This is a genomic window from Sellimonas catena (assembly GCF_027924685.1).
In the GTDB taxonomy this organism is placed as follows: Bacteria; Bacillota; Clostridia; order Lachnospirales; family Lachnospiraceae; genus Sellimonas; species Sellimonas catena.
The window spans coordinates 1-43,221 of sequence record NZ_BSBO01000035.1 but is presented as its reverse complement, the minus strand read 5'-3'; the positions used below and the strand labels follow the sequence as shown (position 1 = coordinate 43,221).

48 protein-coding genes and 1 pseudogene are annotated in these 43,221 nt (G+C 38.6%); 38 read left to right on the top strand and 11 right to left on the bottom strand.

The genetic code is table 11. The features are described from left to right. Positions 1–252: 252 nt before the first annotated feature. The 3 genes from Selli1_RS14815 to Selli1_RS14805 form a co-directional block, all read right to left on the bottom strand. Positions 253–438, bottom strand: coding sequence for a hypothetical protein (locus tag Selli1_RS14815; protein ID WP_009243795.1), 186 nt, complete (start codon positions 436–438; stop codon positions 253–255). 250 nt (positions 439–688) lie between these two features. Further along, positions 689–1,678, bottom strand: coding sequence for a 23S rRNA (adenine(2503)-C(2))-methyltransferase RlmN (rlmN, locus tag Selli1_RS14810; protein ID WP_002569187.1), 990 nt, complete (start codon positions 1,676–1,678; stop codon positions 689–691). Between the two features lie 23 nt (positions 1,679–1,701). Continuing rightward, positions 1,702–1,881 carry a cysteine-rich KTR domain-containing protein gene (locus Selli1_RS14805; protein ID WP_002588768.1) on the bottom strand — a complete coding sequence of 60 codons (180 nt, stop codon included), beginning with the start codon at positions 1,879–1,881 and terminating at the stop codon, positions 1,702–1,704. Positions 1,882–2,265: 384 nt separating this feature from the next. Here Selli1_RS14805 and Selli1_RS14800 point away from each other — a divergent pair, with 384 nt between their 5' ends. The 5 genes and pseudogenes from Selli1_RS14800 (at position 2,266) to Selli1_RS14780 (ending at position 6,285) form a co-directional block, all read left to right on the top strand. Continuing rightward, the gene (locus Selli1_RS14800) at positions 2,266–2,619 is read left to right on the top strand and encodes a helix-turn-helix transcriptional regulator (RefSeq protein WP_002569186.1); all 354 of its coding nucleotides are present in this window, start codon (positions 2,266–2,268) and stop codon (positions 2,617–2,619) included. A gap of 267 nt (positions 2,620–2,886) precedes the next feature. Further along, complete coding sequence (locus tag Selli1_RS14795) at positions 2,887–3,216, top strand: plasmid mobilization protein (RefSeq protein WP_002569185.1); 330 nt, start codon at positions 2,887–2,889, stop codon at positions 3,214–3,216. After that, positions 3,177–4,232, top strand: a pseudogene (locus Selli1_RS14790) (relaxase/mobilization nuclease domain-containing protein); the annotation flags it as partial. The gene Selli1_RS14795 and the pseudogene Selli1_RS14790, both read left to right, overlap by 40 nt. A gap of 72 nt (positions 4,233–4,304) precedes the next feature. Next, a complete protein-coding gene (locus Selli1_RS14785; protein ID WP_114001571.1) occupies positions 4,305–5,633 on the top strand; it encodes an ADP-ribosylglycohydrolase family protein in 1,329 nt (442 codons plus the stop codon). Continuing rightward, entirely contained in the window at positions 5,617–6,285 is a 669-nt protein-coding gene (locus Selli1_RS14780; protein WP_114001570.1) for an SIMPL domain-containing protein, read from the top strand. The genes Selli1_RS14785 and Selli1_RS14780 overlap by 17 nt, the downstream gene beginning before the upstream one ends. A gap of 66 nt (positions 6,286–6,351) precedes the next feature. Here Selli1_RS14780 and Selli1_RS14775 read toward each other — a convergent pair whose 3' ends face one another. Continuing rightward, positions 6,352–7,710: a relaxase/mobilization nuclease domain-containing protein gene (locus Selli1_RS14775; protein WP_114001569.1), complete on the bottom strand. Its 1,359-nt coding sequence runs from the start codon at positions 7,708–7,710 to the stop codon at positions 6,352–6,354. Continuing rightward, on the bottom strand, positions 7,677–8,000 hold the full coding sequence (locus tag Selli1_RS14770; protein WP_026650133.1) for a MobC family plasmid mobilization relaxosome protein: 324 nt from the start codon (positions 7,998–8,000) through the stop codon (positions 7,677–7,679). The genes Selli1_RS14775 and Selli1_RS14770 overlap by 34 nt, the downstream gene beginning before the upstream one ends. Positions 8,001–8,282: 282 nt before the next feature. On the opposite strand from Selli1_RS14770, the gene Selli1_RS14765 reads away from it, so the two are divergent. After that, positions 8,283–9,038 carry an 8-oxo-dGTP diphosphatase gene (locus tag Selli1_RS14765; protein ID WP_049946956.1) on the top strand — a complete coding sequence of 252 codons (756 nt, stop codon included), beginning with the start codon at positions 8,283–8,285 and terminating at the stop codon, positions 9,036–9,038. A gap of 72 nt (positions 9,039–9,110) precedes the next feature. Here Selli1_RS14765 and Selli1_RS14760 read toward each other — a convergent pair whose 3' ends face one another. The 3 genes from Selli1_RS14760 to Selli1_RS14750 form a co-directional block, all read right to left on the bottom strand. Next, on the bottom strand, positions 9,111–9,404 hold the full coding sequence (locus tag Selli1_RS14760) for a hypothetical protein (RefSeq protein ID WP_026650130.1): 294 nt from the start codon (positions 9,402–9,404) through the stop codon (positions 9,111–9,113). Positions 9,405–9,437: 33 nt separating this feature from the next. Further along, positions 9,438–9,992, bottom strand: coding sequence for an ImmA/IrrE family metallo-endopeptidase (locus tag Selli1_RS14755; protein ID WP_055182584.1), 555 nt, complete (start codon positions 9,990–9,992; stop codon positions 9,438–9,440). 77 nt (positions 9,993–10,069) lie between these two features. Next, positions 10,070–10,522, bottom strand: coding sequence for a type II toxin-antitoxin system RelB family anti-toxin (locus tag Selli1_RS14750; RefSeq protein ID WP_095906919.1), 453 nt, complete (start codon positions 10,520–10,522; stop codon positions 10,070–10,072). Positions 10,523–10,715: 193 nt separating this feature from the next. On the opposite strand from Selli1_RS14750, the gene dinB reads away from it, so the two are divergent. The 8 genes from dinB to Selli1_RS14710 all read left to right on the top strand — a co-directional run bounded on the left by dinB (position 10,716) and on the right by Selli1_RS14710 (position 16,897). After that, positions 10,716–11,960: a DNA polymerase IV gene (gene dinB / locus Selli1_RS14745; protein ID WP_095906918.1), complete on the top strand. Its 1,245-nt coding sequence runs from the start codon at positions 10,716–10,718 to the stop codon at positions 11,958–11,960. Positions 11,961–11,980: 20 nt separating this feature from the next. Next, the gene (locus Selli1_RS14740) at positions 11,981–12,220 is read left to right on the top strand and encodes a hypothetical protein (protein ID WP_095906917.1); all 240 of its coding nucleotides are present in this window, start codon (positions 11,981–11,983) and stop codon (positions 12,218–12,220) included. 90 nt (positions 12,221–12,310) lie between these two features. Then, positions 12,311–12,733: a hypothetical protein gene (locus Selli1_RS14735; RefSeq protein ID WP_095906916.1), complete on the top strand. Its 423-nt coding sequence runs from the start codon at positions 12,311–12,313 to the stop codon at positions 12,731–12,733. Between the two features lie 294 nt (positions 12,734–13,027). Then, the gene (locus Selli1_RS14730; protein ID WP_026650125.1) at positions 13,028–13,573 is read left to right on the top strand and encodes a hypothetical protein; all 546 of its coding nucleotides are present in this window, start codon (positions 13,028–13,030) and stop codon (positions 13,571–13,573) included. A 326-nt stretch (positions 13,574–13,899) separates the two neighbouring features. Continuing rightward, a complete protein-coding gene (locus Selli1_RS14725) occupies positions 13,900–14,460 on the top strand; it encodes a sigma factor-like helix-turn-helix DNA-binding protein (protein WP_171030321.1) in 561 nt (186 codons plus the stop codon). A 105-nt stretch (positions 14,461–14,565) separates the two neighbouring features. Beyond that, entirely contained in the window at positions 14,566–14,871 is a 306-nt protein-coding gene (gene trxA, locus Selli1_RS14720) for a thioredoxin (protein WP_028086464.1), read from the top strand. Positions 14,872–14,883: 12 nt separating this feature from the next. Next, on the top strand, positions 14,884–15,204 hold the full coding sequence (locus Selli1_RS14715; RefSeq protein WP_028086465.1) for a rhodanese-like domain-containing protein: 321 nt from the start codon (positions 14,884–14,886) through the stop codon (positions 15,202–15,204). A 1-nt stretch (position 15,205) separates the two neighbouring features. Then, on the top strand, positions 15,206–16,897 hold the full coding sequence (locus Selli1_RS14710; RefSeq protein ID WP_114001567.1) for an FAD-dependent oxidoreductase: 1,692 nt from the start codon (positions 15,206–15,208) through the stop codon (positions 16,895–16,897). A 118-nt stretch (positions 16,898–17,015) separates the two neighbouring features. Here Selli1_RS14710 and Selli1_RS14705 read toward each other — a convergent pair whose 3' ends face one another. Next, positions 17,016–17,699, bottom strand: a complete 684-nt coding sequence (locus Selli1_RS14705) for a Crp/Fnr family transcriptional regulator (protein WP_114001566.1) — start codon at positions 17,697–17,699, stop codon at positions 17,016–17,018. A gap of 110 nt (positions 17,700–17,809) precedes the next feature. Here Selli1_RS14705 and Selli1_RS14700 point away from each other — a divergent pair, with 110 nt between their 5' ends. The 23 genes from Selli1_RS14700 (at position 17,810) to Selli1_RS14595 (ending at position 38,778) form a co-directional block, all read left to right on the top strand. Next, positions 17,810–18,730 carry a response regulator gene (locus Selli1_RS14700; RefSeq protein WP_114001565.1) on the top strand — a complete coding sequence of 307 codons (921 nt, stop codon included), beginning with the start codon at positions 17,810–17,812 and terminating at the stop codon, positions 18,728–18,730. Positions 18,731–18,821: 91 nt separating this feature from the next. Further along, positions 18,822–19,148 carry a hypothetical protein gene (locus Selli1_RS14695; RefSeq protein ID WP_222891074.1) on the top strand — a complete coding sequence of 109 codons (327 nt, stop codon included), beginning with the start codon at positions 18,822–18,824 and terminating at the stop codon, positions 19,146–19,148. A gap of 119 nt (positions 19,149–19,267) precedes the next feature. After that, the gene (locus Selli1_RS14690) at positions 19,268–19,468 is read left to right on the top strand and encodes a 4Fe-4S binding protein (protein WP_227239497.1); all 201 of its coding nucleotides are present in this window, start codon (positions 19,268–19,270) and stop codon (positions 19,466–19,468) included. Then, a complete protein-coding gene (locus Selli1_RS14685; RefSeq protein ID WP_114001564.1) occupies positions 19,465–20,049 on the top strand; it encodes a 4Fe-4S binding protein in 585 nt (194 codons plus the stop codon). The genes Selli1_RS14690 and Selli1_RS14685 overlap by 4 nt, the downstream gene beginning before the upstream one ends. A 98-nt stretch (positions 20,050–20,147) precedes the next feature. Beyond that, positions 20,148–20,921 carry a NifB/NifX family molybdenum-iron cluster-binding protein gene (locus tag Selli1_RS14680; RefSeq protein WP_073106964.1) on the top strand — a complete coding sequence of 258 codons (774 nt, stop codon included), beginning with the start codon at positions 20,148–20,150 and terminating at the stop codon, positions 20,919–20,921. 184 nt (positions 20,922–21,105) lie between these two features. Continuing rightward, entirely contained in the window at positions 21,106–21,492 is a 387-nt protein-coding gene (locus Selli1_RS14675; RefSeq protein WP_044924454.1) for a helix-turn-helix domain-containing protein, read from the top strand. A gap of 139 nt (positions 21,493–21,631) precedes the next feature. After that, positions 21,632–23,086, top strand: coding sequence for an RNA-binding domain-containing protein (locus Selli1_RS14670; RefSeq protein WP_114001563.1), 1,455 nt, complete (start codon positions 21,632–21,634; stop codon positions 23,084–23,086). Positions 23,087–23,221: 135 nt separating this feature from the next. Beyond that, positions 23,222–23,401, top strand: a complete 180-nt coding sequence (locus Selli1_RS14665; protein WP_028086473.1) for a hypothetical protein — start codon at positions 23,222–23,224, stop codon at positions 23,399–23,401. A 577-nt stretch (positions 23,402–23,978) separates the two neighbouring features. After that, positions 23,979–25,049, top strand: a complete 1,071-nt coding sequence (locus tag Selli1_RS14660) for a Fic family protein (RefSeq protein WP_087166879.1) — start codon at positions 23,979–23,981, stop codon at positions 25,047–25,049. Further along, positions 25,036–26,550, top strand: a complete 1,515-nt coding sequence (locus Selli1_RS14655; RefSeq protein WP_281873680.1) for a class I SAM-dependent DNA methyltransferase — start codon at positions 25,036–25,038, stop codon at positions 26,548–26,550. The genes Selli1_RS14660 and Selli1_RS14655 overlap by 14 nt, the downstream gene beginning before the upstream one ends. A gap of 24 nt (positions 26,551–26,574) precedes the next feature. Next, a complete protein-coding gene (locus tag Selli1_RS14650; RefSeq protein ID WP_281873678.1) occupies positions 26,575–27,681 on the top strand; it encodes a restriction endonuclease subunit S in 1,107 nt (368 codons plus the stop codon). Positions 27,682–27,714: 33 nt separating this feature from the next. Beyond that, positions 27,715–28,614: an AbiJ-NTD4 domain-containing protein gene (locus tag Selli1_RS14645; RefSeq protein WP_281873676.1), complete on the top strand. Its 900-nt coding sequence runs from the start codon at positions 27,715–27,717 to the stop codon at positions 28,612–28,614. A gap of 20 nt (positions 28,615–28,634) precedes the next feature. After that, a complete protein-coding gene (locus Selli1_RS14640; protein ID WP_281873674.1) occupies positions 28,635–28,970 on the top strand; it encodes a hypothetical protein in 336 nt (111 codons plus the stop codon). Positions 28,971–28,982: 12 nt separating this feature from the next. After that, positions 28,983–32,285 (top strand): DEAD/DEAH box helicase family protein, encoded by a 3,303-nt coding sequence (locus tag Selli1_RS14635; RefSeq protein ID WP_281873672.1) that lies wholly within the window; start codon positions 28,983–28,985, stop codon positions 32,283–32,285. Positions 32,286–32,359: 74 nt separating this feature from the next. After that, positions 32,360–32,851: a TIR domain-containing protein gene (locus Selli1_RS14630; protein WP_281873670.1), complete on the top strand. Its 492-nt coding sequence runs from the start codon at positions 32,360–32,362 to the stop codon at positions 32,849–32,851. 15 nt (positions 32,852–32,866) lie between these two features. Further along, the gene (locus Selli1_RS14625) at positions 32,867–33,274 is read left to right on the top strand and encodes a hypothetical protein (protein ID WP_281873668.1); all 408 of its coding nucleotides are present in this window, start codon (positions 32,867–32,869) and stop codon (positions 33,272–33,274) included. A gap of 17 nt (positions 33,275–33,291) precedes the next feature. Continuing rightward, the gene (locus tag Selli1_RS14620) at positions 33,292–34,491 is read left to right on the top strand and encodes a TIR domain-containing protein (RefSeq protein ID WP_281873666.1); all 1,200 of its coding nucleotides are present in this window, start codon (positions 33,292–33,294) and stop codon (positions 34,489–34,491) included. 307 nt (positions 34,492–34,798) lie between these two features. Continuing rightward, positions 34,799–36,640: a TIR domain-containing protein gene (locus Selli1_RS14615; protein ID WP_281873663.1), complete on the top strand. Its 1,842-nt coding sequence runs from the start codon at positions 34,799–34,801 to the stop codon at positions 36,638–36,640. 25 nt (positions 36,641–36,665) lie between these two features. Further along, positions 36,666–37,349, top strand: a complete 684-nt coding sequence (locus tag Selli1_RS14610) for a TIR domain-containing protein (RefSeq protein WP_281873661.1) — start codon at positions 36,666–36,668, stop codon at positions 37,347–37,349. 313 nt (positions 37,350–37,662) lie between these two features. After that, a complete protein-coding gene (locus Selli1_RS14605; protein ID WP_087166891.1) occupies positions 37,663–37,968 on the top strand; it encodes a type II toxin-antitoxin system RelB/DinJ family antitoxin in 306 nt (101 codons plus the stop codon). Continuing rightward, the gene (locus Selli1_RS18410; RefSeq protein ID WP_330677611.1) at positions 37,968–38,180 is read left to right on the top strand and encodes a type II toxin-antitoxin system RelE/ParE family toxin; all 213 of its coding nucleotides are present in this window, start codon (positions 37,968–37,970) and stop codon (positions 38,178–38,180) included. The genes Selli1_RS14605 and Selli1_RS18410 overlap by 1 nt, the downstream gene beginning before the upstream one ends. Then, positions 38,174–38,305: a hypothetical protein gene (locus Selli1_RS18405; protein ID WP_330677610.1), complete on the top strand. Its 132-nt coding sequence runs from the start codon at positions 38,174–38,176 to the stop codon at positions 38,303–38,305. Before Selli1_RS18410 ends, Selli1_RS18405 begins: the two co-directional genes overlap by 7 nt. Positions 38,306–38,652: 347 nt before the next feature. Further along, positions 38,653–38,778 (top strand): hypothetical protein, encoded by a 126-nt coding sequence (locus Selli1_RS14595; RefSeq protein ID WP_281873659.1) that lies wholly within the window; start codon positions 38,653–38,655, stop codon positions 38,776–38,778. A gap of 79 nt (positions 38,779–38,857) precedes the next feature. Here the strand turns inward: Selli1_RS14595 and Selli1_RS14590 are convergent, their stop codons facing one another. After that, entirely contained in the window at positions 38,858–39,604 is a 747-nt protein-coding gene (locus Selli1_RS14590) for an ATP-binding protein (RefSeq protein ID WP_281873657.1), read from the bottom strand. Positions 39,605–39,699: 95 nt separating this feature from the next. Then, positions 39,700–41,151: an IS21 family transposase gene (istA, locus tag Selli1_RS14585; RefSeq protein ID WP_281873655.1), complete on the bottom strand. Its 1,452-nt coding sequence runs from the start codon at positions 41,149–41,151 to the stop codon at positions 39,700–39,702. 184 nt (positions 41,152–41,335) lie between these two features. Between istA and Selli1_RS14580 the strand changes: the two genes are divergently transcribed. Further along, positions 41,336–42,736 (top strand): transposase, encoded by a 1,401-nt coding sequence (locus tag Selli1_RS14580; protein WP_334304932.1) that lies wholly within the window; start codon positions 41,336–41,338, stop codon positions 42,734–42,736. The last annotated feature ends 485 nt before the right edge of the window (positions 42,737–43,221 follow it).

The following is a 43,221-nucleotide window of genomic DNA, read 5'->3' as shown; positions in this document are numbered from 1 at the left end:
ATGTGGAATTATCCTACACGGAGTTCTGCCGTTGCAGGGAATCCGACCAGACCTATATGGACAAGCTGTTTATCCCCATTCAAGGCTGTCTGCTTGAAGTCGTGAGGGAGCAATACACAGACTTCTAAAACTCCCTGCTATTAGGTTCCACATTCTCACCTCCTTTCTCGTTGGAAAGTTGGTGGTGCTTCCCCCCTTTTCGCGGGGCAATACGGCGTTTTTCAAAAACGCCGAAGATTTTTTGAAATTTCTTCAAAAATTTTTTGAACGTACAAAATGCGCCCGTCCGAAAAGCCCGGACGGGCGCATAGGCATTGTAAGCAGTATCCAGATGATTAGACAGTTCATATATATAAGCGTAGTTTCCCCCGGTGGTGGGCGGGCTTTTTTTGATAAGTCAATAACTGTCGGATTTTGTCGATATGCTTTTTGCTTCATGGCGGCTACCTCCTTTAGCCGCCGATTTCAACAGTGATACCGCGTCATTTCATTAGAAGATAAAAAGAAACGGCGGCTTTGATTTTTCAAAGCTGCTGCGGAAATCAAAGAACGACAAGCAACAGTTCTGATTTTGCTCCAATATGGTTATTAGGGGCACAAATTAAAATCAAAAAAGAGCCGATAACAGCAGTATTTCAAACTGCATATTATCGGCTCTGCGTCTGTGCGTCTGGCTCTTTTAATTAAATTATTTCTGTTGTTTTTTGGCTTTATTATATGTATTAGCTAACTGTCCACAAGCTGCTTTAATCTCTCTACCATGAGAAACTCTCATGGTAACTTCAAGTCCTGTTTGCTCTAATTGATGTTTGAACGCAACCATTTCTTGTTTTTGTGGTGCTCTAATTTTTGAATTACTCGTCGGGTTGTATTGCAGCACGTTAATCATAACATTTTTGCCCTTAAACCATTTTGCAAGTTGCCTTATATCTGAGGAACGGTCATTTATACCTGGTAAAAGCAAATACGCAAATACCACTTTTCGATTATGCCTTTGAGAATAGGACAATGCTTGCTTAACAACATCTTCAATAGCGTACATGTGCATATGAGGAATGATACAGTTTCTCGCAGCCTGTGTTGCTGCATGTAAAGATATTGTCAACTGAATTTTTAGATGTTCTTCGCGCAATTTTTTTAATTGATTAACTGGACCAACTGTTGATACGGTAATGCCGTCGGTTGGAAAGTTAAGTCCATTTCTATCTCGAAGAATATGGATTGCTGCAATCAAGTTGTCGTAATTGAATAAAGGTTCTCCCATTCCCATAAAAACGATACGATTTACTTTTTGACGTATCAATACAACCTGCTGCACAATTTCAGACGGTGTTAGATTACGAACAAAACCATTGCGTCCGGACTCACAAAAAATACAGCCAACAGAACAACCAACTTGCGTACTTACGCAAACAGTCCCACCATCTCGCCGTTTAATAAAAACCGTTTCAATATACCTGTTATCTTTCAATTCATAAACATACTTTTCAGTATCGCTACTTTTATAGACTTTTTTTGTTGATATTGATAGATTTTCTTTGTGAAATGGCTGTTTATACAATTCCGTATATAAGGCTCTTGCTTTATCCTCTCCAATTACTTCCGACATTTCTTTGTAAGTAAATCCGTATGGGTCATTCAATATTTCCGTAGGTGTACTTTTAGGTAAGTGTTTCATTTAAATATCCTTCCTTTTCAAAATTAAAAAGTTTGTTTTTCAGAGTTTTTGATTATGATTTCTAGTTTTTCAACATCAACGATATGCGTTAATTTACATTTAGGGCAGAAAAGAGGAAAATTTCTTAATACCGTATTATAAAATACTTGAACCCTCGTCTTTCCGTTACAAATTGGACATTTTATCCAATATTTTTCAAGCATAATATTTCTCCTTTTGCGCAAAAAAATGCAGGTCAATTCTCAACATGAGCATTGACCTGCATTTATACATATAATACTACAACAAAATTAAGGCATAGTTTTTATACTATGTCTATACGTCGTTAGTTTTGTTGTATAGCATACGCAAAATAAGCATGACAAAAAAGCCCATATTGAAAATGGGAAAAATCTTTTTTGATTTCAATGCTTATCGAATACGCATGCTATGTAACATAAACATTCACCCCCTTTTATATAATATTATATACAAAAGCAGCTTGTTGTCAACATATATATATATGAATTATTTTGGCTAACTGATAGAACTACGTAGACATATCCAAGAAGAAAGGGGAACAGTAAAATGTAATAGGGTGAATAACTATGGCAAAAAGACCAGTACCACGATACGACTTTAAGGCTTTTGGGGCAGCGATAAAGGCAGCGCGTGAGGGATGCAAGGAGAGCCGCAAGAAAGTAGGCGACGAAATGTTTATCTCGCCGCGCTACCTTGCGAACATTGAGAACAAGGGGCAGCACCCAAGTTTACAGATATTCTTTGAGCTGATACAGCGTTACCATATATCCGTAGACCAATTCCTTTTAGAAACGCCGCCGGAGAAGAACACGCAGCGGCGGCAGCTTGACGCGCTTCTTGACGGTATGAGCGATACAGGCATACGGATTGTAACCGCAACGGCAAAGGAGATTTCCGAAGTCGAAAAAGAGGGCGAATAGGAATGTCCGACTTAAAACTGAACAGGATTTAGAAAGCGTTGTAATCTTTTTTGAGGTTGCAGCGTTTTTCTTTTGCGTAAGTTTGGCAAAATCGCTTTTTCTCCGTAGTAGGTGATAAGAGCCTAAAGGATAAAAACATTCGTAGCAAGCATAGGAAGCGGGTACCACTTCCGTATTTTCGCCCTCCCGCGCTGCGGCGCGTCGGTTGAAAATTGCTTGTTGGGAAGTGTCCCAAACCCTCGGAACGGAAAGGAAAGGAGCGAACACATGGACGGACGCAAAAGGACAGTGCAAATCAAATTCAGAGTGACGGAAGCGGAACGGGATTTAATACTGGAAAAAATGAAGCTCGTACCCACCCGGAACATGGCGGCGTATCTGCGGAAGATTGCCATTGACGGGTATATCATTCAGATAGACCACGCCGATATAAAGGCTATGACCGCAGAGATACAGAAAATCGGTGTCAACGTCAACCAGATAGCACGCCGCGTAAACGCGACGGGGAACGCATACCAAGAGGACATAGAGGAAATAAAGGGGGTGCTTGCGGAGATATGGCGGTTACAAAGATTAAGCCTATTAAAAGCACTCTAAGCAAAGCCCTTGACTATATCGAAAACCCGGACAAGACGGACGGGAAAATGCTTGTGTCCTCTTTCGGTTGCTCCTATGAAACGGCAGATATTGAGTTTGAATATACCCTGTCGCAAGCACTCCAAAAGGGGAACAATTTAGCCTTTCATCTGATACAGTCCTTTGAGCCGGGGGAAGTCGATTATCAGAAAGCCCATGAAATCGGAAAGCAGCTTGCCGACGCGGTAACAAAGGGGCAGCATGAGTATGTACTCACGACGCACATTGACAAAGGACACGTCCATAACCATATCATTTTTTGCGCGGTGAACTTTGTAGACCACCATAAATACAATTCCAACAAAAGGAGCTATTACGGCATACGGAACATGAGCGACAAGCTGTGCCGGGAAAATGGCTTGTCCGTTGTCGTCCCCGGCAAGGGCAGCAAGGGAAAGAGCTATGCGGAGTACCAGGCAGAAAAGACGGGTACAAGTTGGAAAGGCAAGCTGAAAACCACTGTTGACGCGCTTATCCCCCAAGTTTCCAGTTTTGAGGAATTGCTAACGCGGTTACAGGCGGCGGGCTATGAGATAAAGCCGGGGAAATATGTATCATGCCGCGCCCCCGGACAGGAACGCTTCACCCGCCTTAAAACCCTCGGCGCAGACTATACAGAGGAAGCCGTAAGGGAACGGATAGCGGGCAGACGGACAAAGGTGGCGAAAGCTCCCAGAGAGCAGCGCGGCGTGTCGCTGCTTATCGACATTGAGAACAGTATCAAGGCAGCGCAGAGTAAGGGCTATGAACAGTGGGCGAAAATCCACAATCTGAAACAGGCAGCTAAAACAATGAATTTCTTGACGGAACATAAGATTGAGCAGTACGCGGATTTAGTCAGCCGGATTGAGGAAATGGCAGCGGAAAGCGGACAGGCGGCAGACGCATTGAAGAACGCCGAAAAGCGGCTTGCGGAAATGGCGGTGCTTATCAAGAATGTTTCCACCTATCAAAAGACAAAGCCTGTCTATGACGCATGCCTTTTAATTATACTCATATTGTAACAGAGAAAGAGAGGTGCCGGAGTAATCCGGGAATTGGAGGCATATATGTACGGAGCAATTTTAGGAGATATTATAGGAAGTCCGTTTGAGTTTGACAGAGGTGATAAAACAAAGAATTTTGATTTGTTTAGTGAAGGCTGTGGCTTTACAGATGATTCTGTTATGACAATAGCAGTTGGAGAAGCTCTCCTGGCAGTCGGACCGGAAGCAGCAGTAAAGAAAATTGAAGATGCGGTAGCATCCAATATGCAGGATTGGGGAAAAAGATATCCACATGCAGGCTATGGTGGAAGCTTCAGACATTGGCTTAAAGAAAATAATCCGAAGCCATACGGAAGCTATGGAAATGGTTCAGCCATGAGAGTGTCAGCAGTAGGCTGGCTTTATGATTCGATGGAAAGAACCAGAGAGGTAGCTAGAGCTACAGCGAATGTGACACATAATCATCCAGAAGGTATAAAGGGTGCAGAGTCAACTGCAAGTGCAATATATATGGCAAGGAATGGATCTTCAAAAGAAGAAATCAAAACTTATATCGAGAGGGAATTTCATTATGATCTGAGTAGAACATTGGATAATATCCGAACCTACTACCATCATGTTGAAAGCTGTCAGGAAACAGTACCAGAGGCAATCATCGCATTTCTGGAATCCAAAGATTTTGAGGATGCCATACGGAATGCAGTATCACTTGGTGGAGATACGGATACGCTTGGTGCTATTACAGGAAGTATTGCAGAAGCATTTTATGGGATCCCAGCTGTGCTGATTGCAGAGTGTAAAAGCCGGATTGATAAGGGACTGATGACGGATGTTCTTGATGAATTTGATCATGTACTTGGCAGGAGCGTGGATACTTATTCAGATGAAGTGGATGAGACACAGGCAAATCAGATGATTGAGGCAGCAATCGACCAGTATTATATTCAGCAGGATAAAAATGGAATGCTGTTATTTATGGAAGTTATGGTAACAAGAATGCAGCAGGCAGGAGAAGTTATTGTTCCATATATCACGGAAAATCCTTTTATGTCGGAAGAACAGATAAGTAAAGTAAAGGCTGGTGACACGATTTCGCTTGACCATGATGTAAGACTTAAAATAGAGACTGTAAAAGATTCTGATGAAAAAGAATGGATTGGAGTATTTACATCTTCTGAAGAGATGCATAAGGGTTCTGCTGGAAATGTGCAGATGAATCAGTCTATTGAATCAATACTTCGTCTGGCACTTAATTGGGAACAGGTGAATGGAATTGTGATTAATCCGTTTGGTAAGTATATTCAGATGACAAAGAAGATGATAGAGCTTTTAATCAATGGGTATGAATATAATGAGAATGAAAGGAAGAGCAAAGATGATGAGAACAATTAAAGTTACAGGAAAAGGGAAAATAGCAGTAAAGCCGGATAAAATCCGGTTATATGTCAACAAGGAAGAACTTTGCAAAGAATATGAAGATACTCTCCGAAGGTCAACAGAAGATACAGAGCTTCTCAAGGATTTGTTTGAGAAACTTGGTTTTCAGAGAAAAGACCTTAAAACAGTATATTTTAATGTCGATACAGAATATGAAAGCTATCAGGACAGAGATAAGAGCTGGAAGCGAAGATTTAAAGGTTATAAGTATAATCACCATATGAAAATAGAGTTTGCAGCTGATAATAAAAGATTAGGGCAAGTCCTTTACGCTTTGGCTCATAGCTCATTAAGGCCAGAGTTTTCTATTGAGTATACAGTGGCAGATGTAGAAAAATGTAAAAATGAGCTGTTACATAAAGCAATCGAGGATTCCATTCAAAAGGCACAGGTGCTTACAACAGCAGCAAATGTGAAATTGGGTGAAATACAGGCAATTGATTATTCTTGGGGAGAGATAGATTTTGTAACAAAGCCATTGAATGAAATGAGATTAATGGAGTGTACGGAATGTGAAATGAGTGCACCGGGAGCATATGATATAGATATTGAGGCAGACGATATTAATGTTATTGATACGGCAACTGTAATATGGGAAATTGCATAAAGAGGAAGATATAAATAGATTAGACGAAAAGCAAGAGGCACCGTTAAAGTAGGTACCTCCTTCTTTTTAGAGAGTTAGCTCTTTTTCTGATATGGGAATTTGCATCTCCGGAGCATTAAGTAGTGCTGTGAAATTCTGTCTAATGATATTCAGTGTCTTCTGCTTTTTCTGCAATTCTTGTTTTTCCCGGACAGTAGCAGCTTGTTCAGATTCAAGATTTTCTATCCTCTTCTGGATTTTATTAGAGCTTGGGATTTTGGTAACACCGAGATCCTGAAGCTCTTTTTTTAGTGAATCGTGCAGTTGGTATTCTGCTTGATGTTTGGTTCGGTATGCTTTTGGATTTTTAGCAGATTTGCAATCTTCAATCACTTTTCGGCAGAGACGGTAAGAATCACAGTGTTTTTGAATGATTTTCTGTGTGCTCAGCTCACTGTTGATTTGCGTTATTCTTTGATCAGCCGCTTTAACAGAAGCATCAACATCAGAAACATGCTGTTGGAAATCTTCATAATTCAGCAGGTTATTTTCGGAAAGATAGTTGAAGGTGCGTGCCGCTTCTTTCAGGTTATTTAGTTTTGCCCATCGTTCAAATCCTTCTCGATTGCCGGTCGTAACATAAGTGGAGATATTGATATACAGGCGAGCTTCTCTGGACAGATGCCTTGGAGCTTTTATTTTGTTACGGTTTTTTGCCAAACGGATGCGGACATTTTCTTCTGAATAATAGCTTCCAAGAGATTTCATATAAGTGAAGTTTTTCTGTTCCGGTGCACAGAAGGACAGGTGTTTTCCCTGTCGGACTTCATATCCGGCTAACTGCATTTTTTGTAAAAATTCCTCATAGTTGATGGAAGTCCAGATTGCTTTATCAACTGCAACACGTAGCTTGGCTTTCCAGCTGGTGCCACGATGATATTCCATGTTCTCCTTATAACTTTTGCCTTTTTCTCCGGTTGGCATACTGGTGGCAAGTCCATTTTCATGGCAGATACGATTACTGATCCGGCAGATTTTATGGTAGCTCCGCTTATTGGAAACATACTTGTGATGATCAACAAAACTTGCTGCATTAAAGATGATGTGGTTATGGATATGATTTTTATCAACATGGGTGCTTATCACATATTCATATTTTCCTTTCAGTACTTCGTTTGCAAATTGTTGCCCTAAGCGATGGGCAGTTTCGGCATCAACTTCTCCAGGTTTAAATGACTGGATCAGATGAAATGCCAGGTTATCACCTTTGTCCATTCCATTCTTTTTTGCCATTTCTCTTGTCATAGAAAATTCAAGATCTGCAGTTTCCGGGGAACAGCCAAAACTGGAAACTAACAGTTTTTCATCTGTTTTATCTGGATTCGTGATGTAGTCCAGAGCTTTCTTGTCTGTTACTTTAATTGGGAAGATCTTAAGATACGCCATAATTCTTTCACCATCTCTTTTAATTCTTGCTTTTCTTCCGGATACAGATCACCGGTGCTGTTTACTTTTTTGGCAATCTGATTAATATTCACACCGATCTTATGCATTTCCTCATACTGTTTCTTCAGTGGAGTGGTATCGGTGTTGACGATGTAACCGTCGATTGCCATTTTACGAAGATAAGCTCCCATATTTTTTGTCTTTGATTCAATCATCTTTCTACGAATAAGCTTTTTTTCTTCTGGGGAAACACAAAACAAAATCTGTATATTTCTTTTTCTCTTTGCCATAGGCAGATTCTCCTTTCTTTGGTTCTTCGAAGTAGTGACTTCTGTGTTTTTAATTTAGGGCAGGGTTCCCTAAATTGCTGGTTTTCCGGAAGTGTATATACACTTCCTGTCCTTGCTATTTACCGGTGGCACAGCCGCCGGAAGAGAGTCTTAAAAAAGAACCCTCTATAAATAAGGTACTGAGAGAAGAAAAAGAGGACATCGAAGCTCAGAAGTATGACGCAAGCATGATTCTGTGGTATAGTAAAATCTGAATGAAAAAGAAGAAAAGAGGTCAAACCGATGTCACGGAAAAACCATAAGATGATAGATGGGAGATTACTGCAAACGAATAAGAAGTATTCCCAGTTAAAAATGAAGCAGAAAGAAAAGATTGCGGAATGGATGTTTCAGGCAACCAGAGATTATTATATGAAAAAATGTACTTTTCCGAGTGACAAACATCTGGAAGAAGTGGTGGATTCTGTTTATGAAAAAATTGAAGATGCAGAAATCTGGATTCCGTATGGAGAGGTCTTCAAGCATTATAAATCCAAACGATCGGATATCAACAAACGTGTCAGAAAATCTCTGAATGAAAAAGAAGAGAGTCAGATTGAGAAGGTCTGTTTTATGAATATGTGTATGATTCAGGATCATAAAGGGAATGTACTGGCTCTGGATAAAGTAAATGATAGCTATACCGGTACAACTTTTCCAGGCGGTCACGTAGAAGCAAATGAGATTTTTCAGAAATCTATGATTCGGGAAGTCTGGGAAGAAACAGGACTTACGGTTGAAGCACCGAAGCTTGGAGGATTATATCATTGGCATAAGAGCGGAGTGCACTATGTTATTACCTTGTATAAAGCGGATAAGTTTACCGGAGAATTAAAGAGTTCTGAGGAAGGAAGAGTTTATTGGATTCCGCTGGAAGAGTTAAAAACAAAAGAACTTGCTACAGGTATGGAACACGTTTTGCGGATTCTGGAATCAGAGAAGGTGGACGAGTGCTATATGCATCTGGAAGCAGATGGATATGTGGGAGACTTGTATTAAAGAATTACATGAGAAATGGCTGCCTGCTCATTGGAGAAAAGACAGCCATTCTTTATAAGATACATCATTCATCTATTCTGTTTTTTGCGGTTCGTTTTTGGAAGTGAAATTAATATATTTGGCACGTTGTAAAATTGAAATAACTGCATCAATGCTTTCAGGATTGGAGAAGCTCATGATAAAAGGTTCTTCTTTAAATTCCATGGGTTCGAACCCAGGATTCTGATCTGGATTCTTGAGTATATGGATGGGACGTGCACTCTGATTATAAAATGCCAGTTGTGCGGAATCTGTAGTGTTACCGATGACACCAATGCCTACATCCCCTTTTCCAAAGTCTATTCTATGTTTATTTAAGTTGATCATTTTCAAAAATCTCCTTTTTCAAAAATAGCATATTTAGTAATTTTCTATTATTCCCGAAGTAGGGATATCTTTTAAAAAGTCACTGTTGGAAGTAATCGGAGAATCTACAATCTGAACACCGCTACGTTTCATCATTCGGAATTTGAAATCAAGAAGTTCCGGTGGAACTTTCAGTTCAGCTGCAGCCTGGAAAAATGACATATCAGCGTTAAGCATCTCCAGGACATCTTCATCCTCCAGAAGATAATCAGCGGCAAAGCAATTCGCTTCATATTCACATTGTGATACTCCATCGAATAATTCAAAATCATGAAAACACTTGATCTGAAGGGTTTTCTGATGAAGGAGTGCGTGCCCAATCTCGTGGATCAGGATAATCTGCTGTATGATTTCCGGCAGATCGCTGTTAATGACGATGCAGGTCTTTCGACATTCCCGCATACAGAAGCCTTTACAACAGTTTGGATCAGTTCCAAGCGGAAGCTTCTTAACAATAATATGCATAGCGGCTGCAAGGCGGTACGGATCACTTTCCTGATATTTTGTTTTTACTTTATTAACAGTGTCTCTTATACATTTTGAACTCATAAAAACACCTCGATATTTCATAAGATAGTTTGCTACAAGTATAGAGTAGCAAAAGTGCTGTACGAAAATACGGACACCTATGAATCACTTTCCGTTTCAGTGTTTTTCTTTTTCCGTCCAAATGTCTTTTTAGCTTCCATCTTACAGGAAAGATATGCTTTGGTTACAGCTTGATAGAAAGCATCTTTTGCTTCTTCGTCAAGTTCGCCACCAGCGAAAAGAGCACGGTTGGCTTCGAGAATCTCATTGATGTCCTTGGCTCCTTTTTCACCAAGCTGTCCATTGACTTCATCAATATAATCCATTTTTTCAATTCCATAAGAAGGATCTGTAATCTCGTCATGTTTTAAATAATCATAAGAGACATTTAATGCATGAGCGAGCTTTCTCATAGTAGAGATTCGTGCGATGGTGCCGGAACTTTCATAAGCTGCGATTGCACGCTGTGATACGCCGACCAGTTCTGCAAGTTCTTTCTGCGTCAGATGATTCTGTTCTCGTTGAAATTTAATCTTGTCTGAAAAATTCATAGTGGGATCCTTTCCAAGTTTTTGAAATCGTAACTTCATCAACTTTATAAAAACTATTGACAGAGTTCATTATCACGTATAAAATACAAACAAATGTTCGTGAAGTTAGTAGAAATTATAATTCAAAAACTTCACAAAGTCAATATGAAGCAAAGAAGTTTTATTACGATTTTTAGACTGGTAGGTGAATGTTATGAGCAGGACAATTCTTCATTCAGATATGAATTGCTTTTACGCAAGTGTCGAGATGTTGCATCATCCGGAACTTGCCGGAAAGCCGATGGCAGTTGGGGGCGATCCGGAAGCAAGACATGGAATTGTGCTGACTGCGAATTATATTGCAAAGCGAGCCGGAGTAAAAACAGGTATGGCATTGTGGCAGGCAAGGCAGGTTTGCCCGGAAATAATTTTTGTACCGCCTCGCATGGATCTTTATTTGAGGTTTTCCAGAATGGCACAGGAGATTTACAGTGAATACACAGATCAGAGAGAACCATTTGGGATTGATGAAAGCTGGCTGGATGTAACTGCCAGCACTTCTGTCAAGGGAGACGGAATGAAGATTGCAAAAGAGATCAGCAGTCGGATTAAATATGAACTAGGTGTTACCGTAAGTATTGGTGTTTCCTGGAATAAGATATTTGCAAAGCTCGGTTCTGATTATAAAAAGCCAGATGCCATTACAGAGTTTTCCAAAGACAATTACAAGGATATTGCATGGAAACTTCCAGTAGGAGATTTACTTATGGTCGGACGAAGTACTGAACGGACGATGAAGAAACTTGGCATTTGTACGATTGGAGATTTGGCAGGAGCAGAATCTTCTATATTAGAAACATATCTTGGAAAGATGGGATTGGTACTTCATACCTTTGCAAATGGATGGGATGAAACTCCAGTTTCGGTAGAAGGATATAAAGCACCAATCAAGTCTATCGGGAACAGCACAACAACGCCAAGAGATCTTGTTAGTGAATTGGATGTCAAGATTATTTTGATGGCTCTTTCAGAGAGTGTAGGAGCCAGGCTGCGTGAAAATGGTTTTCAATGCAGGACAGTAGAAATCTCGATTCGGGATAATGGTCTGTATCATTTCACGAGACAGTGCAAGCTGGACAGGGCAAGTAATCTTACAGAAGAAATTGCCAGAACTGCATTTGAGTTATTTCAGAAAAATTATAACTGGGAACATCCGATTCGTAGTCTTGGTGTTCGAGGATGTGATCTGGTATCAGAAGAGATGCCTTATCAGCTTGATTTATTTATGGATGAAACAAAAAGAGAAAAAATCAAAAAGATGGACCAGGTGGTAGATGAGATCCGTGGAAGGTTTGGCTATCAGAGTATTCAGAGAGCATTTATGTATCAGGATAAGATACTGGCACAGCTGAATGCTAAGGAACATACGGTTCATCCACAAGCATATTTTCATGGATAGGAGAGAGCAGGTGTTTTGTAATGACAGCTAAAGTGTATGTAGATGTCCTGGCGGTATTTAGCCGGGAAGGAGAATTGATCCCTACAGCGTTTGTCTGGGAAGATGGACGTAAGTATGCGATTGATAAGGTTTCAAAACCGGAGCGTTGTGCCAGTCGAAAAGCTGGTGGAACCGGATATCGTTATACCTGTCAGGTGGGCGGGAAAATCTGTCATCTGACTTATGAAGAAAATTACAGATGGTTTATGGAACGTAAATAGATTTAAAAAGTAGTATTGACACTAGCTTTACTTTTGGTATCATTGGAAATGTGGTAGTGATGATGTGAGCTTTAAAATGAGGTAGATAATATGAGATGTCAGGTTTACATTCCAAAGGAACTGGAAGAGGTGTTGTTAAATGATGCTAAAAAAGCAGGTGTTAATGTATCAGAAATTATTATTAGAATATTGAAAAAAAATTATAAAACAAAGAATAGCGAAACACTAGATTATATTGCACTTAAAGATATTGTTTTTAAAGAAATAGAAGAATATATTTCAACATTAAATATCAATGATGAATTCGAGTTATATGATGCATCTGAAACATTTCGCAATATTCCGATGACAAAAGAGGGGAAGCCTAATGTTAATCGGGCAAAGCTTGGTAGATTGTTTGGTCAGTCTATTGGCAAAAAACCATTTGAAAATGTGGAAAGAGTTTATATTGCAAACGGTAATGTTAAGAAATCAAGATACAATAAAGCTACAATGTTTAAACGAACAAAATAGTTGTAATACAAAATATTGTAACGTGCTCCAAAGGGAGCCCTGAATCAGGGCCCCCTTTGGAGAGATAGATATTCGATGAGAACATCAGCAGTCGGGGATACATCCTTTCCCGTGAGAACCGATTGCTTTCAATAGATCATACAGTTGCCGGTCAGCCAGAAATAGAAGCTATCCCACAGCGGATATTTCTGCGGAATCTGCATGAAGAGATGTTAGGACAGTGACAGACTGTGAATGGAACAAACAATACAATGATTGGTCTGGCTGCGGAAGCGGTCGGGAAGGAGGACAATTATGCAGAGAATACAGGATATGTTTATCAATATGGAAGAAGTGGCAGAGGATGCTTATAAGAATACGGAATTATTGCTGAGTCAGTATACCAAGGTAATGTTCCGTATTGAGAAGAATCTTGTGGATATAGATTATGAAATGTATGCAGAAGAAGGGAAGCATCTGAAGGAAATGTTATATGATCTGGTAGATTTCGATGCGACTGCAGAGAAACGCAGAATTCAGGAAAAGCTTCTGAATAATGATATGAATCTCTGTTTGCTGGAAATAATGAGAGATTCCCTGATAGCTTTGAGGGATTATCCAAAGAATGGACAGCTGTATTATCGGCTTTTGAAATATAGATATTTTGAAGCAGGAAATACCAATGAAGATGTGATGCTGATGCTGGATGATATGCCAAGCACCACTTACTATCGAAACCGTAAGAAAGCAATCCGGTTGTATGCAACAATGCTCTGGGCATTTACACGACCGGAAAAGATACAGAATAAGATGGAGGAAATAAACTGGAAGAAAAGTGGAAGTAAAGTGGCAGTGAACTGACAGTAAACTGGCATGTGAATGGTATTACAATGAAAATACGTGCATGTTAGAATTGATATGCTGAGAGAAATAGACCTTCGCAGACGTAATGTTTGCGGAGGTTTTTCTTTTCTCAAATTATAAGGCGTCAGGCTGTGCCCGGAAGGGCATGGCCTTTTTTTATACCCAAAAACAGGTTGCAGATTTGAAAAAGCTTCCTTTTTAACAGGTAGATGCCGGAAAGGAAGAGCATATCAAGATGCAGGGAAGAGGCAGGCATTATGCCAGATATCCATGATTTTCGATTTGTCACAAATCAACAAAAACGACAAATCGGAGGAACAATCATGGAAAAAAGAAAATACACATTTTACGACAGATACCAGAAGGTGAAATACGCTAATATTACTGCAGAGGAGCTGGAAGTTCTTAATATTTCTTATAATAAGGAACATTATATGTTCGATCAGCAGCATCAGAGAAATAATACAGTATTATTTTGTGGATTAGAATCAGAGAACGGTTGTGCGACAGACTTTATCGCAGATAGTGGACGTGATATTGCATCGGATATCACAACTGAGATCTTCTTCAAAGAACTCTTCAGTGATCTGACAGAGAAAGAAAAGAAAATCGTGAGCGATTATTTTATCATGGGAAAACAGGTTAAGGAAACAGCAGAGGAACTGGGCATCAGCACACGTCAGGTAAGTAGAGACAAGAAAAGTGCTTTGGCAAAAATGTTAAAGAGGATGAAAGCAGCTGGATATGAATCATATGCTGAGGCGGCTGGTGCATTTCTGCAGGAAAGCGATTATATTCCAACACAGATGGAAACACAGAATTCTATTATGAAGAAAAGGACCGGAGAAGTGAGACTGCCATCAGATCATAAGATGAAAAAATAAATTAGTTAAAAATTAATCATGATAATAATGTGATGATATCACAGAAAACAAATGAATTTCAGATTATAATAAAGCCACAAAAGAAAAAACAAGGAGGACTGTAAAATGTCTGCTATTAATATCAATAAAAATAATTTTCAGAATGAAATAATGGATTCCGAGAAAACCGTTCTTTTAGACTTTTGGGCTCCTTGGTGTGCTCCTTGTCGTATGGTGGCTCCTATCATAGAGGAGATAGCAAGTGAACGCCCTGATATCAAAGTTGGAAAGATCAATGTGGATGAGCAGCCAGAACTGGCAAGTAAATTTGGTATTATGAGTATTCCAACTTTGGTGGTTATGAAGAATGGGAAGATTGTAACAAAAGTTTCAGGGGCAAGACCTAAGAAGGCAATCTTAGAGATGCTTTAAGGAGGTGCGTTAATGGGATTTTTTGATTTTTTAAAACAGGCGAATATTAATCAAGGGATAGAGGAATATAAAAAGACTGCTGGTGCAGTTCTGCTGGATGTTCGTACGCCGCAGGAATATCAGGAAGGGCATATACCAGAAAGTAAAAATGTGCCATTGCAACAACTTAACAATGTTGTTTCGGTAGTGAAGAATACAGAAATACCGCTGTTTGTATACTGTTATTCCGGAGCCCGAAGTCGTCAAGCAACTGGGATGTTGCAACGAATGGGATATTCTAAAGTAAATAATATTGGTGGCATTGCTGCTTATTCAGGAAAGGTGGAAAAATAAGATGAAGGTAATAATCGTAGGCGGTGTAGCCGGAGGAGCTACAGCTGCAGCAAGAATACGAAGATTGGATGAACATGCAGAAATTATTGTGTTTGAAAGATCCGGATACATATCCTATGCGAATTGTGGGCTTCCATATTATATCGGAGACGTGATCACAGACCCGGAAGAACTTACACTACAGACACCAGAGAGTTTTTTTAAACGATTCCGTATTAACATGAAAATTCATCATGAAGTTATCTCCATACATACGGAACGAAAAACGGTTTCAGTGAAAAATTTAGAGAATGGTGAGATATTTGAAGAAAACTATGATAAGCTGATCCTCTCTCCAGGTGCAAAGCCAACACAGCCGAGACTTCCCGGAGTAGGTATGGATAAACTTTTTACACTTCGTACTGTAGAAGACACTTTTCGGATAAAGGAATATATAAATAAGAATCATCCAAAATCGGCTGTATTGGCAGGTGGCGGTTTTATTGGTCTGGAACTGGCAGAAAATTTGAGGGAGCTTGGCATGGATGTTACAATTGTCCAGCGGCCTAAGCAGCTGATGAACCCATTTGACCCGGATATGGCATCCATGATCCATAATGAAATGAGAAAGCATGGGATAAAACTGGTACTGGGCTATACAGTAGAAGGATTTAAAGAAAAGGACAATGGAGTAGAGGTTCTATTAAAAGATAATCCATCCCTTCAGGCTGATATGGTGGTGCTGGCAATCGGAGTTACACCAGACACAGCATTAGCAAAAGAAGCTGGTCTGGAACTTGGCATCAAGGGAAGTATCGTAGTGAATGACAGAATGGAAACTTCTGTACCGGATATTTATGCAGCAGGTGATGCAGTTCAGGTAAAACATTATGTTACGGGTGATGATGCGCTGATCTCTTTGGCCGGACCAGCCAACAAGCAGGGCAGGATCATCGCTGATAATATTTGTGGTGGTGACAGCCGTTACCTGGGCAGTCAGGGAAGCTCCGTTATCAAAGTATTTGATATGACAGCAGCCACTACAGGTATCAATGAAACCAATGCCAAAAAGTCAGGATTAGATGTAGATACAGTAATTCTTTCTCCTATGAGTCATGCCGGTTACTATCCTGGTGGAAAAGTGATGACCATGAAGGTGGTTTTTGAAAAAGAGACTTATCGTTTGCTTGGTGCTCAGATTATTGGATATGAAGGAGTTGATAAACGTATTGATGTGCTGGCAACAGCAATTCATGCAGGGCTGAAGGCAACCCAGCTGAAAGATCTGGATCTTGCATATGCACCGCCGTATTCCTCTGCCAAGGATCCTGTAAATATGGCAGGATTCATGATAGACAATATAGCAAAAGGTACCTTAAAACAATGGCATCTGGAAGATATGGATAAGATTTCTAAAGATAAAAGTGTTGTATTGCTGGATGTGAGAACTGTAGGTGAGTTTAACAGGGGGCATATGGATGGATTCAGAAATATTCCTGTAGATGAACTAAGGGAACGTATCAATGAAATTGAGAAGGGAAAGCCTGTTTACTTGATATGCCAAAGTGGTCTGCGCAGCTACATTGCCAGCCGTATTCTGGAAGGAAACGGTTATGAAACATACAACTTCTCCGGTGGATTCCGCTTCTATGATGCAGTGGTTAATGACCGTGCGCTGATTGAAAGGGCATATGCATGTGGTATGGATTATTAAAAAATAATCACAATAATTTTATAATTTACTTGTAGCGTAAAAAGATCCCCCATTTATTAGAATGACTTTCACAATTCTGATAAATGGAGGATTCTTTAGATGTCATAGAAAAACAGTTTTATGATCTTTGTAGTGTTTCCAGTCTTTTCGAATCAAGGATGGTGATTTTGCCGCGTGAGAGTTTGACGAGACCCTCGCCCTGAAAGTATCGAAGCATTCGAGTGATCACTTCCCTGTGGGAACCAAGATGGTTTGCGATAGTTTCGTGAGTGATTTTCAGTTCATTTGTTCCTTCGATAGAGGTCTCTTCTAAAAGAAATGAAGCAACACGCTTATCCAAACTCTTCCACATGATCTGTTCAATCAGCCACATGACATCAGAAAAACGGCTAGCCATTAATTCATTGGTATAGTTTGCGACGGGAGCCGATTCCTTCATGATGTCCTTATAGATTTCAGCAGGGATGATCCAAAGATCAGTATCTTTTTCTGCTTCAATGGTTACTTCAAATTGAATGGACTGCATGATACATGAGGCGGATAAAAGACACATATCCATATCGAACAGGCGGTAAAGTGTAATTTCTCGTCCTTCATCTGAAAGTATGTAAGTTCGAAGCTGCCCGGATTTAACCAGTAATAATCCAGTACAATCCAGGTTTCCGTTGTGAATGATCGTTCCTTTTTTTACATCCCGTGTAATCAAATTGTCTGAAATTACTTTTTTCTGTGCTGTATTTAAGTCATTCCATAGTGGAAAATAATTTTCGAAGCTCATAACAGTTATCTCCTTTACGAACATAGTATACTTACTTTTTTTAGATGCGTCAATTACATAATTGACATATGCCATAAATAAAAATATACTGACTATAGTACATGACTGTTGTGAATATGAGGGAGGGATAAATAATGCAGGGAGATGTCAGTTTTACATTTTTGGACCGAATTGAAGAAGTAGAACTGAATATTGTAGATAGACGATGGCAGTCTGCACTGGCATTGGCATTGACTTTGCCAGATATTTGCGGAGGTATTGCTTTCCCGGAAATTGTTAAACATTATCGAGATGGCCGGGTTATGCTGGATCGGCAAAAGAATCCGACCCGTGATGTGGGAACCCAGTATATTCGCTGGTTTGATGAATATGCAGGGGACTACTTTAAACTATCTCAATCCGATGAAAAGCCATATATTTGCGGAGAACGCTGTTGGCAGCTTCGATGTGAATATCTTCATCAAAATAAAGGATTTTTGAATGATGAAAATAATATACGCTTTCATCTTGGACTAAACTGTGGAATGTCAGTTTGTCAGTTGGAAAGTATGAACATACAGGAGAACGGAAACGATATTCGTATAGACATAGAACAGTTTTGTCTGAGGATGTGCAAGGCAGCAAAGAATTATTATGATAAAGTTCATTTGGAAAAAGACTTTAGTCTCTATAATACACCAGTTTTGGATTTTATTCAGGTAACACAAAAAAAGAAAGCTGCTTCTATTATTGCACTGGTCTGTGGCAGTGAACGTTATGCAAAAGGATTAAAAGAAACATTGCAATTTATTTCAGATCAGATCATGCTGTTTTACACACCGGAAAGTGCTAAAACAAGATTAGGCAGACATAAGCCGGATCTTTGGATTGTTACCGAAGATATGACGAGCCAACCGAATCAGCCATGGCGTGCGGACAGGACAACACCTGTAATTTTAATCACAGGCAATCCTGATGCTGTTGAAATTAAAAAGAATTCAGGAAAACTAACTGTTCTTTCTATGCCATTATCAATAGTTGATTTGCGGAAAACCGTCGAAATATATGTGTCGTGAGGAGAAGTTTATGCTGTACATAATACTATTATTTGTATTTGTAGTTGTAGTTGTATATTTGATGATGCTTATGCGGAGACAGAAAGAAAAGATGAGCGAAATTAAAATACAAATAGATCAACTGCAAGCACAACATGATCGATTGCAGAAAGAAAGGGATCAGTTACAAGAACGGATGAATCATCTGGAAGAGCAACGAGAACACTTGCAAATGCAAACAGACCAGGCATTTCGGAGTGCTGATGAAATCGAGAAAATTTACGATGAGATATGGAATCATGCTAATACCATTCACCTTTACTCTTCGTTAGCTGAAGAAGAAAGCAAATCTATAACAATGAAAGAAAAACAAAAAGAAATTATTCGAACAACTGAGGAAATTCTAAACATCATATATAAATATAAAGGTAATGTATAATAAAAATATGTCATTGTAATGATTAGCGTTCAAGGTAAATTCTTATGTAATAATATCACAGAAGGATTTACCTTTTTCAGGTACAATAGAGATACAAAATTTGAAAGGGGAACAAAGCATTGGCAAAAAGAATGGCAAGTGTCGATAAAAAAAGATGTGTTGTCTGCGGAGTATGTGAAAATACTTGTCCGCTGGCAGCTGTCAAAGTTTACCATGGATGTTATGCTGTGGTAGAAGAAACAGTGTGTGTAGGATGTGGAAAATGTGCAAAGTCCTGTCCGGCAGGTTGTATTGAAATGAAAGAGAGGACAGCGATGTGAAGAAAAAGAAACATTGGTATGATTATTTATGGATATGGGCGATCCTTTATTTTGCTCTCGGTTTTTTTAATATTTTGTTTGCTTGGTTTGGGATGATTGATTTCCTGTTGCCGTTAGGAATAGCGATATTCGGTGGAAATAAATTTTTCTGTAATCATTTGTGTGGACGTGGCCAGCTTTTTAGTAAGCTCGGTGGGGATTTAAAATGCTCAAGAAATAAACCAACCCCGCGATGGATGAGTTCAAAATGGTTCCGATACGGCTTTTTGATATTTTTCCTTACAATGTTTGGGAATATGGTATTTCAGACATATTTAGTTGGTGCCGGATCATCATCCTTGCGTGAAGCCATCAAATTATTCTGGACCTTCCGTGTTCCGTGGGGATGGACATACACTGCCGGAACAGTAGCTGATTGGGTGGCACAGTTTAGTTTTGGATTTTATAGTTTGATGCTTACATCTTTGTTGTTAGGGTTGATCGTAATGGTGTTATATAAGCCACGAACCTGGTGTACATTTTGTCCAATGGGAACAATGACGCAGGGTATCTGTAAATTAAAAAATAATGAAAAGAAGTAATACTATAAGGTGATTCATAAAAGGCATATGTCAAAAACATTATTGACATATGCCTTTTATAGGGCTATTATATAAGAAAAGCGAGAAAGGAGCAGTTTATGCCGAGACCAGTAAAATGCAGAAAAGTCTGTCATTTCCCCAATGTTTTAGAATTTCTTCCGGCAGATGATACTGAGAAAAAAACACCCATTGTTCTAACGGTAGATGAGTACGAGACAATCCGTCTTTTGGACAAGAAAGGTTACAGTCAGGAGCAGTGTGCAGCATCTATGCAAGTCGCAAGAACAACGGTCCAGCGAATTTACGAGATCGCCAGGAAAAAGATCGCAGATGCACTTATCGACGGGCATCCACTCAAAATTGAGGGCGGAGATTTCAGAATCTGTGACGGTCAGAGCGGCAACTGCAGCTTTGGAGGATGTTACAAACAGGAAATTTACAAAAAATATGCAGCAGAAAAAGGAGAAGGTATCATGAGAATAGCAGTAACATATGAAAATGGACAGATTTTCCAGCACTTTGGACACACAGAGACATTTAAGATTTACGATGTAGAGGAAGGAAAAGTAGTACATTCAGAAGTAGTAGATACGAATGGAAGTGGACATGGCGCATTGGCAGGAGTTCTTAATGCATTGAATGCAGACGTTTTGATTTGTGGCGGAATTGGAGGCGGCGCACAGACAGCGTTAGCGGCAGCAGGCATCAAGCTTTTCGGAGGAGTTTCCGGAGATGCGGATGAAGCAGTAGAAGCTTTTATCAATGAAACACTTGAGTATAATCCGGATGTGAAATGTTCTCATCATGAGCACAACCACGGGGAAGGACATACATGTGGCGAGCATGGATGTGGAAGCCACAGTTGTCATTAAGAAGTGAGATTGCCATCGGATCATAAGATGAAAAAATAAAAGGTATTGATCTATAAAGAGGGAACCCGCATCATCAAATTTGCTTGTGATGTCGGGTTCTCTTTTTATTTGCATAATGATATACTTTTATTGTGGTTAGAAAAATAAAGCATGTACAAAACTCATAGGAGAAAGATGTATACTTATGACAACATTTGGTGATAAAATTAGGAAGTTGAGAAAAGAGAAAAAAATGACTCAACAAAAGCTGGGTGATATGGTGGGCGTTTCTCATAGAACAATTCGATCTTGGGAAGTTGAAGGACGATATCCGAAGCAGAGTAGTTTATATCAAAAACTGGCAGATGCATTTCAGTGTCAGGTTTCTTATCTTATGAATGATAATGAAACCGTGTGCTTGGGTAATGATGAGCCAAGTGAATATGCTGGTGCTAAACAGGCAAGGCAGATTCTTGAACAGGTAGCTGCTTTATTTGCCAGTGGAACTATGACCAATGAGGACAAAACTATTTTCATGGATGAGATGACGAGACTTTATCTGGCATCAAAAAAGAACAGAAGAAAATGGTAAGAAGAAATGAACTGTTTTGTTTTCTTGCTTGATAGAAAAGAAGAATAGAACGTATAATAGTGTTAATGATCCAGAGAAGATTGCTCTGGAAATAGAATTATTCGTACCAGTGGTGCGAGTATAGAGTAGGAGTGAAAGAATGGTAGAAGATACTATGTTTTCCGGGGAATCGAAAAATATTGAGTACAAGGTATCCTTACCTGATAAAAGTGAAAAGTACATGAAGACAATCGTAGCTTTTGCCAATACACAAGGTGGCAAGCTGATTGTTGGAGTAGATGATAAAACACACCAGATTGTTGGTGTGGAAAATGATGTGTTGTTTCAGCTGATGGATGGAATTGCCAATGCAGTTTCTGATTCCTGTGTGCCGCAGATCATTCCTGATATTGAGCCGCAGACGGTAAATGGGAAAACAGTTATTGTTGTATCAGTAGAAGCAGGAAAGAATAGACCATATTATCTGAAATCAAAGGGAAAAGATAATGGCACTTATATCCGTGTAGCAGGTACATCAAGACAGGCATTTCCAGAGAAGATAAAAGAGCTGGAAATGGAAGGTGCCAGAATCTCATGGGATGAGCTTACTTGTGTGGGTTATCCTGTTTCAGAGGAAGCAACAGAGAAACTTTGTCTGGATATCGAAAAGTTCCGGAAGAAAGCAGGAATGTCAGAACATTCTGTAAAGAAAGAGCAGCTGATAAACTGGAAAATCTTAAAGCAGAGTGAGGGACAGCTTCTGGCAACGAATGCCTATGCATTGCTGACATCAGATTATTTCTCATTTTCTAAAACACAATGTGCGGTATTCAAGGGAACAGATCGTGCAGTGTTTCTGGATAAGAGAGAATTTACAGGACCGATTTACACACAAATCGAAGAAGCAGTAGATTTTGTATTGAGAAATATTCGGCTTGGAGCAACGATTGATGGATTGGTGCGAAAAGAGAAATATGAGCTACCGCCGGAAGCAATTAGGGAAATGATTATTAATGCCCATTGTCACCGTAACCTGTTAGACGAATCCTGTATTCAGGTCGCAGTTTATGATGACAGACTGGAGGTGACTTCTCCGGGTGGATTATATAACGGATTGACTTATGAGGAAGTCATGAATGGTCATTCGAAGATCCGGAATAAAGGCATTGCCAATATATTCAGTCAGATGGGACTTGTAGAGGCATGGGGAAGCGGAATAAAAAGAATCCTTAATGCAGCAGAAGAGTATGGACTTTTGAAGCCGAGATTTCAGGAATTCGATAATATGTTTCGGGTAGAGCTGTTCCGTAATTCATTTCCGATGACAAATGAAAAAGAAAACATCAGAGAAACATCGGAGAAGCATCGGAGAAGCATCGGAGAAGCATCGGAGGTAGTGTGGAGAACAGACCTCAACGATACACAGCAAAAGATTATAAAGTTACTTTCAGAAGATCATCAATTATCAGCAGTTAAGTTAGCTGAAAAAATTGGGGTTGCCAGTCGAAATATTGAGAACAATATTAAGAAGTTAAAAGAGTATGGTATTCTTATAAGACATGGATCTCCAAAGAATGGTTACTGGGAGATTGTAGATAAAGATCTACAGGAGTGAGAAGTAAATTAGTCCAAGACTAGTCCAAGATATCTCAAGATTAGTCCAAGGGAATATATATATAAATAACAAAAACAGATTGACATTTTGTAGTAATCAGTAGTAAACTGTACTTGTGGAAGGGAAGTGATATGTTTGGCTAGAAAAACACCAAAAGATGGCAAAGAAGAAAACATACGAGTACGGGTGACTCCAGAACAAAAACAGAGACTTGTTGAGTATGCAGAAAGACACTATCAGAGCATGAGTGGTGTTGTATGTCAGGCATTGGATCTCCTGTACGCAAGAGAAGAACAACAAAATAACAAAGAGTAGAATGGAGTTATTTTGGAGTTTATTTCTTCATAAGCTGTGCGAAAAGTACAAAATCAGAACACATGTTCGAAGCGTAAGTCTCTAATAACAGCCTTTGCGTGTCATGAAATGCTGTCCGCAAAGGAATTTGAATAATTAGTAAATCCCAAGAATCCTTGTAAAATGGGCGTTCTTGGGATTTCTTTTTTGCTGTGATGTTAGGGTGATGTTAATGGTGCTTCAGCTAAAAGGCATTTATTTACTTTTGGTCGAAGCGTCCCTGGTAAAGTACAGCTGAAACCAACGGAAAAGGGCTTACTAAATTGAGTGAAACCATTTTGGCAAGCTCTTTTTTGTTGCTTTGAGGTTGCAGTTTACTCGGCTTTTCGTTACTCAAGCAGAATGTTCGGTAATTTTGAAAAAAGTTTTTGTAATGAGAAAATTACGTAGATCAATATTACTTGAAATCAGATTCTAACTCGTCATTTTCAAATCAATCTCGTCAAAATAAAGAAAATGACGAGATTGAAATTGATTATGACGATGATTTGTGATAAGATGTAAATAGGTTAAGTTTGAGGTTTTGTGAGGAGATTATATGAGAACTTTTGATTATAAGAAGAGATATGAAAGGTTATTACAACCGGATCTTGTTGCCTTGCTCGCACAGATTCATGAATATAAAGGGGAACAAGCATTATTTGTGGAAGCAAAAGCAGACACACTTACTCAGTTGTTAGAAGTTGCGAAAATCCAGAGTACGGAGGCTTCCAATAAAATCGAAGGTATCTATACTTCGGATGAGCGTTTAAAAAAAATTGTCCGCGATAAGACAATGCCGAAAACAAGAAGTGAGAAAGAAATTGCGGGTTATCGGGATGTGTTAAATACGATTCATCAAAATTATGATTATATACCCATAAAACCATCCATCTTCCTCCAGCTCCATCGGGATTTATATAAATTCACAGGAAATGCGGGTGGTAGTTTTAAGTCATCAGATAATGTGATTGCACAGGAGGATGAACAGGGAAACAAATCTATACGGTTTCAGCCGGTTCCGGCATGGGAAACGCCGGCGTATATTGATGCAATCTGTGATGCATTTCAGGATGCCTGTAAGGATTCTCAGTGTGATCCATTGATTTTGATTCCTATGTTTATATTGGATTTTTTGTGCATCCATCCGTTTAATGATGGAAATGGGCGTATGAGTCGTTTGCTGACGCTGCTTTTGTTATACCGGGCAGGATATATTGTGGGAATGTATATCAGTATTGAAAAGCTGATTGAACAGACAAAAGAAACTTATTATGAAACCCTGCAAGAGAGTTCTTATAACTGGCATGAAGAGGAAAATGATGATGCACCATTTGTCCGGTATATGCTGGGAGTGATCGTTGCAGCTTATCGTGATTTTTCTTCCAGAGTACAGCTTTTAGCCACTAGCGAGATGTCGAAACCGGAGCGCGTCCGTGAGATTGTCCGCGGCTCCATAGGAAAGATGACAAGGGCGCAGATTATGGAGAAATGCCCGGATATCAGCCGTGTAACGGTAGAACGTGCTTTGACAGACATGGTGAAAAAAGGTGAAATATTAAAAATCGGAGGCGGTCGTTATACTGCCTATATATGGAACAGGGAGAATGAATCGTATGATAACAGGTGAATTAAAAAATAAAATTGATGGCTTATGGGAAATATTCTGGACCGGAGGACTTACCAACCCGCTAGATGTGATTGAACAGATGACATATCTGATGTTTATCCGTGATCTGGACGATGCAGATAATCTTCATATCAAAGAAAGCGCAATGCTTGGTCTTCCATATGAGAGCATTTTTGCAGAAGAAGTCCTGATCGGGGATCGCCGGATTGCCGGCAATCAGTTGAAATGGAGCGTATTCCATGATTTCCCGGCTCAGAAAATGTACAGTACCATGCAGGAATGGGTGTTCCCATTTATTAAAAATCTTCATGGAAATAAAGAAAGTGCGTATGCCAAATATATGGGTGACGCAATCTTTAAAATACCGACACCACTGATGCTGGATAAAATTGTGACTGCCATGGATGAAATATATGCTCAGATGGCACAGTTGAAAAAGGCAGATACAAGAGGAGATGTCTATGAATATCTCTTATCGAAGTTAGCAACAGCAGGGGTAAACGGGCAATTCCGTACTCCAAGGCATATCATTAAGATGATGGTGGAACTGATGGATCCGAAACCCGATGAAATCATCTGTGATCCGGCCTGTGGAACGTCTGGTTTTCTGGTGGTTGCCAGCGAATACCTGAAAGAAAACAAGAAGGAAGAAGTATTCTTTGACCAAAAAAACAAAGAACATTATATGAATCATATGTTTCACGGATTTGATATGGACCGGACTATGTTGCGTATCGGAGCTATGAATATGATGACGCATGGAGTAGAGAATCCTTATATTGAATATCGGGACAGCCTTTCTGATCAAAATCCGGATAGAGAAAAGTACAGTCTGATTCTTGCTAATCCCCCATTTAAGGGAAGTCTTGATTATGATATCGTATCTCAGGATTTGCTGAAAGTTGCGAAAACAAAGAAAACGGAACTTCTGTTTTTGGTATTGTTTTTGAAAATGCTGAAACCAGGTGGAAGATGTGCCTGTATCGTTCCGGACGGCGTTTTGTTTGGTTCTTCCAAAGCTCATAAAGCAATCCGTAAAGAACTGGTGGAAGAGAATCGCCTGGAGGCGGTGATTTCTATGCCTTCCGGTGTATTTAAGCCATACGCTGGTGTATCCACGGCTATCCTGATCTTTACGAAAACCGGACATGGTGGAACGGATAAAGTATGGTTCTACGATATGAAAGCAGATGGATTCAGCCTGGATGATAAACGCAATCCAATCAATGAAAGTGATATACCGGATATTATAGAGAGATTCCGAAATCGAGATCAGGAGACAGAACGAAAACGAACGGAACAGTCTTTCTTTGTAGAGAAGCAGGATATTGCTGACAATGAGTATGACCTTTCCATTAACAAATATAAAGAAGTGGAATATGTACCGGTAGAGTATCCATCTACACAGGAGATTATGGCGAATCTGCATGAGCTGGAAATGGAGATTACAAAGAATCTGGCAGAGTTGGATGAGATGCTGGAAAAAGATGTAGAAGAATAAATTTGGATTTGTGGGGATGAAAATATGAGAGTAAAACTTGAAGATGTTTGTGAAAGAGGCTCGTCAAACCTTAAACAATCAGATGTGATAGATAAAGCAGGAGAATATCCGGTTTATGGAGCTACAGGATATTTGGGAAATGTTGATTTTTATCATCAAGAAAAACCATATGTAGCCGTTGTCAAAGATGGTTCGGGTATTGGTAGAACTACATTACATCCATCTAAATCTTCCGTCATAGGTACTATGCAGTATCTTTTGCCAAAAGAAAATGTTCTACCAGAATATCTTTGCTATGTGGTGAGATATATGCACTTGGAGAAGTATTTTACAGGTGCAACAATTCCACATATTTATTTTAAGGATTATAAAAATGAAGAGTTTAATTTGGATACGCTTGATCGACAGATAGAGATTGTAGGTATTCTGAAAAAGGTTGAGAATATTATTGAGTTGCGTAGGCAGGAAATTGAAAAACTTGATGATCTTATCAAAGCCCGATTTATCGAGATGTTTGGAAATCCAGTCACTAATCCTATGAGATGGGATAAAGTTGAAATAAATGCTTGCCTTAAAAGCATTGAAAATGGAAAAAGCTTTGTTTGTGATGGTATTACAAGGAGTGGAGATGTTCCAGCTATCTTGAAATTAAGTGCAGTTACAGATGGAGCATATAAACCAGAAGAAAATAAAGCGATAATAGATGAAAATCTTTTTATAGAAAGTGCAGAAGTTCATGAAGATGATTTATTATTCACGAGAAAAAATACTCCTGAGTTAGTGGGTATGGCTGCTTATGTATTTTCAACACCAAAGAAACTGATGATGCCGGATTTGATTTTTAGATTAAATACAAATGATAGTTGTAATAAAGTTTATTTGTGGAAACTAATTAACCATGATCTATTTAGAGGAAAGATTCAAAGTATTGCGAGTGGTTCTGCAAAATCAATGTCTAATATTTCAAAAGAAAGATTAGGCAAACTTTTAATTTGTTTGCCACCAATAGAACTTCAAAAAAAATTTGCAGATTTTGTCGTTCAAGTCGAAAAATCAAAAGCTGCTGTGCAAAAAGCACTAGACGAGACACAGTTATTATTTGATAGTTTAATGCAGAAATACTTTGGGTAATTCAAAAATTTTTAATTAGGAGGATGAGGTAGAGTGGTAAAAGTAAGTAGAAGAGGAGGATTCTCAGATCGACAAGGAATCAAATCTGAAAATACAGAAATTCAGATGAAAAATTTCGATAATAGAACTCGTATACAAATCTTTAATTTGTTAAGCGAACAATATCATTTCTTCTATGGAGGACAATATTATAGTAATGATTCTGTACAAAGTTTTTTTAGATATGTTACTAGTGAAGTGTTTGGTCAAAGGATTGATACGAGAAAAAGTATAGATGATGATAAGTTTTTTGATGAAATAAACCAAGTTATAATGAATAATTCCTATGATGATGTATTAACTTTGGTTGAAGCCATTAGTGAATATTGGGAACAAGAATTAAATAAAAAATATCCATATAAAGCTTATGGGTATTATTTACAGGAAGAGACCTATAGCGTGTTTAAACAATTTAATGAATTGTTTAAACAGGAATATGTTGGATACAGATTTATTGATGGTTTGCTTTCTCCGATTAGCAATGAAATAGAAGTGGATACAATTAAAGAAACATTAGACTGCGAATATTCAGCAGTAACATTACATATTTCAAAAGCTCACAGTCTATTGGCAAACAGGGAACATCCTGATTATGAGAATTCTATTAAAGAAAGCATTAGTAGTGTAGAGGCTATGTGTGAGATTGTTACAGGAGTTCGCGGAAAAGAGGCAACACTAGGAAATATGTTGAAAAAATTGGAGCAAAAAGGTGTTGTTATTCATTCTGCTTTGAAGTCAGCGTTTAACATATTGTATGGATATACAAGTGATGCAAACGGTATAAGGCATGCTGGAGATATAGGAGGAAAAGCGTCAACGTTTGAAGAAGCCAAATTCATGTTAATATCATGCTGTGCGTTTATTAATTATCTAAAAGGTATAATGGCAGATTGATATCTGAAAGGAGAAAATTTATGGATATGTATTTGCCGTATATAGTTTCCGTTGTATGTGCTTTAATATCTGGTATTGCCAGTTATCTAATATCAAGGAAACAAATGAAAACGGATTTGGAAAAGTTAAATACTCAGTATAAATTAGATATAGAAAAAGAACGAGAAAAATTTATAATGGAAAAAGAAAAGCTGGAATTGGAACATAAATATGAGCTTGAAAGACAACAAAAAGAATTTGAGAATCAATTAGGTGGGAATTTGGTTAATACACTGATTACGGAAGCCATGAAAACGCCAGAGGTAAGAAAGCAAATTACGCAAGGTATGAATGCTTTAAATTTAAAGAAGAAGTAAGGGGGATTAGAGATGACCAACTTTGATTTCCTTAAGAAAGAACCACAATTTGATTCTTTCGCGAATGTGGCCATTTCGGCTGAGAAAATATTACATATTGATATGGAAGCCAGTGTGATCAACTGCCGCCGGGCTATGGAGTTTGCCGTCAAATGGATGTATTCCGTAGATGGTTCGCTTGTTATGCCGTATCAGGATACGTTGGTCAGCTTGATGAGCGCAGAAGAGTTTCGAGACATTGTGGATCCGGATCTTTGGAGAAGACTGGATTTTATCCGTAGAGTGGGAAACAATGCGGCTCACAATGGGAAAAAGATTACCCTGGATCAAGCAAAATTATGTCTGGAAAATCTGTATATCTTTCTGGATTTTGTGGCGCATTGTTATTCCAAAGATTATACGGAAGGAGAGTTTCATGCTGAATTTCTTGAAGAAACGAAACAGACTGTTTTAGAAGAGAGGCCACTAATTTCGGAACTCAATCTGAAAGATCTCATAGCAGAAAATCAGGTATTGAAAGAGCAATTGACGGCAAGGCGTGAGGAGCAGCAACAGACTTATGTACCGAAGCCTCTTGATCTGTCCGAGTATAAGACAAGAAAGATATATATCGATACAATGCTGATGGATGCAGGATGGACGGAAGGGAAAAACTGGATCAATGAAGTAGAACTTCCGGGAATGCCAAATAAATCAGAGGTGGGTTATGCAGACTATGTACTCTATGACGATGCACATAGACCGCTTGCGGTAATTGAGGCAAAACGTACCTGCGTGGATGTGGCAAAAGGACGTCAGCAGGCAAAGCTATATGCAGATATTCTGGAAAAACAGTACGGCAGAAGACCAGTTGTTTTCCTGACCAATGGATTTGATACGAGGATAGATGATGGGCAGTATCCGGAACGAAAAGTATCCATGATCTATTCCAAACGAGATCTGGAAAAGTGGTTCAATCTGCAGTCTATGAAGACAAGTCTCAAGAATATTACTGTAGATAAGAATATTGCGGGACGGTATTATCAGGAAGGTGCGGTTAAGGCAGTCTGTGACAGCTTTGGAAATAAGAATCGTAGGAAAGCATTGTTAGTTATGGCGACGGGTTCCGGGAAAACAAGAACGGTTATTTCCTTGTGTGATGTATTGCTGCAGCATAGCTGGGTAAAGAATATCCTGTTCCTAGCAGATCGAAATTCTCTGGTTACACAGGCAAAACGAAGTTTTGTGAATCTTCTTCCGGATTTATCTGTGACTAATCTATGCGAGGAAAAGGATAATTATCAGGCTCATTGTGTTTTCTCTACTTATCAGACCATGATGAATTGTATTGATTCTGTAAAGGATGAGGAGGGAAAACTGTTTACCTGCGGACATTTCGATCTGGTAATCTGTGATGAAGCCCATCGGTCTATTTATAATAAATATAAAGATATTTTTACCTATTTTGATGCGCCACTGGTAGGCTTGACAGCTACGCCAAAGGACGAAATTGATAAGAATACCTACAATATTTTTGAACTGGAAAATGGTGTGCCTACATATGGGTATGAACTGGCACAGGCTGTCAAAGACGGTTATCTGGTAGATTTCCTTTCCGTAGAATCTTCTTTGAAATTTATTGAAGAGGGAATTGTGTATGATGAATTATCAGAAGAAGACAAGGAAGCTTATGAAGCTACATTTGAAGACGAGAACGGAGAACTTCCTGAAAAAATCAGTTCTTCTGCATTGAATTCCTGGCTGTTTAATGAAGATACCATAAAGAAGGTTCTGCATATTCTTATGACCAAAGGGATTCGTATCAATTATGGAGAAACTTTAGGGAAGACGATTATCTTTGCCAAGAATCACGATCATGCAGAAAAGATTCTGGAGATTTTCGGGAAAGAATATCCGAATCTTCCGGGATATGCGAAAGTCATTGATAATTATATGACTTATGCCCAGAGTGCTATTGATGAATTTTCAGAGCCAAATAAACTTCCTCAGATTGCAATTTCCGTAGATATGCTGGACACAGGAATCGATGTGCCGGAAGTATTGAATCTTGTCTTTTTCAAGAAAGTCATGAGTAAAGCAAAATTCTGGCAGATGATTGGACGAGGAACACGCCTGTGCCCCGGATTGTTGGATGGAGAGGACAAGCAGAAATTTTATATTTTCGATTTTTGTGGCAATTTTGAGTTTTTCCGCATTAACAAAGGAAAGGCAACCGCTAATATGATGGCACTGCAGGGAGCAATTTTTAATCTGGAATTTCAGATCACTTACAAACTGCAGGATATGGAATATCAGACAGAACGATTGATTGCTTACCGGAATGCATTGATACAGCATATGAGTGAAAAAGTGCAGGAATTGAATCGGATTAGAGATAACTTTGCAGTTCGTCAGCACTTAAAATATGTGGATCTGTATTCCGATCAGTCCAACTATCAGATTCTGAGTTATGAGGATACGCTGCTTGTAAGGGAAGAGCTGGCGCCTCTGATTCTGCCGGATGGAGATGAGGCAAGTGCAGTTCGGTTTGATGCGCTGATGTATGGCATAGAGTTGGCATATTTAATCGGAAAAAAATATGGAAAAGCTCGGAGTGATCTGTTGAAAAAAGTGAGTGCGATTTCTACGGTAGCAAACATACCAGAAATTATGGTGCAGGCAGAGCTGATTAATCAGATTCTCCATACGGATTATCTGGATCGTGCCGGAATCAATGAATTTGAACATATTCGGGAAAGCCTTCGTAATCTGATGAAGTATCTTCCTAAAAAGAAAGTGCGTTATGACACAAACTTCGAAGATGATATTCTGTCCATTGAATGGAAAGAGTCAGAACTGGAAAACGATGATCTGAAGAACTATAAGGCAAAAGCAGAATATTATGTTCGCCAGCACCAGGATGACCTAGTTATTGCGAAATTGAAAAAGAATAAGCCAATGACTCAGGATGATATTAAAACATTGGAAAAAATTCTGTGGAGTGATCTGGGAACGAAGGATGAATATGAAGCAGAATATGGAGACAAGCCTCTGGGAGAATTTGTCCGTGAGATTGTGGGCCTGGATATGAATGCTGCAAAAGAAGCATTTTCTGAATACCTGAACGAAGCCAATCTGGACAGCAGACAGATTTACTTTGTGAATCAGATCGTTGAATATATTGTACATAATGGATTGCTGAAGGATTTTTCTGTGCTACAGGAACCACCGTTCACAGATCAGGGAAGTGTCGTGGATATCTTTACTGATTTGAATGTATGGATGGGGATAAGAAAGGTTATTGAAGGGATAAATGATAATGCGAAGGTGGCTTAATTGTTGGAGGTTAAAGGAAAAATCAATTATAAGAAACTCTTTATTATTAACCTAGGAGAAAGGAGACGTATGAGATGGCACGCAGAGTTTTTTTTAGTTTTCACTATGACAATGATATAAATCGTTCTATGATAGTGCGTAATAGTTGGGTGACGCAGGGAAAAGAGGCAGCCGGCTTTATAGATAAAGCAGAATTTGAAAAGATGAAACGAAAAGGAGAAAAAGAAGTATATAAGTGGATAGATAAGCAACTTGAAGGAACATCCGTTACAGTTGTTTTGATTGGTGCGGAAACGTTGTCTCGCCCATTTGTTCAATACGAAATCTGTAAAAGTTTACAAAGAGGAAATGCAGTAATTGGTGTTTATATTAACTGGATTAGAGATATGAGAACTTTGAAAATATCTGCTAAAGGAAATATACATACGGTTATTGGATATTATGAAGATGGTAGCCCCGCATATTTTGATAATGTTTGTGATGGAATATATGATTATGTAACTCAAGATGGTTATGCTAATATGGGAAGTTGGATAGAGATAGCAGCATGCGCTCATAATAAGTGATAGGAGATGGGAAAATTGGAAAATAAACTTAAACATCTAGAATTAGTTCAAGGCGTTGTCAATAGAATGTCTAACAATTCATTTTTGTTGAAAGGGTGGGCAGTAACCTTAGTGGCTGGTATTTTTTCTTTAGCAAGTAAAGATGCTGATAAATTATATTTTCTTGTCGCATATGTCCCCGTTATAGTGTTTTGGGGGTTGGATACATATTATTTGCATCAAGAGCGTTTATATCGTTCATTATATGATAAAGTTTGTCACACGGACGAAGACAAGATAGACTTTTCATTAAAAGCTACTTCTCAAGAGTTTAATAGCGAAAAAAATTGTTACTATAGTTGCTTTTTTTCGAAAACAGAATTAGGTTTTTATCTGCCACTTGCAATAGTATGTACCGGAGTTATTATAATTACACATATGTAGATAGGAAAATGTAGTTTATGTCAGGAGTTACAAAACATATTTATGATCATGAAATACGAGATATTATTTCGATGTGGAATATGCAGTTAAAGTCTATTCAGGAATTATTGCCTAAAGGTTATAAAAATGAAGACATAGTAGAGATGTTAAAACATTTTTATCCACATGAATGGTATTCGGTTGAAGTTAAATATTGGTATTATAATAAAAAAGATAAATATTTGAAAAAACATTTTGGAAAAACTCGCTATAATATGAAAAAACCAGAAAATTTACTGCTTACGTGCGGTGAGTATAAAAAAATTATGTCTGCCGATAGGAAAAAAATGCACGACTCTAATTATTTGGAAAAAAAATCTAGTGAGTTATCAGAACTATTATGGAATAAAAGAAAACCTAAAATAGAAAAAATAAACAAGAAAATTGAACAGGCTAAATCTAGAACACAGCAGATGACGCCAGAATATGTTGATCAATTGATGGGTTTTTATGACAGAAAGAATACTAGTCAGAAGGATAAAATGTATATTCTGTTGGAACTTCAAAAGTATTATAGCTTCAAAATAATAGAATTCTTTTTTAAATTAAATGATACAGAGTTAAATAAGCAGCTTAGATGGTTGGCATTTAAACATTTACAAAGTTTTAATTATCAGCCTAGAGCAAGACGTCAAAAGTATATGCAAGTGCATACTAAAAATAAGAAACGAAAACATTATTTAACGAAAATCTATCCTGAAGAAAAATATGATATACCAAAAACGCCTACAGAATTAGAATATAGAATTGAAAATGCAAAAGAGCAGAAAATAAAATCATATGATTTTTTTATTTCACACAGCTATAAAGACAGTGATTATGTCCAAAAATTAATTGGATTTGAAAACAGACAAGGCAAGAATATATTTTGTGATTGGATTAATGACTCGGATTATTTGAAACGTAACTTGCTTTGTAATGCTACTTTAAAGGTATTAGAGAAAAGGATGGAGCAATCCAAAAGTGTATTATTTGTGGATTCAGACTATTCCAGACATTCAATTTGGTGTAGATATGAACTCAATTATTTTAAAGAACTAGGTAAAACAATGTATATAATTTCCAAAGAAGATATACAAAATGGGAAATTTGCTATTAGACCTTTTACTGAAGAATGGTATTTAGATTCACATTATAAACGAATGGTATTATTAGAAAGTGAGAAGGTATTATCGTAGCTTTCATTATCCTAATTTGAGACTATTTTCGTAAAAATGCTGATTATAAAATTGAGGGAACAGATAATTAGTGAGTTATATAATGCAATGAAGAAACATCTTGAAGTTGGACTCAATATTCATCGTTTAAATAATAACATTTCTAAGAATATTGATTATTCTTACTTCTATTTTAAATATGATGAAAAAACTTAGAATATAAGACAATTTCAAAGTTTGCGATTAAGATTTTCAAAATATAACATAAGAAAATAGGCCTGTTACGTAAGGTTAGTAAAGAATACATGTGAGTATAAGGGGGGACTTAATGAAGATATTTATTATAGATCCACAAATGACGATGACAGATTACTTTACTGCAGATGAATTTAATAAAGAAGTAATTAAGGAACTAAGGTCATACGGAGTTGAACTTTATGAAGTTAATATAAAGAACATAGGAAGAATGAAAGTATCACTTTCAAATGATGCGATAGTAATTGTGTATAATGAACATGATGTATCTGAACAAGAAACTGGAGATGTGAAGAAATTATTACTAAAAGCGCTTGAAAAAGGTGCTCGAATATGGCCTGTTGCAATTGATAGAAGAGCAAGAACACCAATGGAAGTAATATCAGATAAGCAGAGCTATGATGTGTGGGAGCAACTTAGATGTAGAGATCTTGATGGAAAATATTTGGGGACAATTGCAAAAATTTTTTCTAGAAAACTTGTAGCAAGAGTTTTTCCGACTTGCTATTGCGAGGAAGGAGAAATATTTCTAAGTCATAGAAGGCTCGACGGAGAAGAAATTACAGCTAAAATTTATGATAAAATACTTATGCAAGCCAAAGAATCAACTCCATTTAGAGATGTTGTAAATGTAAAAGTTGGAGATGCGGCACAAGAGGTAATTGATAAAGTAATGGAAAGCAGCGATGTTTTTGTTTTTCTGCATACTCCGAAATCGGCAGAATCGGAGTGGATATTAAAAGAGTTGAGATTTGCATTACTAAGAAATATTCCTATTTTGTGGGTGCAGATTGATAATGCGGATATTAATAAATTAAAAATGAAACCATCTGATAAACCTCATCTTATTTATAAATCAGAAGAGTTCTATTGTGATAATCAACTTGTTGAAATTGTAGATACAATACTTCAGAAAGCTTTTGAGTTGGTGATGGATAGATCAAATCAAATATTGGGCTATATAGATTTGCTAGATAATATGTTCAGTAATAAATTAAAAGTTGTCGATAAGGGGAAGATGATTTATCATATTTCTATAAAGCGAAAAGGATACCATTATCCTCAGCGTAATATTGAACAATACTATCAATTGTTCGGACGCACCCCGACTTTGGAAGATGCCGAAAAATTGAATGAGTATTTAGAAAAATGTGAGTGTGATTCTATAGCTATTTTAACTAATAGAGTTGTGTCAAGCTCAAAACGGGAAAACGTTGTTTTTGATGGAATACAAGATTTTTGTTATCATTGGAATAGATATTTATCAGAAGCAAAGAAAGGAAGTAAACAAATGGAAATAGTTATATCAGGAGCTTTCCCTGATTCTGACGAAATTTATAAACAGAGCTTAACGGATGCTTTGATTTTGTTTTCAAAGTCAATTATTTGGAATGGATATGAATTAACTTTTGGTGCTCATCCTACGTTTCAAGAACTTTTTTACGAAGTTGCAAAAGATGTGGATCCTCAAGATTATAAAAACAAAGTAAACATGTATATTTCAAGATGGTTTTTAGTAGATGATTCAGAAAAGGAATATGAAGATAAGTATAATTTACACATATCTGAAAAGAAAGAGACTTTAGCATTGAGCTTGACGGAAATGCGTAGAAATATGATACAAAGGAAAAATGTAAAAGCTTTAGTATGCTTGGGAGGAAAAATAAAACCAAATAAAAATGAAGAAGGAATCCGGGAGGAAATAAAATTAGCTCGCGAATGGAATATTCCTGTTTTTATAGTTGGTAGTGTTGGAGGCTGCTCAAGTGAAGTGGCATTGGAGTATGAACATAATGGTTGGGAAGGGATTAATAACGCATCCAAAGAATTGAATAAAGCTTTTCTCGAGGGGATAGATTATTTCAGTATGGCACAAGAAATGCTTAGTTATATTAGCTCTAATGAAAAAATATGATTAAGATAACGAAAGGTAAAATATTATGGGAAAGAAAATTTTTGTTTCGTATAAATATAAAGATAATCAGGTAAGAAATTTATCTATTTATGAAAATTCTACTGTGCGGGATTATGTTACTAAGTTTGAAGAAGTGTTAGATCCTTCGGACAATATCTATAAGGGAGAAAGTGAAGGGGAAGATTTATCTTTATTATCTGAAGGAACTATATGGGAAAAATTAAAAAATAGAATATATGATAGCTCTGTAACTGTGATATTTATTTCGCCGGGGATGAAAGAATCTTGGAATAGTGAGAAGAATCAATGGATACCGTGGGAAATTTCTTATTCATTAAAAGAAACATCACGTAAAAATAAAAACGGAGATGCTATTACAAGTAGAACTAATGCAATGTTGGCTGTTGTATTACCAGATGAGAACGGTTCATATTCTTATTACTTAGAAAATAAAAGTTGCTGTGTAAATGGTTGTACAACTCATCATACGGATAAATTGTTTTCTATAATTAGAAAAAATAAATTTAATCTTATAGACGCAAATAAACGAACCTGTGATAATGGATCAACAATATGGTACGGAGATGTTAGTTATATAGAAGCTGTTAAATGGGATGATTTCATTTCAAATTATAGCACATATATAAAAAAAGCATGCTTAAGACAAGATAATATTGATAATTATAAGATTTATAAAGAAATCAATTAAAAATAGTTACATTAACAAATTCTTTTGATATAATACATACATGGCAACGTGACGGCAACTGAAGATAAGTAAGTCAGCGCACGATATGAAAATGAGATAAATGAAATCGGAAAGCTCGTAAAACTTAAACAAATTTGTTTAGGTTTTGGAGAAAAGAACCGAGTTCGAGTGAGAAAAAGTCAGGAAGTTAAGAATATACAGAGGTTATAGTCGATATGGGCTAAAGAAGAAATAGTATTAAACTATTCTACAACTCATTATTGACACGTAACGACGAAGACGTTACAATTAAAGCATAAACGGAGGTGACATTATGGAGAAATCAGCAACACTTAATCTACGGATTAATCCCACATTAAAATCAGAGGCAGAGACAGTTCTTTCGCGTCTGGGCATACCAATGTCAACGGCTGTCGATATGTTCCTGAATCAAGTAGTTTTAGTTGGAGGGATTCCGTTTTCCGTTACGCTTCCAAAGGCACCGGCAGATATAGATGCCTCTCAGATGACAGATGCGGCTCTTCATGCGAAGCTTCAGAAAGGTTATGATGATTACAGAGCCGGAAGGACAGAGAACGCTGCAGAAGCATTCAAAAAGTTTAGGGAGACTCATAGGTGATGGGGAAACGGATTGTAGAAATTACCCAGACAGCTCTTGACGATATGGAAGGGATCTATGATTATATAGCAGATGTTCTTTTGGCAGCGGAGAATGCTATGGGTCAATATAATCGTATTGCAGATGCAATTCTCACTTTGGAAAGTAATCCTGAGAGATGTCCGGTTTTCGAGGTAGAGCGGAACGATCTTGGAGAATGCGCAGAATGGTAATTGATAATTATCTTGTCTGTTACATTGTAGATCCGGATAAAGTGACAGTCACAGATGTGTTATACGGAGCTTCAAATGTGCATGCAAGACTGAAAGCAAGACATAAGGCAGACCCAGACATTTAAGTGAGCATGATAACATCATCATGATAACGAATTGATAACACTAGCAGAGACAGACCATAGAAACATGACAGTTGGAAACAAATAAAATCAAATAGAACCAAATATTCTATACAAAACTGTATAGAATTAGATTTGGTTTACGAGTTTGAATAATTAGTAAATCCCAAGAATCCTTGTAAAATGGGCGTTCTTGGGATTTCTTTTTTGCTGTGATGTTAGGGTGATGTTAATGGTGCTTCAGCTAAAGTACAGAATGCGGTCATAAAAATAGTATTTCTTCTGATGATATTTACGAATCAGAAGAAGATTTTAGAAATTATAAGAATTAGTTAAATGGAGGATTTGCTATGCCAATATGCAAATTTTGTGGAGAAGAATTTGAACTTTCTGATGCAAGAATGAGTATTCCGGGGCATTTTCCATCACCAGTTGAATATTCTGCGGTGGCAGAGCCACCCAATCTCATGAAATAGAGCCACCGGATCCGTTAGCGAGAGCCAGTCGTCCGATGAAGGGAGCCATGAGTTTCTTCATGGCTCCCGATAAGATGATCTAACTCTTGATTACTCTCTTCCTTTGTCTCATGGAAACATCTCCGTCAATCCGCATAGTGTAAGCAGAAGGGATGATGCGGTCAAGGATGGAATCGGCGAGAGCACTGCCGCCCAGCCTTTCGTGCCACCCTTCAGGCATAAACTGTGAACAGAAGATAGTGGACGTCTGACCACAGCGATATTCCATTAGTTCCAGAAGATCTCTTTGTTCCTGATCGGAGGCAGGGATCAAAAGAAATTCATCGAGTATCACGAGTGGGAGTTTTTGCAGCTGTTTCATTACCTGATGATATTTCCCCTGTATCCTTGCTGCTTCCAGTTCACTGAACAATTCAGGAAGACGGAGATATCTGGTTTTGTATCCTGACTGGCAGGCATTCACTCCCAGCGCATTAGCGATAAAGCTTTTGCCCGAACCCGTAGCTCCAATCAGGATGACATTCAATCCCTGCCGGATGTAGTCATTATCCGCCAGGCTTTCCAGAAGATCCCGGTTCAAATGCCGGTCTGGCAGATACTCAATGTTTCCAAGAAATGCCGATGCGTCAGAAAACTTTGCGTTTTTAATCAATCTCTTGATATTATTGTTATGTCTGGAATCGTATTCTGCGTCCACCAACAGCATGAGACGTTCATGAAAAGAAATGGCTTCATAGTCGCTCTCCCGGACGATCTGTTTTTCATAAGCTTCTGCAAAGGCAGGCAGTCTCATGGCTTTTAACTTTTTCAATGTATCATTTTTCATGGCTGCCACCTCCGTAGTAAGATGCTCCCCGGACCAGGGCATAGCTTTCGTCATAGCTGGTCACGGCAGATCGGTTTGACGGGTCAGCAGCTTTGTCATTGCAAGGATTCCAGGATGAGACGAATGTTTTTATAACGCGGGCTTGGAATTCGCTCCAATGCTGCCCTGCAGGCATGTTCCAGTCTTTCTGTACTGTATTTATCAGCCAGTTTCAAAAGAGACAGACAGCTTTTATAGGCCTGCTCCTCAATCCGGTAGGAATCAAAGATCCCCTGAATGACCTGATGGGTTGCCTCGCCGATCCCATCTGCCCATTTGAGGAACCTTTTCTGATCCCATTCGCTGTATAGCTGATGATTGACAGGCATATGTTCCACAACTGTGGAATACTGTCCACGGCGTCCATAAAGACGTTTGTGGCTGCAGATCCGGTTTCCTTTATAGTAAACCTCAATGCTGTTTTTGGTGTATCTGACATCTACTTTTTTACGAACATACTCGTAAGGAACTGAATAATTCTGGAAATCGATAGCGATATGATAGTTTAACTGAACAGTAGCTGATTTCCATTGAGCGAATTCGTACGGATATTTAGGAAGTGGCTGTAAAAAGGTAGCCTCTTCTTCCAGAAATACAGAATGGCGTGATCCATCTTTTTTCTGGAAAGGAGTATCGTTGAACCGATCCAATTCCTTGCGGATTGCCGTGTTCATCGTATGGAGATCAAAAAATTTCCGGTTTCGCAGACGGGCAATGATGTGGGAAGTCAGGTTACCAACACTTCCCTCTACGGCTGCTTTGTCGCGAGGCGCCAACACCCGTGCCGGAAGCAATGCTGTGTGATAGTGATCTGCCAGTTCCTGGTAAGAGCGGTTGACCACAGGATCTTCATATTTCCTGTTGCTCAGGATTCCCACCTTTAGATTATCCGGAGTCAGGATCCTGGTGACACCGCCAAAGAATTCATACATAGCGATATGTGCATTGATCCAGTCCTCCTCTTTCATGGTGCCGCAGGCCTGTGCATAACAATACATGCTGAAAGGCAGCGTTGCTACAAAAAGATAGACCTTCCTGCTGTTCCCTGTGGTCTTATCATAAAGGGGCAGCGCGGTTCCGGCCCAGTCAACCATAAGTTTATCACCAGGTTTATGTTGGATATGCATGGTAAGTTTATGCTGTGTAACATAATCCTGATATAACTTACAATACTGGGAATAGCCATAGGGAGGCTTGCCGGTATTACGGCAGGTGTCCACATATTCCTGCCACAAAAGCTTCAGTGTTACGCCGTTTTTCAATAATTCCTTATGGATATACGGGAAATCAGGCGTAACTAGTGTGGGGATCAATGCTTCTTCCGGAAAAAGTGTATGGCGGATTTCTACTTCATCCATGGACTCCAACACATCATTCGGTAACTGGTGTTCGGAAGCAGCCTTAGCCACCCTTGCCACCGTGTTTCTGGATACATGCAGAAAACTGGCAATGTGTCGCTGGCTGTATCCATCCCGAAGCATTTGTAAAATAGGTTTCTCTTTGGACATTGACTCGTCCTCCTCTCAAAGTATTACGGATTCATCCGTTGGTAGGCGTTTGCGAAACGCCACAAACCGTATAAATACGGTGTTTTTTGTTGCTAAAATACAAATAACTCCTCACCGGATATGGTATAATAGAGTCGTCCAAAATCCATAAACCACCATCCAAGAAAGGAGTTATTCTGATACTATGATACCATATAAACAGCTTTCTCTGGCAGATATTTTTTCAGATTGCCAGGAAAAATTTGAAACTGACAAACCTGCGTTTCTTTCTCTATTAGAAACCCATATCGACATTGATGAAATTATTCCGATTTCTTTCAGAAATCATTTTTATGCATCAACGGGCAGATCCCGTAAATACCCTTTGCAAGCTTTCCTGTGGGCTTTGATCATTCAACGTATTTTCTCAATTCCTACAGACCAGCTTCTCCTCATTTTTCTCGCTTACTCTAAACCCCTTCGTGAATTCTGCGGGTTTTCCAAAGTCCCGGATGCTTCCAAAATCACTCGCTTTAAACAGGACTTTTCAGATGACCTGCAGTTTATCTTTGATCATCTTGTTGATATTACAGAGCCCATCTGCCAGGCTATTGATCCTGCAAAAGCAGATTTAACCATCTTCGATTCTTCCGGTATTGAAGCTTTTGTCACCGAAAATAATCCGAAGTACGCTAACAGAATCATTCGGCAGGTTAAGGCCTATGCGAAAGCTCAGGGCTTTAATCAATCTTATGATCCCTATAAGGTTGCCTACGGCTCCATGCCGTCCCATGCTTCTGCTAATCCTGAAATTAAGCAGCTGTATATCAATGGGCATTTTTGCTATGTCTTCAAATTTGGCATTGTCACCAATGGGCTGGGCATTATCCGTCATATCTCTTTCTACAACAAAGACTTTATGGCGTCCCATCCTGATATTGTTGTCGAAAAGAAATCGGACTCCCCTGATGAGGATAAGTGTGTTCATGATTCCAAACTTTTGATCCCGACACTCAAAGACTTCTTTTCAAAGCATCCACTGATCAATCCCAAAACCTTCCTCGGGGATGCCGCTTTCGATACCGCTCAGCTCTATAAGAGCCTTCTTACCGGTGATACTTTTGGTAAGGACAAACATTTCCAGAAAGCATATATTCCACTCAATGCAAGAGCAGGTCTTGAAAATCGGGATTATACCATCAATGAAAACGGGATCCCCTGTTGCCCTCATGATCCTTCCCTCCCTATGAAGTACGAATGCACTTCTAAACTAAGAAGCGGTGTTACCAGATTCAAGTTTGTCTGCCCTAAAATGAGATGGGCTTACGAGAAATCCACCCAAAAATCTTATAGACAATGCTGTTGCGAAAATCCTTGTACCACTTCAAGATGTGGTCGTATGGTTTATGTCTATCCGGAAAAGGATCTGCGGGCTTATCCCGGAACGATCCGCGGAACCGAAGAATGGGATAACACCTATAAAATAAGGACTGTTGTTGAAAGAGATATCAACCACATCAAAGATCATCTCTGTCTAGCAGGCCGTCGGACACAAAACGAGAAGACTTTACATGCTGATCAGACCTTGCCGGTATCACTCAGCTGATTACTGTTGTTCTCGCCGATAAAATCAAACATCATGAATACATTCGAAGCTTAAAGCCACTCATAGCATAGGACTTACCACTTTCATAAAGCAGATAGCTTATTAAAGTGCGCCTAAAATATCCGGTTATCCACTTTTCATTCCAAAACTCCTTCCCTGTACGAATTTTCCTTGTTTTTCTTCAAGTTTACGAAGGAGTTTCGCAATTACCTATATTACGGATTCATCCGTTGGGATCATTGTATTGCTTTAAGAGGTGGCTCTCAACAGCGGATTCACCTTCTCATATGGGTGGCTCCGACATTCGGAATGGGTGGCTCTATGCAACGGATTGAGTGGCTCCGAAGTCACGGAATACTCACCAGTCCGGCGTTAGGAAATCACTATTCCGGATAAGCGGAAATCACTGTTCCGGGACAGGAAATCACATTCCAGAGCCTTATAATAGAGACATGCATCGCAAGATGTAAATCTATTATAAGGAG

Excerpts from the sequence above, each read along its gene's own strand:
- Selli1_RS14755 (WP_055182584.1), bottom strand. The coding sequence starts at position 9,992 with ATGAGTTCAAAATGTATAAGAGACACTGTTAATAAAGTAAAAACAAAA.
- Selli1_RS14785 (WP_114001571.1), top strand. The coding sequence starts at position 4,305 with ATGTACGGAGCAATTTTAGGAGATATTATAGGAAGTCCGTTTGAGTTT.
- Selli1_RS14800 (WP_002569186.1), top strand. The coding sequence starts at position 2,266 with ATGGCAAAAAGACCAGTACCACGATACGACTTTAAGGCTTTTGGGGCA.
- Selli1_RS14700 (WP_114001565.1), top strand. The coding sequence starts at position 17,810 with ATGCAGGGAGATGTCAGTTTTACATTTTTGGACCGAATTGAAGAAGTA.
- Selli1_RS14740 (WP_095906917.1), top strand. The coding sequence starts at position 11,981 with ATGACAGCTAAAGTGTATGTAGATGTCCTGGCGGTATTTAGCCGGGAA.
- Selli1_RS14795 (WP_002569185.1), top strand. The coding sequence starts at position 2,887 with ATGGACGGACGCAAAAGGACAGTGCAAATCAAATTCAGAGTGACGGAA.
- Selli1_RS14695 (WP_222891074.1), top strand. The coding sequence starts at position 18,822 with ATGAGCGAAATTAAAATACAAATAGATCAACTGCAAGCACAACATGAT.
- Selli1_RS14660 (WP_087166879.1), top strand. The coding sequence starts at position 23,979 with ATGAGAACTTTTGATTATAAGAAGAGATATGAAAGGTTATTACAACCG.
- Selli1_RS14675 (WP_044924454.1), top strand. The coding sequence starts at position 21,106 with ATGACAACATTTGGTGATAAAATTAGGAAGTTGAGAAAAGAGAAAAAA.
- Selli1_RS14750 (WP_095906919.1), bottom strand. The coding sequence starts at position 10,522 with ATGAATTTTTCAGACAAGATTAAATTTCAACGAGAACAGAATCATCTG.
- Selli1_RS14615 (WP_281873663.1), top strand. The coding sequence starts at position 34,799 with ATGAAGATATTTATTATAGATCCACAAATGACGATGACAGATTACTTT.
- Selli1_RS14640 (WP_281873674.1), top strand. The coding sequence starts at position 28,635 with ATGGATATGTATTTGCCGTATATAGTTTCCGTTGTATGTGCTTTAATA.
- Selli1_RS14655 (WP_281873680.1), top strand. The coding sequence starts at position 25,036 with ATGATAACAGGTGAATTAAAAAATAAAATTGATGGCTTATGGGAAATA.
- trxA (WP_028086464.1), top strand. The coding sequence starts at position 14,566 with ATGTCTGCTATTAATATCAATAAAAATAATTTTCAGAATGAAATAATG.
- Selli1_RS14635 (WP_281873672.1), top strand. The coding sequence starts at position 28,983 with ATGACCAACTTTGATTTCCTTAAGAAAGAACCACAATTTGATTCTTTC.
- Selli1_RS14780 (WP_114001570.1), top strand. The coding sequence starts at position 5,617 with ATGATGAGAACAATTAAAGTTACAGGAAAAGGGAAAATAGCAGTAAAG.
- Selli1_RS14725 (WP_171030321.1), top strand. The coding sequence starts at position 13,900 with ATGGAAAAAAGAAAATACACATTTTACGACAGATACCAGAAGGTGAAA.
- Selli1_RS14595 (WP_281873659.1), top strand. The coding sequence starts at position 38,653 with ATGCCAATATGCAAATTTTGTGGAGAAGAATTTGAACTTTCTGATGCA.
- Selli1_RS14815 (WP_009243795.1), bottom strand. The coding sequence starts at position 438 with ATGAAGCAAAAAGCATATCGACAAAATCCGACAGTTATTGACTTATCA.
- Selli1_RS14630 (WP_281873670.1), top strand. The coding sequence starts at position 32,360 with ATGGCACGCAGAGTTTTTTTTAGTTTTCACTATGACAATGATATAAAT.
- Selli1_RS14670 (WP_114001563.1), top strand. The coding sequence starts at position 21,632 with ATGGTAGAAGATACTATGTTTTCCGGGGAATCGAAAAATATTGAGTAC.
- Selli1_RS14770 (WP_026650133.1), bottom strand. The coding sequence starts at position 8,000 with ATGGCAAAGAGAAAAAGAAATATACAGATTTTGTTTTGTGTTTCCCCA.
- Selli1_RS14610 (WP_281873661.1), top strand. The coding sequence starts at position 36,666 with ATGGGAAAGAAAATTTTTGTTTCGTATAAATATAAAGATAATCAGGTA.
- Selli1_RS14590 (WP_281873657.1), bottom strand. The coding sequence starts at position 39,604 with ATGAAAAATGATACATTGAAAAAGTTAAAAGCCATGAGACTGCCTGCC.
- Selli1_RS18405 (WP_330677610.1), top strand. The coding sequence starts at position 38,174 with ATGGTAATTGATAATTATCTTGTCTGTTACATTGTAGATCCGGATAAA.
- rlmN (WP_002569187.1), bottom strand. The coding sequence starts at position 1,678 with ATGAAACACTTACCTAAAAGTACACCTACGGAAATATTGAATGACCCA.
- Selli1_RS14710 (WP_114001567.1), top strand. The coding sequence starts at position 15,206 with ATGAAGGTAATAATCGTAGGCGGTGTAGCCGGAGGAGCTACAGCTGCA.
- Selli1_RS14580 (WP_334304932.1), top strand. The coding sequence starts at position 41,336 with ATGATACCATATAAACAGCTTTCTCTGGCAGATATTTTTTCAGATTGC.
- istA (WP_281873655.1), bottom strand. The coding sequence starts at position 41,151 with ATGTCCAAAGAGAAACCTATTTTACAAATGCTTCGGGATGGATACAGC.
- Selli1_RS14715 (WP_028086465.1), top strand. The coding sequence starts at position 14,884 with ATGGGATTTTTTGATTTTTTAAAACAGGCGAATATTAATCAAGGGATA.
- dinB (WP_095906918.1), top strand. The coding sequence starts at position 10,716 with ATGAGCAGGACAATTCTTCATTCAGATATGAATTGCTTTTACGCAAGT.
- Selli1_RS14650 (WP_281873678.1), top strand. The coding sequence starts at position 26,575 with ATGAGAGTAAAACTTGAAGATGTTTGTGAAAGAGGCTCGTCAAACCTT.
- Selli1_RS14730 (WP_026650125.1), top strand. The coding sequence starts at position 13,028 with ATGCAGAGAATACAGGATATGTTTATCAATATGGAAGAAGTGGCAGAG.
- Selli1_RS14735 (WP_095906916.1), top strand. The coding sequence starts at position 12,311 with ATGAGATGTCAGGTTTACATTCCAAAGGAACTGGAAGAGGTGTTGTTA.
- Selli1_RS14775 (WP_114001569.1), bottom strand. The coding sequence starts at position 7,710 with ATGGCGTATCTTAAGATCTTCCCAATTAAAGTAACAGACAAGAAAGCT.
- Selli1_RS14765 (WP_049946956.1), top strand. The coding sequence starts at position 8,283 with ATGTCACGGAAAAACCATAAGATGATAGATGGGAGATTACTGCAAACG.
- Selli1_RS14705 (WP_114001566.1), bottom strand. The coding sequence starts at position 17,699 with ATGTTCGTAAAGGAGATAACTGTTATGAGCTTCGAAAATTATTTTCCA.
- Selli1_RS14605 (WP_087166891.1), top strand. The coding sequence starts at position 37,663 with ATGGAGAAATCAGCAACACTTAATCTACGGATTAATCCCACATTAAAA.
- Selli1_RS18410 (WP_330677611.1), top strand. The coding sequence starts at position 37,968 with ATGGGGAAACGGATTGTAGAAATTACCCAGACAGCTCTTGACGATATG.
- Selli1_RS14805 (WP_002588768.1), bottom strand. The coding sequence starts at position 1,881 with ATGCTTGAAAAATATTGGATAAAATGTCCAATTTGTAACGGAAAGACG.
- Selli1_RS14680 (WP_073106964.1), top strand. The coding sequence starts at position 20,148 with ATGCCGAGACCAGTAAAATGCAGAAAAGTCTGTCATTTCCCCAATGTT.
- Selli1_RS14760 (WP_026650130.1), bottom strand. The coding sequence starts at position 9,404 with ATGATCAACTTAAATAAACATAGAATAGACTTTGGAAAAGGGGATGTA.
- Selli1_RS14620 (WP_281873666.1), top strand. The coding sequence starts at position 33,292 with ATGTCAGGAGTTACAAAACATATTTATGATCATGAAATACGAGATATT.